This is a genomic window from Sphingopyxis sp. HIX, from assembly GCF_001468285.1.
In the GTDB taxonomy this organism is placed as follows: Bacteria; Pseudomonadota; Alphaproteobacteria; order Sphingomonadales; family Sphingomonadaceae; genus Sphingopyxis.
In genome coordinates, this window is the sequence record NZ_LNSB01000048.1 from 1 (window position 1) to 40,973 (window position 40,973).

General features: G+C 67.2%; 42 protein-coding genes. 22 read left to right on the forward strand and 20 right to left on the reverse strand.

The window, feature by feature from the left end; translation table 11 throughout:
* From ATE62_RS23710 to ATE62_RS19125, 15 genes are all read left to right on the forward strand, one after another.
* Nucleotides 1-1,417 (forward strand): hypothetical protein (locus ATE62_RS23710; protein ID WP_058818585.1); only part of this gene is annotated, 1,417 nt, incomplete at its 5' end.
* An 88-nt stretch (nucleotides 1,418-1,505) separates the two neighbouring features.
* Nucleotides 1,506-4,232 carry a TonB-dependent receptor domain-containing protein gene (locus ATE62_RS19060; protein ID WP_058809157.1) on the forward strand — a complete coding sequence of 909 codons (2,727 nt, stop codon included), beginning with the start codon at nucleotides 1,506-1,508 and terminating at the stop codon, nucleotides 4,230-4,232.
* 284 nt (nucleotides 4,233-4,516) lie between these two features.
* Nucleotides 4,517-5,386: a type II secretion system protein N gene (locus ATE62_RS19065; protein WP_231736318.1), complete on the forward strand. Its 870-nt coding sequence runs from the start codon at nucleotides 4,517-4,519 to the stop codon at nucleotides 5,384-5,386.
* A 6-nt stretch (nucleotides 5,387-5,392) separates the two neighbouring features.
* A complete protein-coding gene (gspD, locus tag ATE62_RS19070; RefSeq protein ID WP_058809159.1) occupies nucleotides 5,393-7,597 on the forward strand; it encodes a type II secretion system secretin GspD in 2,205 nt (734 codons plus the stop codon).
* Nucleotides 7,594-9,087 carry a GspE/PulE family protein gene (locus tag ATE62_RS19075; RefSeq protein WP_058809160.1) on the forward strand — a complete coding sequence of 498 codons (1,494 nt, stop codon included), beginning with the start codon at nucleotides 7,594-7,596 and terminating at the stop codon, nucleotides 9,085-9,087. The genes gspD and ATE62_RS19075 overlap by 4 nt, the downstream gene beginning before the upstream one ends.
* On the forward strand, nucleotides 9,080-10,294 hold the full coding sequence (gene gspF, locus ATE62_RS19080; protein WP_058809192.1) for a type II secretion system inner membrane protein GspF: 1,215 nt from the start codon (nucleotides 9,080-9,082) through the stop codon (nucleotides 10,292-10,294). The genes ATE62_RS19075 and gspF overlap by 8 nt, the downstream gene beginning before the upstream one ends.
* Before the next feature lie 2 nt (nucleotides 10,295-10,296).
* Nucleotides 10,297-10,800 (forward strand): type II secretion system major pseudopilin GspG, encoded by a 504-nt coding sequence (gspG, locus tag ATE62_RS19085; RefSeq protein WP_082662902.1) that lies wholly within the window; start codon nucleotides 10,297-10,299, stop codon nucleotides 10,798-10,800.
* 98 nt (nucleotides 10,801-10,898) lie between these two features.
* Complete coding sequence (gspH, locus tag ATE62_RS19090; RefSeq protein ID WP_231736319.1) at nucleotides 10,899-11,342, forward strand: type II secretion system minor pseudopilin GspH; 444 nt, start codon at nucleotides 10,899-10,901, stop codon at nucleotides 11,340-11,342.
* Complete coding sequence (gspI, locus tag ATE62_RS19095) at nucleotides 11,332-11,697, forward strand: type II secretion system minor pseudopilin GspI (protein WP_269433370.1); 366 nt, start codon at nucleotides 11,332-11,334, stop codon at nucleotides 11,695-11,697. Before gspH ends, gspI begins: the two co-directional genes overlap by 11 nt.
* A complete protein-coding gene (locus ATE62_RS19100) occupies nucleotides 11,694-12,425 on the forward strand; it encodes a GspJ family type II secretion system protein (protein ID WP_082662903.1) in 732 nt (243 codons plus the stop codon). The genes gspI and ATE62_RS19100 overlap by 4 nt, the downstream gene beginning before the upstream one ends.
* Entirely contained in the window at nucleotides 12,422-13,429 is a 1,008-nt protein-coding gene (gene gspK / locus ATE62_RS19105) for a type II secretion system minor pseudopilin GspK (protein WP_058809163.1), read from the forward strand. Before ATE62_RS19100 ends, gspK begins: the two co-directional genes overlap by 4 nt.
* Before the next feature lies 1 nt (nucleotide 13,430).
* Nucleotides 13,431-14,576 (forward strand): type II secretion system protein GspL, encoded by a 1,146-nt coding sequence (gspL, locus tag ATE62_RS19110; RefSeq protein ID WP_058809164.1) that lies wholly within the window; start codon nucleotides 13,431-13,433, stop codon nucleotides 14,574-14,576.
* Nucleotides 14,573-15,052: a type II secretion system protein GspM gene (gspM, locus tag ATE62_RS19115; protein WP_058809165.1), complete on the forward strand. Its 480-nt coding sequence runs from the start codon at nucleotides 14,573-14,575 to the stop codon at nucleotides 15,050-15,052. Before gspL ends, gspM begins: the two co-directional genes overlap by 4 nt.
* A complete protein-coding gene (gene gspN / locus ATE62_RS19120) occupies nucleotides 15,052-15,759 on the forward strand; it encodes a type II secretion system protein N (protein WP_058809166.1) in 708 nt (235 codons plus the stop codon). Before gspM ends, gspN begins: the two co-directional genes overlap by 1 nt.
* 3 nt (nucleotides 15,760-15,762) lie before the next feature.
* Entirely contained in the window at nucleotides 15,763-16,533 is a 771-nt protein-coding gene (locus ATE62_RS19125; RefSeq protein WP_058809167.1) for a prepilin peptidase, read from the forward strand.
* 34 nt (nucleotides 16,534-16,567) lie between these two features.
* On the opposite strand, the gene pal is transcribed toward ATE62_RS19125, so the two are convergent.
* From pal to ATE62_RS19190, 14 genes are all read right to left on the reverse strand, one after another.
* Nucleotides 16,568-17,086 (reverse strand): peptidoglycan-associated lipoprotein Pal, encoded by a 519-nt coding sequence (gene pal, locus ATE62_RS19130; RefSeq protein ID WP_197411716.1) that lies wholly within the window; start codon nucleotides 17,084-17,086, stop codon nucleotides 16,568-16,570.
* A gap of 126 nt (nucleotides 17,087-17,212) precedes the next feature.
* Nucleotides 17,213-18,583 (reverse strand): Tol-Pal system beta propeller repeat protein TolB, encoded by a 1,371-nt coding sequence (tolB, locus tag ATE62_RS19135; protein WP_058809168.1) that lies wholly within the window; start codon nucleotides 18,581-18,583, stop codon nucleotides 17,213-17,215.
* A gap of 2 nt (nucleotides 18,584-18,585) precedes the next feature.
* On the reverse strand, nucleotides 18,586-19,410 hold the full coding sequence (locus tag ATE62_RS19140) for a hypothetical protein (RefSeq protein ID WP_058809169.1): 825 nt from the start codon (nucleotides 19,408-19,410) through the stop codon (nucleotides 18,586-18,588).
* 9 nt (nucleotides 19,411-19,419) lie between these two features.
* Nucleotides 19,420-19,944, reverse strand: a complete 525-nt coding sequence (gene tolR / locus ATE62_RS19145) for a protein TolR (RefSeq protein WP_058809170.1) — start codon at nucleotides 19,942-19,944, stop codon at nucleotides 19,420-19,422.
* A complete protein-coding gene (tolQ, locus tag ATE62_RS19150) occupies nucleotides 19,944-20,642 on the reverse strand; it encodes a protein TolQ (RefSeq protein WP_058809171.1) in 699 nt (232 codons plus the stop codon). The genes tolR and tolQ overlap by 1 nt, the downstream gene beginning before the upstream one ends.
* Nucleotides 20,636-21,115, reverse strand: a complete 480-nt coding sequence (locus ATE62_RS19155; protein WP_058809172.1) for a YbgC/FadM family acyl-CoA thioesterase — start codon at nucleotides 21,113-21,115, stop codon at nucleotides 20,636-20,638. The genes tolQ and ATE62_RS19155 overlap by 7 nt, the downstream gene beginning before the upstream one ends.
* Before the next feature lie 101 nt (nucleotides 21,116-21,216).
* On the reverse strand, nucleotides 21,217-22,245 hold the full coding sequence (ruvB, locus tag ATE62_RS19160; protein WP_058809173.1) for a Holliday junction branch migration DNA helicase RuvB: 1,029 nt from the start codon (nucleotides 22,243-22,245) through the stop codon (nucleotides 21,217-21,219).
* Nucleotides 22,238-22,639: a GFA family protein gene (locus ATE62_RS19165; protein ID WP_058809174.1), complete on the reverse strand. Its 402-nt coding sequence runs from the start codon at nucleotides 22,637-22,639 to the stop codon at nucleotides 22,238-22,240. Before ATE62_RS19165 ends, ruvB begins: the two co-directional genes overlap by 8 nt.
* 455 nt (nucleotides 22,640-23,094) lie before the next feature.
* Nucleotides 23,095-23,472: a hypothetical protein gene (locus ATE62_RS23425; protein WP_156420607.1), complete on the reverse strand. Its 378-nt coding sequence runs from the start codon at nucleotides 23,470-23,472 to the stop codon at nucleotides 23,095-23,097.
* 13 nt (nucleotides 23,473-23,485) lie between these two features.
* On the reverse strand, nucleotides 23,486-24,085 hold the full coding sequence (gene ruvA / locus ATE62_RS19170; RefSeq protein ID WP_058809175.1) for a Holliday junction branch migration protein RuvA: 600 nt from the start codon (nucleotides 24,083-24,085) through the stop codon (nucleotides 23,486-23,488).
* A gap of 302 nt (nucleotides 24,086-24,387) precedes the next feature.
* Complete coding sequence (ruvC, locus tag ATE62_RS19175; protein WP_058809176.1) at nucleotides 24,388-24,861, reverse strand: crossover junction endodeoxyribonuclease RuvC; 474 nt, start codon at nucleotides 24,859-24,861, stop codon at nucleotides 24,388-24,390.
* A gap of 112 nt (nucleotides 24,862-24,973) precedes the next feature.
* The gene (locus ATE62_RS19180; protein ID WP_058809177.1) at nucleotides 24,974-25,720 is read right to left on the reverse strand and encodes a YebC/PmpR family DNA-binding transcriptional regulator; all 747 of its coding nucleotides are present in this window, start codon (nucleotides 25,718-25,720) and stop codon (nucleotides 24,974-24,976) included.
* Between the two features lie 60 nt (nucleotides 25,721-25,780).
* The gene (locus tag ATE62_RS19185; protein ID WP_058809178.1) at nucleotides 25,781-26,212 is read right to left on the reverse strand and encodes a hypothetical protein; all 432 of its coding nucleotides are present in this window, start codon (nucleotides 26,210-26,212) and stop codon (nucleotides 25,781-25,783) included.
* On the reverse strand, nucleotides 26,202-26,519 hold the full coding sequence (locus tag ATE62_RS19190; protein ID WP_058809179.1) for a YbjQ family protein: 318 nt from the start codon (nucleotides 26,517-26,519) through the stop codon (nucleotides 26,202-26,204). The genes ATE62_RS19185 and ATE62_RS19190 overlap by 11 nt, the downstream gene beginning before the upstream one ends.
* Before the next feature lie 66 nt (nucleotides 26,520-26,585).
* Here ATE62_RS19190 and ATE62_RS19195 point away from each other — a divergent pair, with 66 nt between their 5' ends.
* Nucleotides 26,586-27,233, forward strand: coding sequence for a hypothetical protein (locus tag ATE62_RS19195; RefSeq protein ID WP_058809180.1), 648 nt, complete (start codon nucleotides 26,586-26,588; stop codon nucleotides 27,231-27,233).
* Here the strand turns inward: ATE62_RS19195 and ATE62_RS19200 are convergent.
* From ATE62_RS19200 to ATE62_RS19210, 3 genes are all read right to left on the reverse strand, one after another.
* The gene (locus ATE62_RS19200; protein ID WP_058809181.1) at nucleotides 27,230-27,472 is read right to left on the reverse strand and encodes a DUF2312 domain-containing protein; all 243 of its coding nucleotides are present in this window, start codon (nucleotides 27,470-27,472) and stop codon (nucleotides 27,230-27,232) included. The two genes, ATE62_RS19195 and ATE62_RS19200, sit on opposite strands and share 4 nt — an antisense overlap.
* A gap of 101 nt (nucleotides 27,473-27,573) precedes the next feature.
* Nucleotides 27,574-28,896 (reverse strand): metal-dependent hydrolase family protein, encoded by a 1,323-nt coding sequence (locus ATE62_RS19205; RefSeq protein ID WP_058809182.1) that lies wholly within the window; start codon nucleotides 28,894-28,896, stop codon nucleotides 27,574-27,576.
* A gap of 75 nt (nucleotides 28,897-28,971) precedes the next feature.
* On the reverse strand, nucleotides 28,972-29,313 hold the full coding sequence (locus ATE62_RS19210) for a DUF1244 domain-containing protein (RefSeq protein ID WP_058809183.1): 342 nt from the start codon (nucleotides 29,311-29,313) through the stop codon (nucleotides 28,972-28,974).
* A 115-nt stretch (nucleotides 29,314-29,428) separates the two neighbouring features.
* Between ATE62_RS19210 and pyk the strand changes: the two genes are divergently transcribed.
* The 6 genes from pyk to ATE62_RS19240 all read left to right on the forward strand — a co-directional run bounded on the left by pyk (nucleotide 29,429) and on the right by ATE62_RS19240 (nucleotide 38,297).
* Nucleotides 29,429-30,886: a pyruvate kinase gene (gene pyk / locus ATE62_RS19215; RefSeq protein ID WP_058809184.1), complete on the forward strand. Its 1,458-nt coding sequence runs from the start codon at nucleotides 29,429-29,431 to the stop codon at nucleotides 30,884-30,886.
* A 185-nt stretch (nucleotides 30,887-31,071) separates the two neighbouring features.
* Nucleotides 31,072-31,845 (forward strand): arginyltransferase, encoded by a 774-nt coding sequence (locus ATE62_RS19220; protein ID WP_058809185.1) that lies wholly within the window; start codon nucleotides 31,072-31,074, stop codon nucleotides 31,843-31,845.
* Between the two features lie 247 nt (nucleotides 31,846-32,092).
* Complete coding sequence (locus ATE62_RS19225; protein WP_058809186.1) at nucleotides 32,093-34,555, forward strand: cyclic nucleotide-binding domain-containing protein; 2,463 nt, start codon at nucleotides 32,093-32,095, stop codon at nucleotides 34,553-34,555.
* Complete coding sequence (locus ATE62_RS19230) at nucleotides 34,555-35,451, forward strand: hypothetical protein (RefSeq protein ID WP_058809187.1); 897 nt, start codon at nucleotides 34,555-34,557, stop codon at nucleotides 35,449-35,451. The genes ATE62_RS19225 and ATE62_RS19230 overlap by 1 nt, the downstream gene beginning before the upstream one ends.
* Before the next feature lie 19 nt (nucleotides 35,452-35,470).
* Nucleotides 35,471-37,405 (forward strand): cytochrome c3 family protein, encoded by a 1,935-nt coding sequence (locus ATE62_RS19235; RefSeq protein WP_058809188.1) that lies wholly within the window; start codon nucleotides 35,471-35,473, stop codon nucleotides 37,403-37,405.
* Nucleotides 37,406-37,448: 43 nt separating this feature from the next.
* Nucleotides 37,449-38,297 carry a metallophosphoesterase gene (locus tag ATE62_RS19240; protein WP_058809189.1) on the forward strand — a complete coding sequence of 283 codons (849 nt, stop codon included), beginning with the start codon at nucleotides 37,449-37,451 and terminating at the stop codon, nucleotides 38,295-38,297.
* Here the strand turns inward: ATE62_RS19240 and ATE62_RS19245 are convergent.
* Genes ATE62_RS19245 through ATE62_RS19255 form a run of 3 tightly spaced genes read right to left on the reverse strand, consistent with a single transcriptional unit; the run spans nucleotide 38,294 to nucleotide 40,673 of the window.
* Nucleotides 38,294-39,337, reverse strand: a complete 1,044-nt coding sequence (locus ATE62_RS19245; protein WP_082662904.1) for a winged helix-turn-helix domain-containing protein — start codon at nucleotides 39,335-39,337, stop codon at nucleotides 38,294-38,296. The two genes, ATE62_RS19240 and ATE62_RS19245, sit on opposite strands and share 4 nt — an antisense overlap.
* Nucleotides 39,338-39,347: 10 nt before the next feature.
* Nucleotides 39,348-40,292, reverse strand: coding sequence for a D-2-hydroxyacid dehydrogenase (locus ATE62_RS19250; RefSeq protein ID WP_058809190.1), 945 nt, complete (start codon nucleotides 40,290-40,292; stop codon nucleotides 39,348-39,350).
* A 21-nt stretch (nucleotides 40,293-40,313) separates the two neighbouring features.
* Nucleotides 40,314-40,673 carry a hypothetical protein gene (locus ATE62_RS19255; protein ID WP_058809191.1) on the reverse strand — a complete coding sequence of 120 codons (360 nt, stop codon included), beginning with the start codon at nucleotides 40,671-40,673 and terminating at the stop codon, nucleotides 40,314-40,316.
* Between the last annotated feature and the right edge of the window lie 300 nt (nucleotides 40,674-40,973).

A 40,973-nucleotide genomic window follows, 5' to 3' on the forward strand; every position in this document is an offset into this window, starting at 1 on the left:
CACGCCGACCCCGACCGGCGTCACCCCCGCCGCGAGCTGCCCGACCATCGCCGGCCCCGCGCTGACCGACCTCGGCACCATCACCGGCCCGCAGGGCACCTGGCGCAACTGCGGCTTCCCCGCGCGCTTCACCGCCACCACCGCGATCCCGAAGGTCGCTGGCGTGATCTATTCGCTGCCCGGCCGCGTCGATGTCGGCACGGATCAGGGGCCGACCGAAGATGCGGGCGATGCTGCCGACGTCACGCTGACGATCGATCCGGGTGTCACCATCTTCGGTTCGACTGGCGTGTCCTTCCTCGTCGTCAACCGCGGCAACAAGATCGACGCGGTCGGCACCCCGGCGCAGCCGATTGTCTTTACCGGCCGCGGCAACGTCGTCGGCTCGGCGACCGACGACATCTCGCAGCTGTGGGGCGGCGTCGTGCTGCTCGGCCGCGCGCCGGTCACCGACTGCCTTGCGCCGGGCGCGACGCCGGGGACCAACGCCTGCGAACGCGATACCGAAGGTGCGTCGGGTGCTTTGTACGGCGGCGAACTCGTCGCCGATAATTCGGGGCGCATGTCGTTCGTCCAGATCCGCTACTCGGGCTTCAACCTGACCCCGAACAGCGAGCTGCAGGGTCTGACCCCCTCGGGCACCGGTTCGGGCACGGTGATCGAGAATATCCAGGTCCATAACAGCTCGGACGACGGCATCGAAGTGTTCGGCGGTCGCGTCAACATGCGCAACCTGGCGATCACCGGCGCCGAGGACGACGGCCTCGACACCGACGTCGGCTATAAGGGCAACGTCCAGTTCCTGCTGGCGGTGCAGCGTGCCGGCGGCGCGGTCGGCGACTCGATGCTCGAGATCGACTCGAACGGCAACGAAGACACGACCCCGCGCCAGAATGTCGCGTTGTCGAACTTCACCTTCATCCACCGCAACAATGCGGCCAGCAACGCGGCGACGGTGCTGATCCGCGGCGGCGCCGACTATCGCTTCATGAACGGCGTGATCGCGGCGCCGGGCATCTCGTGCATCCGCATCAACTCGGCGACCACCGTGCAGACCGCGGGTCCCGACGAAGCCGGCCCGCCGAAGTTCGACTCGGTCAACATGCAGTGCGGCGGCACCAGCGCCTTCACCGGCTCGGGCGGCGTCACCAACGACCAGGTCGCGGCGATCTTCAACGCGGGTACGAACAACAATTCGACCTTCGTCCCGACGCTGGCCAGCGTGTTCATCAACGGCTCGGCCGAAACCGCCCGCCCGGCGTTCAACCCCGTTCCGATCAACGCCTTCTTCGTGAACGCGGGTTATGTCGGCGCGGTGCGCGACGCCGCCGACACGCGCTTCCAAGGCTGGACCTGCAACTCGGCCACGGCGAACTTCGGTTCGTCGAGCGGTGCCTGCACGGCCATCCCCGTCTGACGCGCCGACGTCCGAATATAGGGGCGGGGCGCACCGACGGCGGAGCGCCCCGCCCCCTATCCCATCTGCAAACAGGGGTTTTTTGATCATGACCACGCGGCCGCTCTTCGCCAGCCTGCTGCTTATCTCGTCGGCTCTGGTGTCCCCCGCGGCGCTGGCGCAGGACGCCGGGCCCGCGGGCGACAGCGTCCAGTCGACGCCGCCGACCGAGGATGTCGCACAGCCCGCGACCGATGCGGCGCCGGGCGACGTCCCCGCCGAAGAAGAGCCCGACGTCTCGATCCCCGGCGGTGCGGACGCTGAAATCGTCGTCACCGGCCGCTATACTCCGAACATTGTTCGCGCGACGCCCGAGGTGGTGTCGGTGCTCTCGTCGGCCGACATCGCGCGCACCGGCGAAGGCGACATCTCGGGCTCGCTGCAGCGCGTCACCGGCCTGTCGGTCGTCGGCGGCGGCTTCGTCTATGTCCGCGGCCTCGGCGACCGTTATTCGCTGGCGCTGCTCAACGGTTCGCCGCTGCCCAGCCCCGAGCCGTTGAAGCGCGTCGTCCCGCTCGACATCTTCCCCTCGAACGTCATCGATTCGACGCTCGTTCAGAAAAGCTATTCGGTGAACTTCCCCGGCGAGTTCGGCGGCGGCGTGATCAACCTCACGACCAAGTCGACTCCGCGCGAAAGCTTCCTGACCTTCTCGGGCGGCATTGGCTGGGACAGCGAGACGACCAACGAGCTTGGCTATACCTATTATGGCAGCGACACCGACTGGACGGGCTTCGATGACGGCACGCGCGACGTCCCGCCGCTGCTCAGCGCGGCCTTCGCCAGCGGCAAGCCCATCCTCGAAGGCGCCGACTTCAGCCAGACCAATCTCGAAGCGATGGCGATGGAGCTGTCGAACGCCCCGACGACCTTGCTGCAGCAGAACAACCATATCCCGGTCAACTGGTCTGCCGGTGTCACCGGCGGGCTCAATTTCGCGCTGCCCGACGGCGAACTCGGCATCATTGCGACCGCCGGGATCAGCAACAAGTGGCGCACCCGCGACACGCTCCAGCAGACCTCGCTCGACCCCGATCTCGAAGGGCCGCCGCAGACCGATTTCCAACGCGTCATCACCGACAATCGTATCGTCGTGAACGGCCTGCTCGGTTTCGGCCTCGAACTCGGTGATCACAAGTTTCGCTGGACCAGCCTCTATATCCGCGACACGCTGAAGCAGGCGCGCCTGGGGCTGGGCAGGGATCAGAATGTTCCCGATCGCGAAACCATGGTGCAAGACACCGCCTGGTACGAACGCCAGCTGATCAACACCCAGCTGGTCGCCGAATTCGACTTCGACCAGCTCCAGCTCGACCTGCGCGGCGGCTATGCCAATTCGCAGCGTGAGGCGCCCTATGAGCGCAGCTTCACCTATATCCGCTCCAACCTGCCACTGGCGCAGGATCCGGTCGGCGACAAGTTCGTCAACGACCTCGGCGGCAACCGCGGCAGCGCGACGATCGCCTTTTCGGACCTGAACGAGGATCTGTGGTCGGGCGGCGTCGATCTCAGCTATGAACTGGCACCCAGCATTACCGCCAGTGTCGGCTATGCCTATAGCGACACCCACCGCGTCGCGGTGCGCCGCGCCTTCCAGTTCCGCGCGGCGAACCTGCCGATTCCGGTGCAGCAATTGCGCCCCGATTTCCTTCTCTCCGATGCGTCGATCCAGCTCTACGACATCACGCTTGTCGAAACCTCGGCGCAGGACGGAACGGCCGCGTTCGACGCGAATCTCACGACCCATGCAGGCTATGCGCAGGTGCAGGCCGAACTGACGTCGGGGGTGAACGTCAATGCCGGCGTCCGCTACGAGGATGCAAAGCAGACGGTCTCGCCGATCGACCTGTTCAACACGGGCGGTAACGCCATCGCCGTGACCGACCTCAACAACGACTATTGGCTGCCCGCGGTCACGCTGACCTGGGAAGTCGCACCCGACATGCAGCTCCGGCTCAACGGGTCGAAGACGATTGCGCGCCCGCAGTTCCGCGAACTGATCGCGCAAATCTATCAGGACCCCGAATCGAACCGCCAGTTCCGCGGCAACCCGTCGCTGACCGACAGCGAACTGATGAATGTCGAACTGCGCTACGAATGGTATTTTGCCAAGGATCAGCGGTTCACCGCTGCGGGCTTCTACAAGAAGATCGACAATCCGATCGAGGCGTACACCTCGATCAGCACCGACTCGGTCGCCAATACCAGCTTCGCCAACGCGCCCGAGGCGACGCTTTACGGCGCCGAAGTCGAGGTGCAGAAATATGTCCCGCTCGACGGACTGGGCGAATCGGCGTTCTGGCAAAGCCGCCGCCTGGTGCTGATCGGCAACTATACCTGGACGAAGTCGGAAATTAAGGTCGGCGATGGTGATACCACGGTGATCAACGGTGTCGAACTCGACGCGAGCGACTTCTTCTTCGACGGCTCGCCGCTCACGGGGCAGTCGGACCATCTGGTCAATGTCCAGATCGGGCTCGAGGATCAGGACAATTTGTCGCAACAGACGCTGCTGCTGACCTATGCCAGCCCGCGCGTCACTAGCCGCGGTCCGTCGGGCCAGCCCGACATTCGCGAAAAGCCGGGAATCCAGCTCGATTTCGTTGCGCGGCAGGGTTTTGCCGTTTTCGGCAAGGACATCGAACTCAAGTTCGAGGCGCGCAACCTGACGGGGCGCAAATATCAGGAAGTGCAGGAAAATGCCGAAAGCCGCATCTTCCTCAACCGCTACAAGCTCGGCCGCACCTTCTCGCTGAGCGCGTCGCTGAAGTTCTGAGGCGTGGTACGCCCTCCCCTTCAGGGGAGGGCAGCGAGACTTGGCGGCTTGCCGCCTAGTCGCAGCGGGTAGGGGCCCGAGGCCTTGCGCGAGGCCGACGGCCCCACCCCGACCCCACCCCTGAAGGGGAGGGGCTTACGTGCGGCGAGCCGCCTCAGGCCGGACTCGCCCCTCTGTCAAAAAACTGTAATCTTCCCGTCAGCTGATTGTCACCGATCGCCCCTAGGCGATTCGCGAGACGCAATTTCAGGCGGGGGTAAGACGGGCTTTTCATGGCGACGCTGATGTCCGGATCGGCCGTGCGGGGCCCGCGTGCGCTGCCCGCGTGGTTGCGGCTGCGCAGCCGCTCGCCGCGCGCGACAGGACCGCTGCTGCTGATCGGCCTGCTGGCGCTGCTGCTCGCGGTACAGGCGGTGCGGCTGGTCTGGACGCTCGTCACCCCGCTGTCGCCGCTCGGCGCGTGGCAGCCGCAGACCGCGGTGATTGCCTCGCCCGCCGAACGCCGCGCGCTGTTCGCGAGCTTCGATCCCTTTTTCCGTACCGGCGGGCAGGGCCCCGCGAGCGCCACCGTCACCGCGCTCGGCCTCACCCTGTTCGGCGTGAACATCAACGAGGCGACCGGCGGCGGCTCGGCGATCATCGCGGGCGAGGATGGCATCCAGACCAGCTATGCCGTCGGCGAGGAAATCGCGCCGGGGGTCAAGCTCGTGGGGGTCGCCTTCGACCATGTGCTGCTCGACCGTGGTGGCGCGCGCGAAAGCCTGTTCCTCGACCAGAGCGGCGACGCCGCGGTCGCGGCGCCCGCCACCCCGCTGCCCGCCCCGACGCAGGTCGGTGCGCCCGCCGCCGCCGATCCCAATGCCGTTGCGGGCGAACTCTCGCCCGCCGCGCTGAAAGCCGGGGTCGGCTTCGCGCCGCGCAGCGAGAATGGCAAGGTCACCGGCGTGGTCGTCCAGCCGCAGGGCGACGGCGCGACCTTCCGCGCCGCGGGCCTGCGCCCCGGCGACGTCGTGCGCGGTATCAACGGTCGCCCCATCGGATCGGCGAGCGACGCCGCGGCGCTCGCCAGCCAGTTCGCACCGGGTGCGCGCATCTCGCTCGAAATCGAGCGCGGGGCGCAGGTCATCCCGATCGCCATCTTTGTGTCGAAGTAAGGCTCTATGCGTCTCAAACTGTCCCTGATGCTTGCCGCCGCGCTGGTTTCCGCCGCGCCGCTCCCGGCGCTCGCGCAATATTCGCTGAACGTCCGCGACGCCGACATCCGCGCCTTCATCCAGGATGCCGCGCGCATTACCGGGCGCACTTTCGTCATCGACGGCCGCGTCAACGGCAAGGTGTCGGTCGTCACCGACCGGCCGCTGTCGCGCAGCGAATATTTCGAGATTTTCCTCGCGACGCTGCGTTCCAACGGCCTCGTCGCAGTGCCGGGGCCCAACGGCGCCTATCGCATCCAGCCGATCGACGGCGCCGCGGCGCAGCCCGGCCGCATCGGCGGCAGCGGCGCGGCGCAGAACCAGTTCGTGACCGAGATCATCCGCCTCCGCCACATCGACGCCGTCGCGGCGGTCGAAACGCTGCGCCCGCTGGTCAGCCCGCAGGGCTCGCTCACCGCGAACCGCAACGCCAACAGCCTCGTCGTCGCCGACTTCGCCGACAATATCCGCCGCATCCGCGCGCTCGCAAACAGCATCGACCGCGATACCTCGACCAGCCAGATCGTCACGCTCAAGAACGCCGGCGCGCGCGAGATCGCCGCCGCGCTGCAGGCGCTCGTCCCGGCGGCGGGCGAGGGGGCGCAGTCGCCCGTCGCGATCGTGCCGATCGACAGCAGCAATGCGATCGCGCTCCGCGGCGACCAGGCGCTCGTCGCGCGCTTCGTTTCGATGGCGAACGACCTCGACGCCAAGGCGGCGGGCGGCACCGAGCTCCGCGTCTACTGGCTCCAGCACGCCAATGCCGAGACCTTGCTGCCGACGATCCAGCAGCTCGTCGGCGGCGGCAGCGACCCGGCGCAGAAGGCCGGCCTGCCCCCCGCGACCTCGTCCTCCTCGTCGTCCAGCGGCGGCACCTCGGCGCCGAGTGCCGCGCCCGCCGCAGCGACGCCGACGTCGGTCAGCGGCGCGGGCGGCAGCATCGCGACGCGCGGCCCCGCGATCGTCACCCGCTACGAGGGCGCCAACGCGATCATCGTCGCAGCGAACAGCGACGTGCAGCGCATGCTCGGCGAGCTGATCCGCCAGCTCGACAGCCGCCGCGAACAGGTGCTGGTCGAGGCTATCGTCGTTGAAATCGGTGACAGTGCGGCGAAGCAGCTCGGCGTGCAATTCCTCTTGGGCGGCAAGAATATCCCCTTCGCCGCGACGAGCTACAGCAACGCTTCGCCGAACATCCTGACGCTCGGCGGCGCCTTCGCCGCGAACGAGCTGTCGCAGGACACGACGACGGTGAACGGCAACACCACGACGACGACGACGGGCAGTTCGTTCGGCAATACGCTGCAGGAAGCCGCGGCGGCGCAGCTGCTCCAGGCGACCGGAGGCTTTGCGGGCTTTGCCGGCGATATCGGCAAGAACACGGTGTTCGGCGCGATCATCAACGCGGTGAAGTCCGACACGACGTCGAACCTGCTCGCGACCCCGCATATCGTCACGCTCGACAATCAGGCCGCGAAATTCCTCGTCGGGCAGGAAGTGCCGATCACGACGGGCGAGGCGCTCAGCGACAATTTCGACAACGCCTTCCGCACCGTCCAGCGCGAAGAGGTCGGCATCAAGCTGGAAGTCACGCCGCAGGTCAACGGCGCGGGCGAGGTCAAATTGTTCCTGCGCCAGGAAGTGTCGAGCGTCGCGGGGCCGGTGTCGTCGCGCAACAGCGACCTCATCCTCAACAAGCGCTCGTTCGAGACCGTGCTGACCGTCGACGACGGCGAGATCCTGGCGATCGGTGGGCTGCTCAACGACGACGAGCGCAAGACGATCGAGCGCATCCCGCTGCTGAGCGACATCCCGCTGATCGGCGAGCTGTTCAAGTCGCGCAGCCGCAGCCGCGCCAAGACCAACCTGATGGTCTTCATCCGCCCGACGATATTGCGCAGCCGCGAGGACAATGCCGCGCTCACCGCGCGCCGCTATGGTTATGTCCGCGACGTCCAGCTGCGTCGCAACCCGAACGAGGAACCCGCGATCGACACGCTGGTACGCGACTATATGGGGACGACCCCGCCCGCGCCGCCGAGCCCGAGCGACGTCACCGTCGGCCCCGTCGACCTGCCCGCGCTGCGCGCCCCCGAGGGGACGGTCACGACCACCGACGTCCCGCCCTCGATCTCGAACGCGCCCGCGCCGCCCCCCGGAGACTATCCGTGACCGATCCCGAACCGATCGCCGCTCCCCCGGCGCCGGTCGACATCCCTTATGCCTTCGCGCGCACCCACGGCGTCGTCATCGCGCCCGGCGAGGGCGGCGTGTGGCTCGCGACCCTGCGCGAGGGCAGCGACCCCGCGGTGCTGATCGAGGTGAAGCGCTATCTCGCCGCGCCGCTCAAGGTCGCAACCGCGGGCACCGCCGATTTCGACCGGCTGCTGTCGGACCATTATGCCGTCGACGCCTCGGCCGCCGCGATGGCGGGCTCGCTCGACGGCAGCGACCTCGAACTCGGCATCCCGAGCGCCGAGGATCTGCTCGACAGCGCCGACGACGCCCCCGCGATCCGCCTGATCAACGCGATCATCGCCGAAGCGGTGCGCCAAGGCGTCAGCGACATCCATATCGAACCCTATGAGAGCGGGCTCGTCGTGCGCATGCGCACCGACGGCGTGCTGCGCGAGCATCTGCGCATGCCGCCGCACGTCGCGCCCGTCGTGGTTAGCCGCATCAAGGTGATGGCGCGCCTCGACATCGCCGAGCGCCGCGTGCCGCAGGACGGGCGCATCGCGCTGACGCTGGCGGGCAAGGCGGTCGACGTCCGCGTCTCGACCTTGCCGAGCCGCGCGGGCGAGCGCGTGGTGATGCGTATCCTCGACAAGGATACCGCGGGCATCGACTTCGACGTCCTCGGCCTCGCGGGCGCCGCCGACCAGATTTTGCGCGAGGCGCTCGCCGAGCCCAATGGCATCATCCTCGTCACCGGCCCGACAGGTTCGGGCAAGACGACGACGCTTTACGCGGCGCTCAAGCAGCTCAACGACGGCCAGCGCAACATCCTGACCGTCGAGGACCCGGTCGAATATGCCGTCGACGGCGTCGGCCAGACGCAGGTGAATGCCAAGGTCGGGCTCGATTTCGCCGCGGGCCTCCGCGCGATCCTGCGCCAGGATCCCGACGTCGTGATGGTCGGCGAAATCCGCGACCGCGAGACCGCCGATATCGCGGTGCAGGCGTCGCTCACCGGCCACCTCGTGCTCTCGACCGTGCACACCAATGATGCGGTGGGCGCGATCACGCGCCTCAAGGACCTCAAGGTCGAGCCCTTCCTGCTCGCCTCGACCTTGCGGGCGGTGCTGGCGCAGCGGCTGGTGCGCAAGCTCTGCGATCATTGCCGCGAGCCGGTGCAGGCCGACAACAGCATCGCCGCGATGCTGGGGCTCGACATCGGCACCGTCGTCTGGAAGCCCAAGGGCTGCGACGCGTGCGGCGGCACCGGCTTCAAGGGCCGCGTCGGGGTGTTCGAGGCGATCAAGGTCGACGAGACCGTGCGCCGCTACATCTACGCCGGCGGCGACGAGGCGATGATCGCGAAACACGCCTTCCTGAAGGCGCCGACGCTGGCGTCGGCGGCGCGCGCGATGGTTGCCAAAGGGCTGACCACGCCCGAGGAAGCGATCCGCATCGCGCGGCGCGAGGATGTCGATGCCTGATTATCGCTATGTGGCGATCGATCCCCAGGGCCGCGAGCGCAAGGGGCGGCTGACCGCCGCGAACGACGATGCCGCGCGCGCCGACCTGATCCGCCGCAGCTTCCACATCGTCGCGGTCGAGCCGGCGGGGGCGAAACCCGCGGGCCGCGCGTTGCTCGCGTTTCGCCGCACGCGGCTCAGCAGCAAGGAACTCGCGCTCTTCACGCGCCAGCTCGCGACGCTCGCCGAGGTCGCGCCGCTCGAGGAAGCGCTGCGCACGCTGACGCGCCAGAGCGAGGCCGAAAGCGCGCGCGAGGTGATCGGCGACGTCCACGCCGGGCTGCTCGAAGGTCGCCGCCTCGCCGACGCTATGGCGCGCCAGCCCGCAAGTTTCCCGCCGCTCTATCGCGCGATGGTCGCCGCGGGCGAGACCACGGGCAGCCTGACCGTCATCCTCGCGCGGCTGGCCGACCTGCTCGAACGCCAGGCCGAGGTGCGCGGCAAGCTGATCGCGGCGCTTGCCTATCCGATCGTGCTCGCGGTGGTAGCGATCGGGGTCGTCGCGGCGCTGATGATCTTCGTCGTGCCGCGCGTCGTCGAGCAATTCACCGACACCGGCCAGCAATTGCCCTTCCTGACGCGTGCGGTGATCGCGGTGTCGAACTTCGCTGCCAACTGGTGGTGGCTGATCGCGCTGCTGCTCGCCGCGGGTGCCTTCGGCTGGGTCGCGGCGATGCGCCGCCCGGCGTTCAAGGCGCGCGTCGATGCGCGGTTGCTGCGCCTGCCCTTGCTCGGACGGCTGCTGCGCGATCTCTATGCGGCGCGGTTCGCGCGCACGCTATCGACGATGGTGTCGAGCCGGCTGCCGCTCGTCGAGGGGCTCAAGCTCACCGTGCCGACGATCCGCAACGCCGCGCTCGCCGGCGCGACCGCGACGATCGTCGATCAGGTGCGCGCGGGCGGCGGGCTTTCCGCCGCGCTGCGCGATGCCGGGGTCTTCCCGCCCCTGCTCGTCTATATGACCGCGAGCGGCGAAAGCGCGGGACGGCTCGAGGTGATGCTCGAGCGCGCCGCCGACTATCTCGAGCGCGAGTTCGATCGTTTTACCGCCGCGTCGATGGCGCTTCTCGAACCTGTCATAATTGTCGTTATGGGGTCGTGCGTCGCCCTCATCATCCTCGCCATCCTGCTCCCGATCCTCCAGTTGCAGAACCTAGCCGGACTTTGAAAATGTCGCTGATGAAGCTATTCTTTCGCCTGATGCTCGATCCGTCCTTCACCAATCAGGCGCGCCCCGCCCGCCGTCGCAAAAGCGACGAGCGCGGTTTCACCCTCACCGAACTGATGGTCGTGATCTTCATCATCGGCCTGCTCGCGACGGTGGTGATGATCAACGTCCTGCCCAGCCAGGACAAGGCGATGGTGACCAAGGCCAAGGCCGATATCGCGACGCTGGAAACCGCGCTCGAACAATATCGGCTCGACAATCTGACCTATCCGGCGTCGGGCGACGGTCTCAATGCGCTGAAGGTCGCGCCGCCCGCGCTGGCGCAGCCCGAACGTTACCGCCGCGGCGGCTATATCAAGGCGCTGCCGCAGGATCCGTGGGGCCGCCCCTATAATTACCAGGCGCCGGGCGCGAACGGAAAGGCGTTTGATATCTGGTCGATGGGCGCCGACGGCGCGCCGGGCGGGACCGACGAAAATGCGGATATCCGCAGCGACAGCCAATAAATAGGGACAGTCCCTATTTAATTGAGGACGGGCCGATCGAACAATCGTCAGCCTTGGGATTAAATAGGGACTGTCCCTATTTATTTACGCGACGGCGCGTGCGCGAACGCGGCTTCACCCTCGTCGAACTGATGGTCGTGCTCGCGATCATGGCGCTCGCCGCGACCGCGGTGGTGCTGACGATCCCGGGGGAAGAGCGCAGCGTGCGCAGCGAGGCCGACCGCCTCGCCGCGCGCCTCGCCGCGGCGCGCGACGTCGCGGTGATCGAGGGGCGCAGCGTGTCGGTCAATTTTGCGCCCTCGGGCTATGGCTTCGAACGCCGCGTCGCGGGCGAATGGCAGGCGCTGCCCGGGCGCAGCTTCGAACAGCGGAACTGGCCGTCGGACGTGCGCTTCGTCGCGGGCAATGGGCAGGGCGCAGCGCGCATATTGTTCGACCGCGTCGGGACCAGCCCGACGCCGCAGGCGCTGCTACTCGCGGGCGGCGACGCGCGCGAGGTCGTGCGCGTGTCTGCCACGGGGGAGATCAGCCGTGGCGAATAGGGGCGAAGGCGGATTTACGCTGCTCGAAATGCTGGTCGCGCTCAGCATCATCAGCATCGCGGCGCTGACGCTCGTGCGGCTCGACGCCTTTGCGGTGCGCACCGCGGGCGACCTCGACAAAAGCACGATGGCGGGCATCGTCGCGCAGAACCGCGCGGTCGAGCTGTGGACCGACCCCGCCCCGCCGACGATCGGCAACAGCGCGGTCGGCGTGGCGAACGCCGGGCGCAACTGGCGCGTCGAGCAGCGCGTCAGCAAGACCGCCGACGACAGCCTGCTGCGCATCGACCTGGTCGTCCGCCCCGAAAGCGGCAGCGGGCAGGCGGCGCTGACGATCATCAGGCCCAGCCGATGAGAGATCGCGATTACTCCCTTCCCCCGTTCGCCCTGAGCTTGTCGAAGGGCTGTTCTTTCTTTCGAGCGTCGAAAGACAAGAGCGGTGCTTCGACAAGCTCAGCACGAACGGATTGGGGGGCATGTCCGAACGGCTTCACCCTCGTCGAGATGCTCGTCGCACTGTCGCTGTTCGCGGCGATCGCGGCGATGGGCGTCGGTCTGCTGCGCAGCAGCGTCGATACGCAGGATGCGGTGCAGGAGCGGCTGAAGGCGATGAGCGGGGTCAACCGCGTTCGCGCGCTGATGGCGAATGACCTCGCGCAGGCGCTGCCGCGGGCGACGCGCGGGGCCTCGGGCGAGATGATCCCTGCCTTTGCCGGGTCCGAAACGGGCTTCGCGCTCGTCCATGGCGGCGCGGGATCGCTCGAGGCCGGGGCGCGGCCCAATGTCGAGCGCGTCGCTTATGCCTTCACCGGCGGCGAGTGGCGCCGCGCGGTGCAGCCGATGCTCGACGGCACGCCGCTCGGCGACGGCGACCGGCTGGTCGGCGAGGTGACCGGCGTCGCGATCCGCTACCGCGACGACCAGGGGCAATGGGGCGGGAGCTGGAACAGCGAGCCTGGCGACCGCCTGCCGCGCGCGGTCGAGGTACGGCTGACGCGCCGCGGCGGCGCGCCGCTGACGATGCTGTTCCTGACCGCGCCTGCGCCGCCGCCGTCGCTGCCGCTCGGGACGCCCGCGCCATGATCCGCCGCGCACCCGGTGAACGCGGCGCGGCGCTGCTCAGCGTGCTGCTGCTCGTGTCGGTGATGGCGGTGATCGCTGCGACCGCGCTCGACCGGCTGACGCTTGCGACGCGCATCGCGGGCAGCGCGGCGACGGTCGATCAGGGGCGGGCCTATGCCTTCGCCGCCGAGGAGATCGCGATGCGCCGCGTCGCCGACCTCGTCGGGCGCGACAAGGCGAAGCTCACGCTCGCGGGCGACTGGCTCGGGCGCGATTTCACCTTGCCGCTGCCGAACGGGCAGGGGAGCGCGCGGCTGACCGACGCGAACAATTGCTTCAACCTCAACAGCCTGGTCGCCGAGACGGCGCCGGGGCGCTTCAGCCAGCGGCCGGGGACGACGGGCCAGTTCGCCGAGTTGATGACCTTGGTCGGGATCAATGCCGACGAGGCGCGGATGATCGCGGGGGCGACCGCCGACTGGCTCGACAGCGACAGCGTCGACGGCCCGCTCGGCGCCGAGGACGGCGTCTATCGTTCGCTGCCCGGCGGCTATCTGCCCGCCAACCGCAAGATGGTCGACGCCAGCGAGTTTCGCGCGGTGCGCGGGGTGACTCCCGCCATCTATGCGCGGCTCAAACCCTGGATCTGCGTGCTGCCCGCGACCGAGCCGGTGAAGCTCAACATCAACACGCTTGCACCCGCGCAGGCGCCGCTCCTCGCGATGCTGCTGCCCGGGCAACTCGGCGTCGCCGATGCGCGCGCGGTGCTGGCGGCGCGTCCCGCGGGCGGCTATGGCAGCAGCGTGCGATTCTGGGAGTCCGGACCGCTCGCCCGCCTCGACCCGCCGACCGACGTCGCCGAGCAGGCGGGGGTGACGAGCCGCTGGCTGGCGCTGACGACCAATGTGACGATGGGGGATGGTTTCTTGACGGCAGAATCGCTCATCGACGCCTGGGGCGGCGCGCAAGCGGCGGGCGCCGCGCCGCCGGTGATCGTCCGGCGCGACTGGGGCGAATCCGACTGACATGGCGCGCACATTGCTTCTCTGGCTGCCGACGCAGGCGGCGCTGAACCGCGGCGACGCGCCCGAGCCCAGCTGGCTGCGCGTCGACGACGGGGTGATCGTCGATTCGGGGCAGGACGACGGCTGGGTCGACGCGTGGGAGCGGCCGCAGGAGGATCGCGGCGACGACCGGCTGGTCGCGCTCGCGCCCGCCGCCGACGTGCCGCTGCGCTGGCACCATTATCCCGACGCCGCGCCCGCGCAGGCGGCGGCGATCGCGCGGCTCGACACGCTGCGGACGAGCCTCGGCGATGCGGCGGCGCTGCATGTCGTCGCGGGGCAGCCCGCCGACGCCGGGCAGGCGGTGCCGGTGGCGGTGACGACGCATGCCGCGATGACCGCGTGGACCGACTGGCTGAAGGCGCAGGGGCTCGTTCCTGCGGCGATCATTCCCGCTGCGGCGACGGTGCCGCCGCCGGAAGCCGACAGCCTGTGGACCGCCGAACTCGGCCGCGAGCAGGTGCTGCGCACCGGCGACCGCGCCTTCGCCTCGGACCCCGAACTCGACCCGCTGATCGCCGCCGAGCGGCCGATCGTGCCGCTCGATGCCGACCGAATGCGCGAGGCTTTGCTGCTCTCGCTGGCCGCGCCGCCGCTCGATTTGCTCAGCGGCGCGTGGCAGCCGAAGCGCAGCTGGGCGATCGACCCCGCGATGGTCAAATGGATCAGGCGGCTCGCGACTGCGCTGGTCGCGGTGAGCCTGCTGATCCCGATCGTCTACGCGATCCGCGTCAACTCGGACATTTCGCGCGCCGACGAGGCCGTGGTCGCGAGCGCCAAGAAGGCGGGCATCACCGCGACCGACGCTGCGGCGGCCGAGGCCGAGATCGACCGGCGACTTGCGGCGGCGGGCGGCGGGCCGCTTGCCTTCTCGGTGCCCGCTTCGGCGCTCTACGATGCGATGCGCGATACGCCCGGCGTCGCGCTCAAGACGCTGTCGCACCGCACCGACGGCACGCTGACGACGACGCTCGCCGCGCCGCGCACCGAGGATCTGAACGCCGTGCTGCTCGCGCTGCAGGCGCGCGGCTACAAGGTCACCGCGCAGCCGATGGCGGGCACCGACGGCCAGCAGATGGCGAACATCACCGTGAGGGCCGTCCCATGAGCGAGCGCATCATGACCTGGTGGACCGGCCTGTCGCGCCGCGAACGCTGGCTCGTCGGAATCGCGGGTCTGCTCGCGCTCGGCGTCATCCTGTGGGGGCTGGGGCGCCCGGCCTATGCTGCCTTCGCCGATCTGGAGGCGCAGCACCGCGCCGCGATCGAGCGCGAGGGGCGCGTGGCGGCCAAGCTGCAACTGCTCGCGCGCAAGCCCGCGGGGCCGGCGCCGACCGTGATCGATGCGACGGTCGAGCAATATCTGACCCTGTCGGCCGGCGAGATCGGGCTGACGCTCGACCGCAACGAGGCGCGTGGGCCCGACCAGGCGACCGTCGCAATCGCGACCGCCAAGGCGCCCGTGCTCGCCGACTGGCTCGCCGGCCTCGAGGCGCAGGGCTTCGTCGTCGACCAGCTGACGATCACCCCGGGCAACGACGGCACGGTGGGCATGACGGCCGAGCTGCGGCGGGGAGCCAAGTGATGCGCCGCCGCGTCATCTTCGCCGCGCTGCTGATCGCGCTGATCGTGATCGCCGCGACCTTCCCGATGCGGCTCGCGCTCTCGCTCGCGGGCGCCGAGCGCTCGGGGCTGACCGCGCGCGAGGTCAACGGCTCGGTGTGGGCGGGCGAGCTGATCGAGGCGCGGCTGGGCGCGCTGCCGCTCGGCAATGTCCAAGCCAGCCTGTCGCCGCTCGCGCTGCTCGGCGGGGACGTCGAGCTCGCCTTCGCGCGGCCCGATGCGCGGCTCGGCGAGCTGGCGGGGCGACTCCATGGCAGCAACCCGCGCGGGGTCTCCGAGCTCAATGGCACGACCTCGCTGTCGGGCGGGCTGGGGCTCGTGCCCGTCGACAGCCTGCGTTTCGAGGGCGCGACGATCCGCTTCGACGAACGCGGGCGCTGCACCGCGGCGAGCGGGCGGCTCCAGCTCAGCGTCGGCACTTCGATCGCCGGGCTCGACCTGTCGCGCGGGCTGTCGGGGCCGCTGCGCTGTGCCGACGGGCGCGCGCAGGCGGTGCTGACCAGCCAGTCGGGTATGGAGCGGCTGACGCTCGGCTTCGACGGCAGCGGCGCGTACCGCGCCGAATTCGCGATCACCGCCGACGATCCGACGATGGCGTCCGTGCTCTCGGCGCTCGGCTTCCGCGCCGGCAATGGCGTTTTCGTGCTGGTCAGCACGGGCCGTTTCTAGACCATGGTCGCGGCGGTCGACGCCTTGCCCCTTGGCGCAGGCGTCGGGCTGGCGGCGCTGCTTGGGCTGGTGCTCGGCAGCTTTATCGCGACCATGGTGCTGCGCTGGCCCGATGGAAAGTCGGTGCTCGGGCGCTCGCAGTGCGACGCGTGCGAGCGCCCGCTCGGCGTCGTCGACCTCGTCCCGCTCGCTTCGGCGATCGTATTGCGCGGCCGCTGCCGGAGCTGCGGCGCGCGCATCAATCCCTTCCCTATGCAGGTCGAGCTCGCCTCGGGGCTGATCGGCGCGCTGGCGTTGACGATCCTGCCCGGTACCGCCGGCTGGCTCTGGGCGCTGTTCGGCTGGCTGCTGCTGCCGCTCGCCCTGCTCGACGCGCGCCATATGTGGCTGCCCGACCGGCTCAATGCTTTGCTCGCGATCGCCGGCCTGCTGCTCGCGGGTCCGATGCTGGCTACCCAGATGCTCGACCGCTGGATCGGCGCGCTTGTTGGCGGCGCGGCGCTCGCGCTGGTCGCCTTCGTTTTCAGGCGCCTGCGCGGCAGGGACGGCATGGGGGGCGGCGACCCCAAGCTGATGGCGGCGCTCGGCGCCTGGCTCGGCTGGCAGGCATTGCCGCTGACCCTGCTGCTCGCGAGCTTCGGCGGTCTGCTCTGGGCGCTCTTCACCCAAGGAAAAGGGGACCGGCCGCTTTCGTTGCGATCGGTCCCCTTCGGTACGTTCCTGGCAATCGCGGCTTGGGCCGCGGTGCCTTTGTGGCCGCTGCTGGCTGGATAGCCAGCACCTCCGACGTCAGTCGGAGAAAATATGCTCAGCGCTGGATGACGACGGTCACCGCGCGGCGGTTCTTGGCATAGGCTTCCTCGTTCGAGCCGAGTTCGGCCGGGCGTTCCTTGCCATAGCTGATCACCTCGATGCGCGACGGATCGACGCCGAGCGAGGCGAGATAGTTTTTCGCGGCATTGGCGCGGCGTTCGCCGAGCGCGAGGTTATAGTCGCGCGTGCCGCGTTCGTCGGCATGGCCCTCGAGCAGGACGCGCACCGCGGGGTTGCGCTGCAGCCACTGCGACTGGCTCGCCAGCGTCGCCTGGTCCTCGGCATCGACATTATACTGGTCGAAGCCGAAGAAGATGCGGTCCGACGAGACATTGTTGAGGAAGTCCTGCTGCGAGCCGGGGATCACGCCCGTGCCGCCGCCCGAATTGCCGCCGCTGCCGTCGTCGACGCCGTCGGGGTTGGGGGGCAGCACCTCGGGCGCCTTTTTCGAGCAAGCGCCCACGGCGAGCATTGCGATCGCGGCGATCATGGCGGTGGTTTTCCGTATCGTCATGTTGTCGTCCCTTTCGTGTTAATCCGGATGGTCCTGTTCAGGTCGGGATTAACCCATGTTGAACTCATGGTTCTAACCCGACCGCTCGATATTGGTTCCGCCGCGCAAAAAGCGCGGGTCGGCGCATTACGGCCGGATCGGGCCCCAGCTGGGGTCCGACCCGTCGCCGGGCGTCGGCAGCCGGCGCATGTTCACCCCGGTCAGGTCGACCTGCCACAGGCTCGACTTGCCCTCGCGCCCGCGCGAGGTGCGGAAGAATTGCAGCACACGGCCGTTGGGCGACCAGGTCGGCGCCTCGTCCTGCCAGTCGTTGGTGAGCAATCGCTCGCCGCCGCCCGAGGGGGTCATCACCCCGACGCGGAATTCGCCGCCGCCCATCTTGGTGAAGGCAATGAGGTCCCCGCGCGGCGACCATTCGGGGGTCGCATAGCGCCCGCCGCCGAAGCTGACGCGCTGCTGGTTCGACCCGTCGATGTTCATCGTATAGATTTGCTGGCCGCCCGAGCGATCGCTTTCGAAGACGATCTTCTTGCCGTCGGGCGAGAAGCTGCCGCCGACATCGATACCGGGATTGTTGGTCAGCCGCACCGGGGTGCCGCCCGATGCCGAGACGCGATAGATGTCGGTGTTGCCTGCGACCGCCATCGAAAAGAGGATCTGCGTCCCGTCGGGCGACCAGCGCGGCGCGAAGGTCGCGTTGCGGCTTTCGGTCACCAGCTTTTGCGACCCCGCATCGACGTCGTAGATGAAGACGCGGACGCGGTCCTGCAAATAGCTCACATAGACGATCTTCTTGTAATCGGGCGAGAAGCGCGGGCTCAGCGCGAGCGCCTGGCCGTTGGTGATGAAGCGGTGGTTGCCGCCGTCACTGTCCATGATCGCGAGCCGCTTGATGCGGTTCCCCTTGGGGCCGCTCTCGGCGATGTACGCGACGCGGCTGTCGAAGAAGGGCGATTCGCCCGACAGGCGCGAATAGATGGCGTCGGCGCATTTATGCGCGGCGCGGCGCCAGTCGCCCGGCTGAATCTCGAACCCCTGGCGCACCAGCTCGCTGCCGAGCTGGGTGTCGTAGAGGTAGCAGCCTACGACCAGCCCGCCGGTGCCGCTCGCCCGCACGAAACCGTGGACGACGTTTTCGGCGTCCTGCGCCTGCCAGTCGGCGAATCGCGGCGCGGTGACCTCGTTCATGGTGATCGCGCGGACGCTGCCGGGGCCGAGCGGCGCGTAGAGCCCGCTGCGCTCGAGGTCGGCGGCGATGACTTCGGCGATCTGGCGGCCGAGGCTGTCGGTGCGCAGCCCCGCGACGGTGGTCACCGCCGGCGTCGCGAGCGCGGGGACGGCGATCACGGTGCGGTCCTGCGAGAGCTCACCTTCCACGGTTTCGCTGAGGCGTGGCGCGGGCGCCGGTGTTGACGCTTCGGATGGCGTCTGGGCTGCGAGCGGCGCAGCGAAAGAGATCGAAAACGCCGTGGCGAGGAGGACTGTCTTTTTGGTCATAATTACCTCTTGAAGAAAGTCAGCTCGGCTTCTTTCCAGAAGCTGTAGCTATCATCGGGAAGCTCGGTGAACGGAGCTGCGAGTTCGACGGCGCGCTTGGCACATTCTTGGTGACGTGCGACCTGAAACTGATTGCTTTCATTCTGCCCGGTCGTGACCACACTCGTAAACCCGGCGAGAGCGCCCGACGGTGTGAGTTTGAACTCAACCTTGGTCCGCAACAGATTCACGTCGAGGCCGGAGACCTTGCAACCGTTCCACTTCGGCCGAACCTTGGCATTGATGCTGGCATCGATGGACTGGCGCACCTCGGCGGCGGTCTTCGCGGCGGGAGCGCCCTTGCTCGGCGACTTGGTCGGCTCGCGGCCCAGCCCGTCGACGATGCCGTCGAGCCGTCCGGTCGGGCGGACGCCCGCCTTTTTGGTCGGCGTCTTGGGGGCGGCCTTGGGCGCCGCTTTCTGCACCGCGGGCGGCACCTTTTTCGCCGGGGGCGGGGTTTTCGGGCGAGCGACCTGCTTGGGCGTCGGAGCCGGGGTCGGGCGCACGACGGGTTCGGGCAGCGGCGGGGTCGGCTGCGGCTCGGGCGCGGCGATATCGACCGCATCCTCCTCGCCCAGCCGCGCCGCGGGGGGCGTGTCGCTGATCACCGGTGCGCTCGACTCGGCCGCGGTCTCGGCGACCAGGTCGACCTCCATCGGCGGATTGTCGAAGCGCCGCTCGCCGGCGGTCCATTGCACCGAGAGCAGCCCGATGATCAGGACGTGCGCGACCACCGCGATGGCGATGCCGCGTGCTTCGTTGCCGGAGACTGCCCGTGTTGCCGCCATGATGTCAGCCTATGGCGCCGTGCCTGAACCGTCGGTGACCGCGGGGGTTGGGGCTTCGGCGCCGCCGTCGGCTCCGCTTTCGGATCCCGTGGTGACCAATGCGATGCGCGTCAGCCCGGCGCGGTTGAGTTCGCCCATCACGCGCATCACGCGGCCATAGTCGAGCCCCTTGTCGGCGCGCAGCATGATCTGCTGCGGGCGTTCGCCTTCCTTTTGCGCCGCGGCGATCGCGTCGAGCCGCGCGGGCAGTTCGGCTTCGGGCACGACCTCCTCGCCAATATAAATGGTGTCGTCGCCGTTGATCGACAGCTGCACCGGCTCCTGCTCCTCGGTCTCGACCGGCTTTGCCCTGCTCTCGGGCAGGTCGACGGGAACGGCCGAGGCGAGCAGGGGCGCGGTGATCATGAAGATGATCAGCAGCACCAGCATGACGTCGACGAGCGGGGTGACGTTGATCTCCGACATCGGCGCACGGCGCCCGCCGCGCCCACGCCGCCGGCCGCCGGTGCCGCCCGAGGGACCCGACATCGCCATCAGGCTTCGAGCTCGAGCTCGCGACTGAAGGTCGCGTGCAGCCCGTCGGCGAAGCGGCCGAGGCGCGATTCGAGGCGGTTCAGCCGCTGCGAGAAGCTGTTGTAGGCGATCACCGCGGGGATCGCGGCGAAGAGCCCGATGGCGGTCGCGAACAAGGCCTCGGCGATGCCCGGCGCGACGACGTCGAGGCTGCTCTTGTTCTGCGCCGCGATCTCGGTGAAGGCGCGCATGATGCCCCAGACGGTGCCGAACAGTCCCACGAAAGGCGCGACCGATCCGATCGTCGCGAGCGTGCCGATCTTCTCGGCCAGCCGGTCGACCTCGCCCGCCAGCGCGGCGTTCATCGCGATGCCCAGCCGCTCGCGCGTGCCGTCGCGGTCGATCGCCTTGCCCTTGGTCGAGCGGCGCCATTCGCTGATCCCCGCGGCGAGCACCTTGGCGCTCGGCAGTTCCTCGGCGCTGTTCTTGTCATAGAATTTGTCGATATTGTCGGCGCGCCAGAAATCGCGCTCGAAGCGCTCCGAATCGCGCATCAGCTTGCCGACGCCGCGGCCATGGGTGGCGATCACCGTCCAGACATAGATGGACGCGAGCAGCAGCCCGATCATCACGCCCTTGACGACCCAGTCGGCCTGGAGGAACAGCGCGATCGGCGACAGCGTCGCCGCGTCGGCGGCCAGCGAGATATTGTCTAGCAAGGGATATTCTCTCCATTCATGACGGCGGTGAAGCGCTGGACCCAGTCGAGGGGCTGGCGGCGGGGACGGCCTTCGGGGGACAGGAAGGCCGCGGTGACCCGGCCCTCGGTAAGCGTTTCGGAGCTGAACGCATCCTGACCGCGAAGGATGCGCTGCGCGATGATCACGCTGGCGCCGCGCACCGCCTCGACGGTGCTGACGACGAGCAGGTCGTCGTCGAGCTTCGCGGGGCTCCTGTATTTGATGCTGAGGTCGGTGACCGCCCAGGCGCCTTCGCCGGCCTCCATTGCGCTCCGCTGGTCGATGCCCGCCAGGCGCAGCATGTCCGAGCGTGCGCGCTCCATATAGCGCAGGTAATTGGCGTGGTAGACGATGCCCGACAGGTCGGTATCCTCGAAATAGACGCGCGCCCGATAATGATGCGCGGCCCCGACAAAGGCGCCGGGGACGAAGGGGGGCGGGGCGTCGCTCATCGGGTTAACCGATAGCGATGCTTCGACTCGTCGCAAACCCCTGATCAACGGTTCGTCGCACGACAGCGCCGGTTGGTGGAATGAAAGGCGCAGATTTCCGCCTATTTTCCTTGGTCGAAAAGTCCGTCCTGCGATCCCGCGGGGGGATTGAGCCCCAGATGCTTCCACGCGCTGGGGTTGAGCGTGCGCCCGCGCGCGGTGCGCGCGATGAGGCCGATCTGGAGCAGATAGGGCTCGATGACGTCCTCGATCGTGTCGCGCGGCTCGCTGAGTCCCGCCGCCATCGTCTCGACCCCGACGGGGCCGCCGCGGTAGATGTCGGCGATCATGGTGAGGTAGCGCCGGTCCATCGCATCGAGCCCGAGTGCATCGACCTCGAGCCGGTTGAGCGCGGCGTCGGCCGCCTTGGCATCGACGATGGTATGCCCCGCGACCGTCGCGAAGTCGCGCACGCGGCGGAGCAGCCGGCCGGCGATGCGCGGGGTGCCGCGCGCGCGCCGCGCGATCTCGAGCGCCCCGTCGGGGGCGATCGCGAGCCCGAGCAGCCGCGCGGCGCGGCTGATCACCTGCTCGAGCTCGCCGTGGGTATAGAAATTGAGCCGCACCGGGATGCCGAAGCGGTCGCGCAGCGGCGTCGTCAGCAGCCCCTGCCGCGTCGTCGCGCCGACGAGGGTGAATTTGGGAAGGTCGATGCGCACGCTGCGCGCCGACGGCCCCTCGCCGATCATGATGTCGAGCGCGCGGTCCTCCATCGCGGGATAGAGGATCTCCTCGACCGCGGGCGACAGCCGGTGGATCTCGTCGATGAAGAGGACGTCGCCATCCTCGAGGTTGGTGAGCAGTGCGGCGAGATCGCCCGCCTTGGCGATCACCGGGCCACTGGTCGAACGGAAGCCGACGCCCAGCTCGCGCGCGACGATCTGCGCGAGCGTCGTCTTGCCCAGCCCCGGCGGTCCGAAAAAGAGCACATGGTCGAGCGCATCGCCGCGCGCCTTCGCGGCCTCGACGAAGATGCGCAGATTCTCGCGCGCCGCCGCCTGCCCGACGAATTCGGTGAGCGACTTCGGCCGCAGCGCGGCGTCGGCGTCCTCGGGGGTGCGGTGCGGGGTGGTGAGGGCCGGCTCAGTCATAATGGTCTATTGCCTCGCCGGTGATCGAAACCCAAGGCTCCTTGCGTTCCTCATAGACCGAATATTCGGGGACGAAGCCGTGGCCGGGCTCGAAATTGCCGATCGGCACGGCATAGGCGTCGTGATAGGGCCGCGCGCGGTACCAGACGTGCGAACCGCAGGTGGGGCAGAAGAAGAAGTCGGCGGTGTTGCCGCTCTCGCCGGTGTACTGCCACATCTTCGCCTCGCCCTCGGTGCGAACCTGCTCTTCGGGGAACCGCGTCTGCGCCGCAAAGGCGCTGCCGCTCCGCGCCTTGCACTCGCGGCAGTGGCACACCGACACGCGGATCGGCTCGCCCGAGCAGGCGATGCGGAGCTGGCCGCAGCGACACGAGGCGTGGCGGGTGGTGGTCATTCTGATGCTGCCTCAGTCGTAGCCCGGGAGCCGGGTTCGAAACCTGTATTCAGTGGGCAACCGCGTTTGCTGATGCGGATTCGCCTTACTGCTCGCTGACATTATTCTGTATTTCATCCCATAGCTTCTTCCGACCGGCCGAAGTCATTCTTGCGAGAGCGGCGAACGCGAATGCTAAGAGAAATGTTATTGGCCCAACATAATAGTAGGCGACCTCTCCAGCGGGCGTCAGCTTATCGTAGAAAACAGAGTTAGTGTAAATTCCAATGCCGGAACTAAATAAGAAAGAAGATATGGAGACAAATATCGTAGATTGAGAATTCATTGTAGTCAAGTTCTGAAGCTCGCTATCATTTATTGCGAACAATTTCATATTTCTACTTGTGTAAACAGGAGTAACGCTAGCTCCTGAATTGTTTGATGTTGCTATCACTTGATTGTTGGGGAGCTTGTTGCTATCCATTGATGTTTTCTCCCTCAAGTATCGTAAAATTTACAATCCTTTTTCCATTTTTGCCACTTCCAACTTCAAGTGATGAAATGTGAAGATATACTTTTTTATTATTCCTATTGGCTACATATAGTTTCACAGAATTGGTTACTGTCTCAGATCCGGAAACATTTATCATTTCAACCATGTGAACATTCCCATCTCCAGGATAGTTTTTTACTGAGGAATCTTTTCCTGGAACCTCTTTGAAGTATATCCTCAATTCGTACGCGCCATCAAACGTACCGAATGGCTTCATGGATATGTGGTCATTGATCTCTGTGACTAAACTCCCACTCAGAAGAACTTTCGATCCTGAGACATATATTTCGGAGTTTTCCATATTATTCCCCATTTTATCTGTTGATATTTTTCAGAGATTCTCTGATAACGGCATCAAGGCTCGCGCCCGCGCCCAGTTCCTCGCTCGCCGCCGCGACCGCGGCGCTTGCTTCGCCGGGTTTGAAGCCGAGGCCGGTGAGCGCGGTGACGGCGTCGCCGAGGGGGCCGGATGTGGCTCCCCGGGTAGGATTCGAACCTATGGCCCCGGCGAACACACCCGCCTTGTCTTTAAGCTCATGCGTGATCCGCTGCGCCAGTTTCGGCCCGACGCCGTTGGCGCGCGCGATCATCGCGCTGTCGCCGCTCGCGAGCGCGCGTTGCAGGTCGCCGATCTCCAGTGCCGAGAGGATCGCGAGCGCGACCTTCGCGCCGACGCCCTGGACGCTGGTGAGCAGGCGGAACCAGTCGCGTTCCTCGGCGCGCGCGAAGCCGAGCAGGCGCAGGAAATCCTCGCCCACGAGCATTTCGGTGTGGATGGTGACCTCGCCGCCGACCGCGCCGAGCGCATCGAGGGTGCGCGCCGACGCCTCGACCAGATAGCCGACGCCGCCGACGTCGATCACCGCATGGCCTGCGCCGCTGCTGTCGAGCCGTCCGGTGAGTTTCGCGATCATGTCGCCGTGCTAGCGTGATGGGAATGAAAAGGGAACAGGGAAGGAAAAAGGGTCTCACGCAAAGGCGCAAAGGCACAAAGAAGGAAGAGAAGAATATTCTCACACAAAGACACGAAGAGGGCGATTTTGCGCACCGGCGAAGCGTTCTCAGCCTGAGCTTCGCCTTTTAAGGCCGGACGAAGTCCGGCAGGATCTCAAGCGACCGTTGGCGAAGACGCGACGCCGCTGCCACAGCCAACATCTTTGTGTCTTTGTGTGAAATTTATCTTCTTTGCGCCTTTGCGCCTTTGCGTGAGATTTTTTTAAACGCGCGGCCGATGGTTTGCATGGCAAATCGCGACTGCCAGCGCATCCGCCGCGTCGGGGCCCGTGACCTTCGCGCCGGGGAGCAGGATGCGCAGCATCGCCTGCACTTGCTCCTTCGCCGCACCGCCAGTGCCGACGATCGCCTTCTTGACGAGGCGCGGGGCATATTCGGCGACGCGCAGCCCGCCGCGCGCGCAGGCGAGCAATGCGACGCCGCGCGCGTGCGCGAGCTTCAGCGTCGATTGCGGATTGTCGTTGACGAAGACCTCCTCGACCGCGGCGTGGGTCGGGGCGTGGTCAGCGAGCACCGCGGCGAGCACGGTGTCGAGATGGGCGAGCCGCTCGGGCAAGGGTGCCTTGGCGTCGGTCTTGATCTGGCCGTTGGCGACATGGCTGATCCGGCTGCCCTCGACGCGGATCACGCCCCAGCCGGTGCAGCTGAGCGACGGGTCGAGGCCGAGGATGATCATGGCTGAAAGCCCCTCCCCTTCAGGGGAGGGGTTGGGGTGGGGGCTGTCGAGGTAGCGCGAGGCCGCTGGCCCCCACCCCCGACCCCTCCCCTGAAGGGGAGGGGAGACATACTCACCCAAGCTTTTCCATCACCGCGTCGGGGATCTCGTAATTGCCCCACACGGTCTGGACGTCGTCGTCGTCGTCGAGCGTGTCGATCAGCTTGAACAAAGTCTGCGCGACGCTTTCGTCGGCGACTTCGCTCTTCAGCGTCGGGCGCCACGCGAGCTTGACGCCCTCGGCCTCGCCCAGCTTGGCTTCGAGCGCTTTCGCGACTTCGTGCAGGCTGTCGACGCTGGTCCAGATGTCGTGGCCGTCGTCGGTCGATTCGACGTCGTCGGCGCCCGCGTCGAGCGCGGCTTCGAACACCGTGTCGGCGTCGCCGGCACCCACGCCATAGTTGATCAGGCCGAGGCGGTCGAAGCCGTGGCTGACGCTGCCCGAGGTGCCAAGGTTGCCGCCATTCTTGCTGAATGCGGTGCGCACATTGGTGGCGGTGCGGTTGCGGTTGTCGGTCAGCGCCTCGACGATCAGCGACACGCCGCCGGGGCCATAGCCTTCGTAGCGGATTTCCTCGTAATTATCGCCGTCATTGCCCGCCGCCTTGTCGATCGCGCGCTGGATATTGTCCTTGGGCATCGACTGCGCCTTGGCGGCGTTGACCGCGGCGCGCAGGCGGGCATTGGCGTCGGGATCGGGCAGGCCCATCTTCGCCGCGACGGTGATTTCGCGGCTCAGCTTCGAAAAGAGGCTGCTGCGCTTTTTGTCCTGCGCACCCTTGCGGTGCATGATGTTCTTGAACTTGCTATGGCCGGCCATGGGTCTTCCGAAAATGCTGTGGGAAACTGTGCGCCCCCTTAGGTCAGAGCGCCGCCGGGTTCAATCGCCGTCGCGAAAGGCGAACCATGATCCCCGTTCGGCGAGCATCGGCCGCAGCCGCTCCGACGGCGGCGCGAAGGGTCGTCCCCGCCCATAGCCCGCCTCGCGCAGGAAAAAGGGGCCGACCAGCGGCAGCACGCATTCGAGCAGTTCGGAATAGCGCCCCGGATAATGGTCGTCGACGTTGCGATGCGCCTGCGCGAAGCTGATCCAGTGGCGCTCCAACGCCTTGTCGAAGCCAATGCCGAATTCGAAGAAGGCGCGCGCGCTGACCGGCCAGGCATCGGCGTGCGGACGGCCCGGTGCAGGCTGCACCGCGACGGTGAACTCATATTCGGGCCATTGATACAGCTGGATCAGCAGCCCGTTGGCGTCGTCGACCAGATGGCGCCCCTCTTCGCGAAAGGCGAAGGGCGGCGCGTCAGACGACAACCGCGGTCCCGCTGGCCGACACCATCAGCATCGAGCCGTTCTGGCCGAGCACCTCATAATCGAGGTCGACGCCGATCACCGCATTGCCGCCGAGGCGCGCGGCTTCGGCTTCCATCTCGCCGATCGCTTCCTTGCGCGCGCGGGCGAGGACGTCCTCATATTTGCCCGAGCGACCGCCGACGATGTCGGTGATGCTGGCGAACAGGTCGCGGAACAAATTGGCGCCGACGATCACCTCGCCGGTGACGATGCCCAGATATTCGCGGACCGGATGGCCCTCGAGCGTGTTGGTGGTGGTGCTGAACATGTTGGATTTCCTCAAATGGCAGAATGGGGCATTGATCGCTGATGTGTTGGGGAGGATGGGCAGGTAATGACAGACGATACAAAGGAACTTTGGGCCGGGTTTCTAGGGTCTCTGATGTTCGATGTACAGGATGCCCTCAAGCGCCAACAAATGGAAGATGAACCGACGAATCGGCGTTCTCTCATTCGAGCGCTGATTGCAGCGGTAGAGGGCTTGGCTTGGATATATCGAGAACATGTCGTCGATATAGCCAACACTATTGACGCACTCACCGATACCGAGAGAGCGGCACTCGCCGACACCGCGGCGACGGTTGACGACACGGGGAGGATATCGACGCAGAAGCGCTATCTATCGACGACCGCCATGATCAGATTGACGACGCGTATCGCGAAGAAATTCGCGCCGGACTGTGCACCCGATTTTGGCGGAACTGGATGGGCAAATCTGAAGGCAACCATCGCGTTGCGGAATCGGATTGCTCACCCGAAGCAGCAAGAGGATTTGGAGATTTCAGACGACGACGTCGCGCGCGCGATATTGGCATTCGATTGGTTCATTGATGTGGTCATCGCCGTAATGGCGCAATCCAACGATGCGTTCCGCGACCATGTTCGCGAGGTTGGCGAGATCGCCGACCTACTCAAGGCCGGCGATCACAAGATGCTTGAACTCTACCGGCAGGCAAGCGGCGACCCGCTCCGGGAGGCTTAGTCGATACCCAACGCGGCTTTATAGGTTTCCAGGATCGCTTCCATTTCCATGCGGTCGTTCCGGGACATTTTACGAAGCCTGACGATCTGGCGCATGATCTTCGTGTCGTAACCCTGCGACTTCGCTTCGTTATAGGTGTCGCGAATATCGTCGCCGACGCCCTTTTTCTCCTCTTCCATCCGCTCGATGCGCTCGATGAAAAGGCGCAATTGATCGTCGGTGGTGGTGGCTTCGCTCATGTTAGGCTCCGATGATGGGAAAGACAGGACGCGAGAATCGCGGCTGGCGCGTCCCTAATAGGCCCGAGGATTTTTGGCCATGCTTTCTTCCGTCCGTACGCTCACTCGGGCGGAAAGGGCTGGCGCTTGCCGTCCGCTTTGTGGACGACGCCGCGCCGCATTACGAAATCGACCTTTTCCAAGCGGGTCACGTCGGCGAGCGGGTCGCCGCCGACGGCAATGATGTCCGCCTCGCGCCCAGGCAGGATCGCCCCGATCGGGCGGCCCAGTTCGGCGGCACTGTCGAGCGTCGCCGCCTTGATCGCCTGCGCCGGCGTCATCCCGGCCTTGACCATCAGCGCGAACTCCCTGGCGTTGTCGCCGTGCGGCGCGACGCCCGAATCGGTGCCGAACAGCACGCGGACATTGCCCTTGATCGCGCGCGCCATGCTCGCCGCATGGGCGGCTGCCGCCTCTTCGGCCTTCGCCAGCTGCGGGCCGGGCGCGTCGCCGCGGCGTGCCTGGTCGAGCGCGGCGATCGGCGCCACCGCGGTGGGCACGAGCGCCGCGTTCGAGGCCTTGAACAGCTTGACGGTCTCGTCGTCGATGAAGCTGCCATGCTCGATCGAATCGACCCCGGCGCGCAGCGCGGCATCGATGCCTTCCTTGCCATGGGCATGCGCGGTCACCTTGCGGCCGAAGCTGTGCGCGGTGTCGATGACCGATTTCATTTCGGCGTCGGACATCTGCTTGCCGAGCCCGCCCGCGACATTCGAGCGCACCCCGCCGGTCGCGGCGAATTTGATGACCTCGGCGCCGAGCGATATCTGCGCGCGGACGGCGCCGGCGCAGCTGTCGGGACCGTCGCAGATATTGGTCCGCTCCGCCGCGACCGCATGGGTCAGCGTCCGGTTCAGCCCGTTGACGCCGCCATGGCCGCCGGTCACCGAGATCATCGTGCCGGCGGGAATCACGGTCGGACCGACGATCACGCCGCTGTTGATCGCATCGCGCAGCGTGCCGGTGGTCCGCCCGTCGCCGCCGAGGTCGCGCACCGTCGTAAAGCCGGCTTCCAGCGTCTTGCGCGCATTGCCCTGCGCGATGACGAATATATCCTCGACGTCGCGGCCCGACCCTTCGAGCCGGCTGCGCAGCAGATTGTCGTCGACCGACAAATGGACGTGCATGTCGATCAGCCCGGGCAGGACAAAGGAGTCCTTCAGGTCGATGGTCTTCGCGTCGCTTTCGGGGGTGGCATAGCCATCGCGCACCTCGGCGATCTTGCCGTCGCGGATGACGATCGTCGAAGGGCCGCGGGGCTCGCGCCCGGGCTGGTCGAGCAGGCGCCCGGCATGGATATAGGTTGTGCCCGGCGCCTCAGCCGCCAGCGGCGTGCCCGCCATCAGCCCCGTTCCCAGCGCGGCGGCGACCCAGATCATGCGCATTTTCGATTCTCCCCTTTGCCGGCACCGGCGCGGCCTGTCCGGCGGTCATGTCCGCAAAGCCGGACGGGAGCAAGGTCAGCGATGCGGGTTCTTCGCCATGCTTTCTTCCATCCGCGCGAGCTGTTCGGGGGTCGCGGGTTGCTGATGCTGCGCTTTCCACTGGTCGTAGGGCATGCCGTAGACGATCGCGCGGCCGTCGACCCAGTCCATCGCGTGCGGGGTCTCCTCGCTCGCCTCCGCGATCCAGTCGCCGAGGCAGTTGCGGCAGAAACCCGCGAGCCCCATCAGGTCGATGTTCGCGGCGTCGGTCCGGTGGCGGAGCAGGCGGACGAGGCGGCGGAAAGCCGCGGCGGCGACGGCGTCGTCGAGCGCGTCGAGGCTGTCGGTTCCGGGCGTGGCATCTTCGCTGCAGGACATGGCGGCTTTCCTTCGCATCAGGGGATGAATAGCTATACGCGGCTTGCCTTGGCCCGGCCAACGCGCCTAGGCAAGCGGCCGAGCAACAACCCCCATTTTTCAGCGGAGCGCCTTCGTGGTCCAGAGCTTCACCCCCCGCCAGCGCAAGGTGCGCATCCTCGCGACATTGGGTCCCGCGAGCGCGAACCCCGAGATGATCGCCGCGCTGCACCGCGCGGGCGCCGACGCCTTTCGCGTCAATATGAGCCACGGCGACCATGCGGGGCACGCCAAGGTGATCGCGGCGATCCGCGCGCTGGAGAAGGATACCGGGCGGCCGACGACGATCCTCGTCGACCTGCAGGGGCCGAAACTCCGCGTCGGTACCTTCGCGAACGGGCCCGCCGAACTCGTGAAGGGCAAGGCGTTCGTCCTCGACGCCGACAAGGCGGCGGGGGACGCGACGCGCGTGCATTTGCCGCACCCCGAATTGTTCGCCGCGCTCGAACCCGATACGCGGCTGCTGATCGACGACGGCAAGCTGGTGCTGCGCGTCAAGAGCGTGTCGCCGACGCGGATCGAGACGGTGGTCGAGGTCGGCGGGAAGATTTCGGACCGCAAGGGGGTCAATGTTCCCGACGTCGTGGTGCCGCTCGCGGCGCTGACCGAGAAGGACCGCAAGGATCTGACCTTCGCGCTCGAACAGGGGGTCGACTGGATCGCTTTGTCCTTCGTCCAGCGCCCCGAGGACGTCGCCGAGGCGCGGCGGCTGATCGGCGGCAAGGCCGCGCTGCTCGTGAAGTTCGAGAAGCCGTCGGGCGTCCAGCGGATCGAGGAAATCCTCGAACTCGCCGACGCTGCGATGGTCGCGCGCGGCGACCTGGGGGTCGAATTGCCGCCCGAGGCGGTGCCGCCGCTGCAGAAGCGTATCGTCGCGACCGCGCGGCGGATGGGCAAACCGGTGGTCGTCGCGACGCAGATGCTCGAATCGATGATCGTCTCGCCTTCGCCGACGCGTGCCGAGGTCAGCGACGTCGCGACCGCGGTCTACGACGGCGCCGACGCGATCATGCTGTCGGCCGAGACCGCCGCGGGCGCATGGCCGGTGGAAGCCGTCACCATGATGGATTCGATCGCGCGCTCGGTCGAGGGCGACCCCGATTATTTCCGCCGGCTGCATTTTACCGAAACGACGCCGGACGCGACGACCGCCGACGCGCTCTCCGAAGCCGCGGGCGACATTACCCGGACGATCGCCGCCGACGCGATCATCTGCTTCACCTTCTCCGGATCGACCGCGCGCCGCGTCGCGCGCGAGCGCGCGGGCGCACCGCTGCTGGTGCTGACGCCGAAGAAGGAAGCGGCGCGGCGCATGGGCCTCCTGTGGGGGGCGCATGCCGTGCCGACCAAGGATATCGGCAGCTTCGAGGAGATGATCGCCAAGGGCAAGCGCATGGCGCTGCGCCACGGCATCGGCAAGGCGGGGTCGAAGCTCGTCATGATGGCCGGCGTTCCCTTCGGCACCCCGGGGTCGACCAACGTGCTCCACGTCGCGACGCTGACCGGTGACGAATTGCGCGGTTATGGTGGATGATTGATTCAGTCCGGCACAGGTCGGGCGGGCCGCATTAATTTTTTTGCGGCCGATGGCCGCGGTCGCGGCTTATATTGGTAAATCCTCTTTGCACCATCGGCGCGGCGCGGCATAACCGGCGCAGTCAACGCGTCGGGGGGCCTTTGCGTCGGGGTCCGCTGCGCCGCTTCGGAGATTTGCCCCGCGTGTCCGCACCCTTCCGATTCCCGCGCTTCTTCGTCACCAGCCCGGCGCCCTGCCCCTATCTGGCGGGCAAGACCGAACGCAAGGTGTTCACCGAACTCAGCGGTCATAACGCCGGCGAACTCAACGATGCGCTAGGGCGCATCGGTTTCCGCCGCAGCCAGTCGGTCGCCTATCGCCCGAGCTGCGCCGACTGCGCCGCCTGCGTTTCGGTGCGCGTGTGCACCGGCGAATTCGCGCCGAACAATTCGCAGAAGCGCAACGTCCGCCGCAACGGCGACATCGTCGCGACGGCATGCAAGCCCTGGGCGACCGAGGAGCAATATGCGCTGCTTCGTTCCTATCTCGGCTCGCGCCATCCCAACGGCGGCATGGCCGACATGGACGAGCAGGATTTCGCCGACATGGTCGAACAGACCCCGGTCGATAGCTATCTGATCGAATATCGCGAGCCGACGATCGACGGCGAACGCGGCCGGCTGATCGGTTGCTGCCTGACCGACCGGCAGAGCGACGGATTGTCGATGATCTACAGCTTCTTCGACGCCGCCCACCCGATGCGCGAGGGGCTGGGCACCTATATCATCCTCGACCATGTCCAGCGCGCCGCCAAGGCTGGGCTCGCCTATGTCTATCTCGGCTACTGGATCGAGGGATCGGCGCGCATGGCGTACAAGGCGCGTTTTCGCCCGCTCGAAAAGCTCGGCCCCGACGGCTGGTCGCGCTTCGAACCCGTCATGCCCGCGGCGATCGCGCGCCAGTTCGAACTCGCCTGAGGCCGCGGCTTTCGCGGCCTGTTTTCCGGTAGTTGCGAACCGCTCGCAACAGCGGTTTTCCGCCGGTCACCGGTTGACCTCTCCCCGCTTTCAAGGGCATAGCCTGTCGTCCAGGACATAAGTCCGGGTCGCATCCGTTTTGTACTCGCCGGGGGGCTGGCGATAGGGGGACAGGGATGCCCGTACGCAGGTTCGTCAGCATCACGGCAGCGATGGCTGGCCGCGTCTTGCGGCGGAGCCGCCGCGCATGAGCGACAAGGTCCCGTCGCAGCCGCTTCCCGCGGAAACGGTCAAGATCGCGATCATCGGATCGGGCCCCGCGGGTCTCAGCGCGGCGTCGCGCGCTGGGCAGCTCGGCATGAGCCATGTCCTGATCGAAAAGACCGACCACCTCTCCGACACCATCTACAAATATCAGAAGGGCAAGCGCGTGCTCGCGACGCCCGACCGGCTCGACCTCCGCTCCGACTGCCGCTTCGCCGAAGGTGCGCGCGAATATATCCTCGGCAACTGGGACGACGACGCCAACGCCAACAAGGTCTATGTCGTCAAGGAAGCCGAAGTCACCGAAGTGACGGGGCAGCAGGGCGCGTTCGAGATCAAGACCGCCAAGGGCGTGGTCAAGGCCGAAAATATCGTGCTGGCGATCGGGACGCAGGGCAACCCGAACCGGATGCGCTGCCCCGGCAACGACCTGCCGCACATCATCTATACCGTCGACGATCCCGAGGATTTCAAGGACAAGCATATCACCGTCGTCGGCTCGGGCGACGCGGGGATCGAGAACGCACTTGGCGTCGCCGAGGAGGCGCTCGAGAACACCGTCACCATCCTCAACCGCTCGAAGGATTTCGCGCGCGCCAAGGCCAAGAATGTCTCCGACATGATGGAGGCGGGCGAGAACGGCTTCATGTCGATCCGCACCGAGACCCAGCCCAAGATGGTCGAACCCGGCTGGCTGACGCTCGAGACCCCGACCGGCGACGAGAAGATCGAGTGCGACGTCATCGTCGCGCGTCTCGGCTCGGTCGCGCCGCGCGGCTTCGTCGAATCGATGGGGATCGAGTTCACGGGGCCCGACCGCGAGGCCTTTCCGAAGCTGTCGCCGACCTTCGAATCGACCGTGCCCGGCATCTTCGTGATCGGCGCGCTCGCGGGTTATCCGCTGATCAAGCATTGCATGAACCAGGGCTATGACGTCGTCGAGTTCATCAACGGCAACAAGGACCTGACCCCGGCCGACGAAAAGGATCTGGCGGCGATCTTCGAAAAGCTGCCGCAGAAGAAATCGGTCAGCGAGTGGCTGGAATATCTGCGCACGCGCATCCGCATCTTCGCCGACGTCTCGCCGCTGCAGATGCGCGAGTTCATGCTCGATTCGAAGGTCGCCTATTATCCCAAGGGCGAAGTGGTGTTCGAGGCCGATGAGCCCGGATCGTCGCTGTTCGCGATCGCCGACGGCCATGCGGTGGTCGAGATCGGCGGCGGCATGACCGTGCCGATCGAACAGGGCTCGATCTTCGGCGAGGTCGGCCTGATCTCGGGCCGCAAGCGCGGCGCGACGATCCGCGCGGGCGAGGACAGCATCTTCGTCGAGGTGTCGCGCACCGCGGCGCTCAAGCTGATGGCGGCGGTACCGGGCGCGAAGCGCGTGATCAACCGCATCTCGCTCGAACGCCAGCTGCTCCAGATATTCAGGGGCGGGCTGACGGTCGAGGATCTCGAGCCGATCGTCGAGGATCCCGCGATCGAGCGCTTCCCCGCGGGCAAAGTCGTCGTTGCCGAGGGCGACGAGGGCGACGACGTCTATGTCGTGCGCTCGGGGTCGATGGTCGTCGAAAAGGATATCGGCGGCAAGGCGATCTTCCTCCGCTATCTGCCCGCGGGCAGCTATTTCGGCGAAATGGCGGTGCTGTCGGGCGCGCCGCGCAACGCCACGGTGAAAGCCGCGGTCGCGAGCGAAGTGATCAAGCTGAAGGGCCAGCAGTTCAAGGAAATGCTCGCGCGGCGGCCGCAGGTGCGCGAGGCGACCGAGGCCGCCGTCGCGGAGCGCGCGGCGATGAACAGCTTCATCGAATCGCGCAAGGCGAGCTATTCGAGCGCGGTCGACATGTATTCGGACACGGCCAGCTTCATCATGAAGGAAGGGCTGGGCGAGGCGACCGACGCGCTCCTGATCGACGAGAATCTTTGCGTCGGCTGCGACAATTGCGAAAAGGCCTGCGCCGACAGCCACGAAGGCCTGTCGCGGCTCGACCGCGAGGCGGGCAGGACCTTCGCGCATCTCCACGTGCCCACCAGCTGTCGCCACTGCGAGCATCCGCATTGCATGGCCGACTGCCCGCCCAACGTCATCCACCGCGGTCCCGACGGCGAGGTGTTCATGGAGCCCGGCTGCATCGGCTGCGGCAACTGCATGCGCAACTGCCCCTATGGCGTGATCCGCATGGAGGCGGCGCCGCCGCAGAAGCCGAGCCTGCTGCGCTGGCTGCTCACCGGCTTCGGCCCCGGCCCCGGCGAGCCCTCGCCCAAATGGACCAAGAAAAAACTGGGCGAGGAGAAGCCCAAGAAGATCGCGGTCAAATGCGACATGTGCAAGGGTATCGCCGGCGGCCCCGCCTGCGTGCGCGCCTGCCCGACCGGCGCTGCGATCCGCGTCTCGCCCGAGGAATTCCTGTCGATCGCCCGGCTCGAAGAGGACGCCGGCTGATGGCGAGTATCTTTTCGAACCTGTTTGGCGCGCGCCGCCGCAGCAAGGCGACGCAGACCGAGCGCGTGCGCGAACGGCGGCACGAGGGTTTCCTGCGCTACGCCAATTTCCGCTGGGCGAAGATTTCGGGCGGGCTCTGCCTGCTGATCATCGTGAGTTACGCGCTCGTCGACGTGACGCCGCGCCACAATGGCGGCAGCTGGTTCGGCTATACGCTCGGCACGCTCGGCGCCGGGCTGATCCTGTGGCTCACCGCCTTGGGCTATCGCAAGCGCAAGATGACCAGCGACTATTGGTCCTTGAAGGCCTGGACCTCGGCGCATGTCTATCTCGGGCTCAGCCTGATGGTCATCGGGACCTGGCATACCGGGTTCCAGCTCGGCTGGAACGTCCACACGCTCGCCTGGGCGCTGATGATGCTGGTCATATTGTCGGGGCTGTACGGCATCGTCGTCTATGCGACGCTGCCACAGGCGCTGTCGAACAACCGCGACGAGATGACGCAGATGCAGATGCTCGAGGCAATCCGCGCCTTCGACCGCCAGCTGCACAGCGCCGCGCAGCCGCTGACCCCCCAGGATACGGCGCCGGTGCTGAAAGCGCTCGACGAAGACCCGTTCGCGGGCGGCATCGGCGCGCGCCTGTCGGGGCGCTATCGCAATTGCGCGACCGCCGCGGCGCTGCACGCGCTGGCCGGGCCTGGAACCAGCGACCCCGAAGCGCGCGAAAAGGTCGTCGGACTCCTGAAACAGAAGCAGGCGGCGCTCGGGCGATTGCGCCAGCATCTGCGCATCCGCGCGTTGCTCGAAATCTGGCTTTACGTGCATGTGCCGCTGACCTTCGCGCTGATCGCGGCGCTGTCGGCGCACATCATCAGCGTTTTCTTCTACTGGTAAGGCGAGGGGAGGGGGGACCATGAGCTTCATCCTGCGCCGTATCTCGACGACGAAGACGGGCAAGCAGATCGTGCGCGACTTGGCCCTGCCCGGCGACGCGATCACGCTGGGCCGCGAGGGCAGCAACACGATCCATATCGCCGACCTGGCGGTGAACCCGCATCATGCGACGATCACCAGCGCCGACGGACGCCATGTCCGCGTGCAGGCGAGCGAGGGGCTGGGTTTCGACATCAACGGCCGCACCGTCGATGCCGCCGACATCGACAGCGCCGCGGGCGCCGAGCTGCGTTTCGGCGGGCACCGGCTGACCATCGCGCGCGAGGACGAGAAGATCATCCTGCTCGTCGAGCGCATCGACGAGCTGTCGCAATCGTCGAAGGATGTCGACGAGGCCAAGGCCTTCTCGCTGCAGGGGGTGATGCTCGGCAAGCGCGTGGGCGCGTGGAGCTTCGCGATCCTGATGCTGCTCGCCTTCCTCGTCGGGCCGATCTGGGCCTGGGCGAGCTACAAGAATGTCGACGAACGGCCCGATGGCTATCACGCCGACACCGCCTGGCTGTCGGGGCCGCTGTCGAGCGCGCACGCCAGCCTCAAGAACGACTGCCAGTCGTGCCACGTCGAACCCTTCGTGGCGGTAACCGACAAGGCGTGCGTCGGCTGCCACACTGGCGAGCATAAGACCATGAGTACGGCGCACGCCAATGCCTCGACCGCGATGCTGATCGCCGCGCGCCAGCCGCCGGGCATGGGCGACAAGATCCTCGCGGGCTTTGCGAGCGCGTTCAACAAGCCGCAGGGGCGCTGCGTCGAATGCCATACCGAGCATGAGGGCGCGGGGCCGATGCCCGCGACGCCGCAGAAATTCTGCGCCGACTGCCACGACGGCATGCAGGGGCGGCTGAAGGCGGCGGGGCATCCGACCCAGCTCGCCGACGCCTCCGACTTCGGCACCGGGCACCCCGAATTCCGCCCGCTCGTCCGCGCGGCGCCGGGTGCGAAACCCGCGCGCACGCTGATGACCAAGGGGCTGGTCGATTACAACGGCCTCAAATTCCCGCACGACATGCACCTGCAGGCGACCGGCGGCGTCGCGCGCATGGCGGCGAGTTTCCGCGGCCGCTACGACTTCGGCAAGCAGCTCGAATGCGAGAACTGCCATCGCCCCGACGCCGACGGCGTGCGGATCAAGCCGGTCGAGATGGAGCGCGACTGCGCGATGTGCCACAGCCTGGCCTTCGAGACCGTCGGCGGCGTCACGCGCACCCTGCGCCACGGCGAGCCCGGGCAGGTCGTCGCCGACCTGATGGCCTATTACCGCTCGACCCCGCCCACGCGGCCGCTGCAACTCGGCGGCATGGCACGGCGCCGCCCCGGCGCCTATGCCGAGGGTCAAGTCTACAGCATCTATTTCAACGAGGTCGCCACGCGCCCCAGCCGCGCCGAGGATGCGGTGCGCGCGGTCTTCTCGAAGGGCGGCGCCTGCTACGACTGCCACACGATCTTCGCCCCCGCCGCGGGCAACAACTGGCGCGTCGCGGCGGTGAACCAGACGCCGCGCTTCCTGGAGAAGGGCTGGTTCGACCATGAGGCGCACCGCGAGACCGACTGCGCCGATTGCCACACCATGGCCGAAGGGTCGAAGGCCTCGACCGATTTCCTCGTGCCCGGCCTGACGCAATGTCGCGACTGTCATGTCGGCGAGAGCGGGGCGCGGCTGGTCAAGGTCGAGACCGCGACCGAATCGCCCTGCGCGATGTGTCACGAATATCACAACGACGGCGGCAAACCGTGGATGCCGCCGACGCAGCGCAAGAAAAAGACCGCGTTCATCACAAAACAACCCGCGCGCGATACTTATGCTGTGAGCCAGATCACAGGGCATGCGACGCGGAATCTTTATAATGTGACTTGGCGCACTCCCGCGCTACAAGCCACTCATAGGGGCGGATGACAACAGGGCGGTCGCGACCGGGCGGCCCGAGCAGGGGACCGATATGCTGATCGCCCAGATCACCGATATCCATATCGGGTTCGATCCGGACAATCCGGCGGAATATAACCGCAAGCGGCTCGACGAGGTCATCGATGTGCTCATCGACGGCCCCAACCGGCCCGACCTGCTGCTCGCGACCGGCGACATCACCGACCGCGGCGATCCCGACAGCTATCGCCGGCTGGCCAACGCCTTTTCGCGCTGTCCCTTTCCGGTGTGGCCCAGCGTCGGCAACCACGACCTGCGCGACAATTTCAGCGCGCAATTCCCGGGCTTCGACGACGGCAACGGCTTTATCCAATACACGATCGAGCTGCCCGAGCTGCGGCTGGTGACGGTCGACACGCTCGAGGAAGGGCGCCACGGCGGCGCCTTTTGCGAGGCGCGCGCGGCGTGGCTCGACGCCGAGCTGGCGAAGGACCCCGTCAAGCCGACCTATATCGTGATGCACCACCCGCCGGTCGAAAGCGGGATCGAGTGGATGAACACCGACCCCGACGAGCCCTGGGTCGGGGTCTTCACCGAGGTGGTGCGGCGCCACCCGCAGGTGCGCGGACTGATCTGCGGCCACCTCCACCGCAGCGTGACCGTCGCGTGGGAGGGGCGCACCGTCGCCATCTGCTCGTCGACCGCGCCGCAAGTGTCGCTCGACCTCCGCCCGATCGACGAGGACAAGCCCGACGACCGGCCGATGATCGTCGCCGAGGATCCGGCCTATGCGCTTCACCGCTGGAACGGGCGCGAACTGGTGAGCTTCTACGACCATGCCGGGGCGCACACGATGCTCGCCAAATATGACGAGCGGCTGCAGCCGCTGGTGCGCGAGCTGAAGGCCGAGCGGCCGGCTTAATCGAGCGCGAGGCGCTGCCGCGCGAAGACGAGCGCGGCGACGAGGCAGCCTGCGAAGAGCGCCCCTTCGAGTGCCGCGGTGGCGATCTGGCTGACGGGGCCGATGCCGTTTTCGCCGAACAGTCCGCCGATCGGGGCGAGATGCGGTCGTGCGGCCGGGAAGGCTTCAGCGAGGAGCGCGAGGCTGCCGCCGAGCAGGCGTCCTCCAGTGAGGGCGATGATCAGGCCGCCGAGCGCGCCGGTCAGCGCCGGCAAGCCGATGCTGCGGCGGAGCGAGAGCGCAGGCGCGCGGCCGGCGAGCCAGGCGCCGATGCCGACCGCGGCGCCGAGCAGCGCGCCCTCGGGCGCGCCGGTGATGTCGCCGGGCGAGCGGCCGAACAGCATCGCGAAGGCGTCGAGCCCGACGAGCTTGACCAGCGCGCCGACGATGAGGCCGCCGAGGGCCCCGCCCGCGACCGTCCACGCGCCGCGGTGCGACGGCGCGAAACCCGCGGCGGCGATGCCGAAGGCGACCCCCGCGCCGCCGATCAGCGCGAGTGCGACGGTCATCGCGATGAGCACCAGCAGGATCGACAGCCTGCCGCCTGTCGCCTGCGACGCGCCCGCGAAGCCATAGAGCATCCCGCCGAACAGCCCCGCGACGCCCCCGCCAAGCGTGCCCGCGCCGCCGAGCAGCAGCCACTGGCGGAGGCCGAAAGCGGCGGCGGGCGGCGCGGCAGTTGGGGCGGTCGCGGCGTCGCTTTCGACCGGCGCGACGAAGCGATAGCCGTGCTTGGGCACGGTCTCGATGAAGCGCGGATGCGCGGCGTCGTCGCCGAGCTGCTTGCGCAGCGTGCGGATGCACTGGGTCAGCGCCTCGTCGGTCACGGGCACGCCGCGCCACACCTCTTCGAGGAAGCGCTCCTTCGACACCAGCTTGCCCGCCTCGCGTACCAGCAGCGCGAGCGCGTCGAAATAGCGCGCATTGAGTTCCACCGCGGCCCCATCGCAGAGCAACCGTCGATCGGCGGGGTCGAGGCTGAAGCGGTCGAAGCGCAGCATCGCGGGGCGATCAATAACCGAGCGTCAGGTCCACCTGCGGTGCAACCGGTTCGCCCTTCTGCCAGCGGTCGAGATTCTCGAGGAACCGTGTCGCGGCGCGGATGAACATCTTGTCCTGCGCGCGGCCCGACAGGTGCATCGTGATATGCGCGTTGTCGAGCGTCCACAGTACATCGTCGGCGGGCAAGGGTTCGGGACTGGTGACGTCGAGGAAGGCCGAGGCGATCTGCTTGCTATCGAGCGCCGCGACGAGCGCCGCCTGGTCGACCACGCTGCCCCGCGCGATATTGACCAAGGTCGCGGTCGGCTTCATCGCCGCGAGCTCGGCCGCGCCGATCATGCCGTCGGTCTCGGGCGTCGCGGGCACCGCGAGGATCACCCAGTCATAGTCGCCGAGCCGCTCGCGCCACTGGTCGGGGCCGAGCGTGTTCGGGCCGGCCGAGCGCCGTACGACCGTCACATCGACGGCAAACGCCTGCAGCCGCTCCTCGACCAGCTTGCCGATCGCGCCATAGCCGAGCAGCAGCGCCTTCGATCCATAGAGCTCGACCTTGCCCGGCGAATCGAGCAGCCATTCGCGCCGCTCTTGCGCGCGCACGACTTCGCGATAGCCCTTGGCGACGGTGAGCATGCCCATCACGACATATTCGGCGATGGTGATCGCGTTGATCCCGACGCCGTTGGTGAGCACCGCGCCGCGTGTCCGCAGCAGATCGAGCGGGATGCCGTCGACCCCGGCATAGATCGAGTTCAGCCATTTGATGTTCGTGGCGGCGGTGATCGCGGCGGCCATGTCGCGCTTGTCGTACATGTCGAACCAGCCGATCTCGGCCGCGGGCGCGAGCTCCATTGCCTCTTCCTTCGACTGGAAGAAGCGCGGCTCGACCCAACCCGGCAGGCGGTTTTCGACGAGCGGGCGGATGAGGCCCGAAAGGACGGTGACGGTCTTGGACATGGACAGGCGGTACCCCGTGTTTCAGGCGGGAGCGAAAGCCCGCCACGCCACTATCGCCAAAAAGGGCAGCCCGGCAAGATCGGCGAGCGCGATCGTGCGCAGCGCGGGCGGCGATCCGGCCTGCCAGTAGAGCGCGAGGAAGCTGAGCATGCTGATCGCCGCGGCGACGCTCGCGAGGCGGCGCACGCCGGGATCGAACGCCGCCCAGACGCAGATGGCGAGCACGACGAGGAACAGCGCGGCGCGATGGTGGAGCAGCAGGAAAGCGGGGCTTTGCGCATCGACGGCGTAAAGTTTGGTCAGCATCGCAGGGCGGAAGAAAGCGAGCGCGGGCATCAGGTGGATGAGCGCGATGATGAGCCAGGCGACGCGGTCGAGCATGGCGGGGAGGGTAGCACTTACAGGGGTGTAAGCAAGAGGGTGGGTGGCGTTGGGTTTGGGGTGGGCTGTCTTTGCCCCATTTCCAAAGTTCAGGAAAGTTCAGCCCTGTGAGCTTCCCGACCGGACCCCAACCGCCGCCCTTGTCGAGTGAGCGAAAGAGCCAGAATCGATGCTTGCATAGCCGGATAATGTAGGAAAGCCTTTTTTGAAGACGGCGGTGGCTTTGGGGTGGGGAGCGGACATATTAATCCTCCCTGCGGCGAAGCCGTGGGGAGGGGGACCACCCGCAGGGTGGTGGAG

Coding starts and splice junctions, on each gene's coding strand:
- gspL (WP_058809164.1), top strand. CDS start 13,431: ATGGCGCGCACATTGCTTCTCTGGCTGCCGACGCAGGCGGCGCTGAAC.
- ATE62_RS19205 (WP_058809182.1), bottom strand. CDS start 28,896: ATGCGCATGATCTGGGTCGCCGCCGCGCTGGGAACGGGGCTGATGGCG.
- gspN (WP_058809166.1), top strand. CDS start 15,052: ATGCGCCGCCGCGTCATCTTCGCCGCGCTGCTGATCGCGCTGATCGTG.
- gspG (WP_082662902.1), top strand. CDS start 10,297: ATGTCGCTGATGAAGCTATTCTTTCGCCTGATGCTCGATCCGTCCTTC.
- ATE62_RS19195 (WP_058809180.1), top strand. CDS start 26,586: ATGACAGACGATACAAAGGAACTTTGGGCCGGGTTTCTAGGGTCTCTG.
- gspF (WP_058809192.1), top strand. CDS start 9,080: ATGCCTGATTATCGCTATGTGGCGATCGATCCCCAGGGCCGCGAGCGC.
- ATE62_RS19140 (WP_058809169.1), bottom strand. CDS start 19,410: ATGGCGGCAACACGGGCAGTCTCCGGCAACGAAGCACGCGGCATCGCC.
- ATE62_RS19235 (WP_058809188.1), top strand. CDS start 35,471: ATGAGCTTCATCCTGCGCCGTATCTCGACGACGAAGACGGGCAAGCAG.
- ruvA (WP_058809175.1), bottom strand. CDS start 24,085: ATGATCGCGAAACTCACCGGACGGCTCGACAGCAGCGGCGCAGGCCAT.
- ATE62_RS19240 (WP_058809189.1), top strand. CDS start 37,449: ATGCTGATCGCCCAGATCACCGATATCCATATCGGGTTCGATCCGGAC.
- ATE62_RS19125 (WP_058809167.1), top strand. CDS start 15,763: ATGGTCGCGGCGGTCGACGCCTTGCCCCTTGGCGCAGGCGTCGGGCTG.
- ruvB (WP_058809173.1), bottom strand. CDS start 22,245: ATGACTGAGCCGGCCCTCACCACCCCGCACCGCACCCCCGAGGACGCC.
- ruvC (WP_058809176.1), bottom strand. CDS start 24,861: ATGATCATCCTCGGCCTCGACCCGTCGCTCAGCTGCACCGGCTGGGGC.
- ATE62_RS19230 (WP_058809187.1), top strand. CDS start 34,555: ATGGCGAGTATCTTTTCGAACCTGTTTGGCGCGCGCCGCCGCAGCAAG.
- ATE62_RS19100 (WP_082662903.1), top strand. CDS start 11,694: ATGAGAGATCGCGATTACTCCCTTCCCCCGTTCGCCCTGAGCTTGTCG.
- gspD (WP_058809159.1), top strand. CDS start 5,393: ATGCGTCTCAAACTGTCCCTGATGCTTGCCGCCGCGCTGGTTTCCGCC.
- tolB (WP_058809168.1), bottom strand. CDS start 18,583: ATGACCAAAAAGACAGTCCTCCTCGCCACGGCGTTTTCGATCTCTTTC.
- ATE62_RS19200 (WP_058809181.1), bottom strand. CDS start 27,472: ATGAGCGAAGCCACCACCACCGACGATCAATTGCGCCTTTTCATCGAG.
- ATE62_RS19225 (WP_058809186.1), top strand. CDS start 32,093: ATGAGCGACAAGGTCCCGTCGCAGCCGCTTCCCGCGGAAACGGTCAAG.
- ATE62_RS19210 (WP_058809183.1), bottom strand. CDS start 29,313: ATGTCCTGCAGCGAAGATGCCACGCCCGGAACCGACAGCCTCGACGCG.
- gspK (WP_058809163.1), top strand. CDS start 12,422: ATGATCCGCCGCGCACCCGGTGAACGCGGCGCGGCGCTGCTCAGCGTG.
- pal (WP_197411716.1), bottom strand. CDS start 17,086: ATGACGATACGGAAAACCACCGCCATGATCGCCGCGATCGCAATGCTC.
- ATE62_RS19155 (WP_058809172.1), bottom strand. CDS start 21,115: ATGAGCGACGCCCCGCCCCCCTTCGTCCCCGGCGCCTTTGTCGGGGCC.
- tolR (WP_058809170.1), bottom strand. CDS start 19,944: ATGGCGATGTCGGGTCCCTCGGGCGGCACCGGCGGCCGGCGGCGTGGG.
- ATE62_RS19180 (WP_058809177.1), bottom strand. CDS start 25,720: ATGGCCGGCCATAGCAAGTTCAAGAACATCATGCACCGCAAGGGTGCG.
- ATE62_RS19065 (WP_231736318.1), top strand. CDS start 4,517: ATGTCCGGATCGGCCGTGCGGGGCCCGCGTGCGCTGCCCGCGTGGTTG.
- ATE62_RS19165 (WP_058809174.1), bottom strand. CDS start 22,639: ATGACCACCACCCGCCACGCCTCGTGTCGCTGCGGCCAGCTCCGCATC.
- gspM (WP_058809165.1), top strand. CDS start 14,573: ATGAGCGAGCGCATCATGACCTGGTGGACCGGCCTGTCGCGCCGCGAA.
- ATE62_RS19060 (WP_058809157.1), top strand. CDS start 1,506: ATGACCACGCGGCCGCTCTTCGCCAGCCTGCTGCTTATCTCGTCGGCT.
- ATE62_RS19190 (WP_058809179.1), bottom strand. CDS start 26,519: ATGTTCAGCACCACCACCAACACGCTCGAGGGCCATCCGGTCCGCGAA.
- ATE62_RS19250 (WP_058809190.1), bottom strand. CDS start 40,292: ATGTCCAAGACCGTCACCGTCCTTTCGGGCCTCATCCGCCCGCTCGTC.
- ATE62_RS23425 (WP_156420607.1), bottom strand. CDS start 23,472: ATGGAAAACTCCGAAATATATGTCTCAGGATCGAAAGTTCTTCTGAGT.
- ATE62_RS19245 (WP_082662904.1), bottom strand. CDS start 39,337: ATGCTGCGCTTCGACCGCTTCAGCCTCGACCCCGCCGATCGACGGTTG.
- ATE62_RS19255 (WP_058809191.1), bottom strand. CDS start 40,673: ATGCTCGACCGCGTCGCCTGGCTCATCATCGCGCTCATCCACCTGATG.